Origin of the sequence: Salibacterium qingdaonense, assembly GCF_900114715.1 — a bacterium.
In the GTDB taxonomy this organism is placed as follows: domain Bacteria; phylum Bacillota; class Bacilli; order Bacillales; family Marinococcaceae; genus Salibacterium; species Salibacterium qingdaonense.
Map to the genome: position 1 here is coordinate 1 of NZ_FOTY01000003.1, position 55,621 is coordinate 55,621.

Genomic DNA, 55,621 nt, shown 5'->3' on the forward strand with positions numbered 1-55,621 from the left:
ATGAAGCCCACCTCAAGATGAGATTTCCCATCACATGAAGTGAGTAAGACCCCTGAGAGATGATCAGGTTGATAGGTCTGAGGTGGAAGCGTGGTGACACGTGCAGCTGACAGATACTAATCGGTCGAGGGCTTATCCTGAAGATGGTGGTTCGATTCAAGGCTCAAGCATTCGTTATGTCGTTTTGAGGGAACATCGTTCCCTGCCCAACAAAAAGCCCGCTAAAGGGCACCAGGTCTGGTGGCGACGGCGGAGAGGTCCCACCCGTTCCCATGCCGAACACGGAAGTTAAGCTCTCCAGCGCCGATGATAATGAAGGGGCAACCCTTTGTGAAAGTAGGACGCCGCCAGGCTGGACATTTTCTTTTTGAAATGTTAAGATGCTCAAGTATCACATTATAAAAGAAATATACTACATATTCCACAGTAGCTCAGTGGTAGAGCTATCGGCTGTTAACCGATCGGTCGCAGGTTCGAATCCTGCCTGTGGAGCCAACCTGGAGAGCTGTCCGAGTGGCCGAAGGAGCACGATTGGAAATCGTGTAGGCGGTGTTGAGCCGTCTCGAGGGTTCGAATCCCTCGCTCTCCGCCATTTCATTACATAAAGAAAGGCCCGTTGGTCAAGTGGTTAAGACACCGCCCTTTCACGGCGGTAACACGGGTTCGAATCCCGTACGGGTCACCATTTACATATGGAGGGTTAGCTCAGCTGGGAGAGCATCTGCCTTACAAGCAGGAGGTCGGCGGTTCGATCCCGTCACCCTCCACCATGATAAAACACATCGCGGGGTGGAGCAGTTCGGTAGCTCGTCGGGCTCATAACCCGGAGGTCGCAGGTTCGAATCCTGCCCCCGCAACCAATTTTCAATAAACATACTTCAAACGCAGCAAAAGCTGAAACAGTGTTTTTCCATCTTGCTTTTGGAAAGAAAAAGCAGGAAGGTCGAGGAAACAAGAGAGTGAAGGAGGGAACGTACTCCAGTACGTGACCTGACGACACGAACGAAGTTGACATCGACATTCGTCTGACCTTACCTTTTTGAAAGAAGAAACAAGAAGGTCAAGGAAGCAAGAGAGTAGAGGAGGGAACGTACTCCAGTACGTGACCTGACGATGCGAACGCAGCTGACGCTGAGATTTGCCTCCTTGCTTTTGGAAAGAAGAAGCAAGAAGGTCGAGGAAACAAGAGAGTGGAGGAGGGAACGTACCTCAGTACGTGACCTGACGACACGAACGCAGTTGACGAAGAGATTCGCAGCTTATTCTTTTCAAAAAGGGCCTGTGGTGTAGCGGTTAACATGCCTGCCTGTCACGCAGGAGATCGCGGGTTCGATTCCCGTCAGGCCCGCCATTTACTTACTATTCAGCCTTTAACCAAAAAGGCAGCATAAGATGGCTCGATAGCTCAGTCGGTAGAGCAGTGGACTGAAAATCCTCGTGTCGGCGGTTCGATTCCGTCTCGAGCCACCATTTTTGTGCCGGTCTAGCTCAATTGGCAGAGCAACTGACTTGTAATCAGTAGGTTGGGGGTTCAATTCCTCTGGCCGGCACCATTTTTGAAAAAATGGAGGGGTAGCGAAGTTGGCCAAACGCGGCGGACTGTAAATCCGCTCCTTCGGGTTCGGCGGTTCGAATCCGTCCCCCTCCACCATTTTAAAACAGGGGTATAGTTCAAAGGCAGAACAGCGGTCTCCAAAACCGTCAATGTGGGTTCGATTCCTACTACCCCTGCCATTTTTATTTCTTTTTTTAAAATGGCGGTTGTGGCGAAGTGGTTAACGCACCGGATTGTGGCTCCGGCATGCATGGGTTCGACTCCCATCAATCGCCCCATTCTACAATTTGGGCTATAGCCAAGCGGTAAGGCATCGGATTTTGATTCCGTGATGCGCTGGTTCGAATCCAGCTAGCCCAGCCACATGCGGAAGTAGTTCAGTGGTAGAACACCACCTTGCCAAGGTGGGGGTCGCGGGTTCGAATCCCGTCTTCCGCTCCAGTTATCACAATATGTGCATGGGTATCATATGGTACCACATGGCGGTATAGCCAAGTGGTAAGGCACGGGTCTGCAAAACCCTTATTCCCCGGTTCGAATCCGGGTACCGCCTCCACTTCACATCTACCTCTGCCGGGGTGGTGGAATGGGCAGACACACAGGACTTAAAATCCTGCGGTTGGTCTACCAACCGTGCCGGTTCAAGTCCGGCCCTCGGCACCAATTTTAATTTGGTACTTAACAGGATGGCGGTGTGGCGGAACTGGCAGACGCGCACGACTCAAAATCGTGTTCTTCGGAGTGTGGGTTCGAGTCCCACCACCGCTACCATGCTTATAGCTATGATTTATGCTTTAAAACCTTTCCCTTTAATGTGTGGATGGTTTTTTATTTTATGTTATTATAAAGCCAATATGAAAAACCCCCGTTTCACCGTAAATACGTGACGGGGGTTTTGTTTACACTTTACTCCTGTTTTTTATCAGAAGAGGAGGAGTTTTTAGATTTATGCTTTTGCTTCATCTCTTTTTCTTCGATCTTTAAATCTTCCAACGGTATGAGGTCTTCATGAATGGTAGGCGGTGGATCTGAGGTGGTACGGACTTTTTTGTTTTTATTCCGATATCCCGTTTCAGTCATGGAACAACCTCCTTTTTATCGTCTATATTTGTTTATACCCCGCATGGATAATGAAAAAACGTAAGAGTCGGAAGGTACGTTATCAGTCAGCTATGCCATGATAAGAAAAGGGTTTCAGAAAAAATGATGTAATGGAAGACTTCCGCTGCATGGGATAATCCCTTACGGCGGAAGCTTTTTTATCAATGAGGAGCATGTTGAAAGTTCGTTTTGTTTTGATCCAGAAGATAAATACTGTTGCTCCCGCTGTGAAGCTGAATAAACATATTGGAAGCAGCCTGGAGAAGCTGTTCTGCCTCATCCTGCGGAAGGGAAGGGGGAATATAAAAGATTTGGACAGCGTTTGTTGTATCTGTCGTCGTCATTGTTCGGGCGGCATCAACAATAGGACTGCCGAAGGGGCCTCTCTTATCAAAACCGGCTAATTTACCTTCCATGTTGTTCATCCGTCCATTCAGCCCTTCCATTGCCTCCTCTTCCTGTCCCAGTCTGATTTTGATATAATCATTCAAGGCATGTCCGTCATAAATACCGACCGGCATGTCATATTGAAGCGAAAAGAAGTTGTTCACATCTGCTGCTGAGTGAATAAACGGGAGATCTTTTCCATTGCTGATTCGTCTTAATAACGCTTCGTGGGAAGGACGGTACCGTTTAGGATCGATGCCGAGATCCCGGAAGATGCTGCGCCACTCTTTGACGCCTTCGTACTCATCGACGGGACGTTCATCCAGGTCGGTGCGCACGGTTTCCTGGAAGTATTCGAGACGACCTTTCAACATAGAGGGCGAATCACCCACGACAATATTTTCATATACAATAATACCGATCTTAAGATCAGGTACCCTTTTAAATAGGTTTTTATCAAGCGAAAAGAGCATATTCTCACCTCTGCTGCCAATTGTTGCGTAAAGTGTACCATATCCAATATTCGATATAAAAGATAAAAGAAGGGAGCGAAATGATGACAGGAGCAGAACTTAAAGAAAAGATTGCTGCCTACAGCAAAGAAATCGGGATTGACAAAATCGGTTTTGCTTCGACAGATCCTTTCCTCACGTTAAAGGACAGGCTGATTGAACAGCAGCGCCTTCAGTACCATTCCGGATTTGAAGAACCGGATATTGAGAAACGGACCGAACCGGAGCGTTTGCTGCCCGAAGCAAAGACGATTATTTCGATTGCTCTGGCATATCCTTCCAAAATGGAAAATGAACCGAAAAGCAGGAAAGGTGACCGGCGCGGCATGTTCTGTCGTGCTTCCTGGGGGGTGGATTATCATAATGTGCTGAAGGATCGTCTACAGAAGCTGGAGGATTATATCCAGGAAATTGCCCCAGAGGCACGGAACCAGTCGATGGTCGATACCGGGGAGCTCTCCGACCGGGCGGTTGCCGAACGGGCCGGCATCGGTTGGAGCGGCAAAAACTGTGCGATTATTACACCGGAATTTGGGTCGTATGTGTATCTTGGAGAGATGATCACCACACTTTCGCTGGAACCGGATAAAGAGATCACGGATCAATGCGGCACGTGCAACAAGTGTGTGGATGCCTGTCCGACTGGAGCTCTCGTTCAAGGGGGCCAGCTTGATGCAGGGAAGTGTATTGCCTATTTAACGTTGACTAAGGGATCCCTGCCGGAACGGTTCCGCAAAAAAATCGGCAACCGGCTCTACGGTTGTGACACGTGCCAGACGGTATGTCCGGAAAATAAAGGAATGGACCACCATCAGCATGAAGAATTCGAGCCGGATCCGGAAGTGGTCAAGCCCAGTCTGGAGCCGCTTCTTACGATCAGCAACCGTGAGTTTAAAAACACATTTGGTCCTATCGCCGGTTCGTGGCGGGGGAAGAAGCCGATACAGCGCAATGCCGTTCTCGCTCTGGGTACGTATAAAGCGGAAGAAGCATTGGATTCACTTGTTCACGTGCTCCACCGGGATCCGCGGCCGGTCATCCGGGGTTCAGCTGCCTGGTCGCTCGGCCAGATCGGAACCAAAGAAGCAGTAGAAGCTTTGTATGAGGCAGAGCAGCACGAATCGGAGGAGGATGTGCAGGAGGAAATTGCGAGCGCCAAAGCCCCGCACGCTGTTCCATAAGGAGATGATGGTATGAGCACACCGCAGCCTTTGTTGTACCAGGAAATGAAAAGCCCCGTCGGATGGATTACCACTGCAGCCACGTCGTCGGGACTGTGTGTGCTGCATTACGGGAGGGCTGAAGATGTCATAGAGCAGATCAAACCTTGGTTGAATCGTTACAGACTTTCCAGCCGGTGGGAAAAAGATAGTTCCGACACTCACGGCATCCTCATGCAGCTCCATGAATACTTTGACAGACGCCGTCATTCTTTTGATGTCCCGCTGGATTTATACGGCACCGCATTTCAAAAAGCAGTATGGAACGCCCTGTACGATATTCCATACGGGGAAACGAGGTCCTATAAAGATATCGCCGAAGCAGTACAGTCTCCGAAGGCAGTCCGGGCTGTGGGCATGGCCAACAACAAAAACCCTGTTTCTCTTGTCATTCCCTGCCACCGTGTGATTGGAAGCAATGGAAAAATGATAGGATATGGATCGGGTATAGATAAAAAAGAATACCTGCTACAGATGGAAGGAAGCGTTTCTGCTCCTTCCTGAACATAAAAAGGCATCGCGGCAGGCGGATGCCTTTCTATTTTTCTACACGCCAAAAGGAATGACCACTCTTTCTCCTTAATAGAATGAGTCAGTGGCAGAACAAGTAGGAGGAGGGGTGAAAATGAAGAGAAAGTGGTTGGAATCCTGGGAAAAGCACTTGCAGCAGTGGATGTCTTTTCAGCTCCAGCGCAGCCAGGCCCAGGCAAAACCGGCTAAAACCATCCCGCAGGAAACAGAGATGCTCCGGCGCTTCAAGAGAACCCTCGAGCGCAGGGGCGCAGAGCTTTTGAAAATCAAAATCAAGTGTCATCCCTACCGGCTGCAGCGGTTTGAAAAACAGGAACATATCTATTATAAGCTGCATCTCATACGGATTTTAAAAATCAACGAACAGTATCATATGGAAGAACAGTGGATACCAAGAATGATGAAAACACATGACGGGCATGTGATTATTGATCAGGAGCAGCCGCAGCCGGTACAAAGACAGTCTCGTACAGGGCAGCCGATTTATCCGGAGCAGCGTTTTTTTTCCTATGACCGTAGAAAAGCTGTACAGTATGCGGAAACTTGGTGGGATGATTACAATCCTGATTATCAGGCATTTTCGGATAACTGTACGAATTTTATATCGCAGTGCCTGCGGGCAGGGGACGCTCCGATGAGGGGGCAGCCGGACCGGGGAAGCGGTTGGTGGTATACCGGCGGGAACTGGAGTTACAGCTGGTCGGTAGCGCATTCGTTTCGTTGGTATTTAAGCAGCTCGGACAGCGGTTTAACAGCAGCGGAAACGGAGAAGCCGGAGAACCTGGGACTGGGGGATGTGATCTGCTACGATTTCAACGGAGATGACAACTGGCAGCATTCCACCATCGTTACCGGATTTGATGGAAATGGGGAACCTCTTGTGAATGCACAGACGTCAAACAGCAGAGCACGTTACTGGACATATGAAGATTCCACCGCGTGGACGCCTGCCATCCGCTATAAATTTTTTCAAATTGGACAAGGATGAAACAAGCGTTCCGGAAAAAGATATGATATAATATTTCAGGTTTTATCAAGATATCAGCTGACCATCTGTGAAAGTTACAATCTTCACAGATGAACGTTTTATTTTATATTAGTAGATGAGGAGCACGTTTCATGAGTAATCACATTGTTTTATACCATCCTGAAATACCAGCCAATACCGGGAATATAGCCCGCACATGTGCAGGAACAGGGACATTCCTGCATTTAATCCGGCCGCTCGGGTTTTCCACTGAGGATAAAATGCTGAAGCGGGCCGGCTGTGACTACTGGCCGGATGTGTTGATTTATTATCATGATTCACTGGAAGAACTGTTTGAAGAATGGCCGGAGGGTGAGTTCCATATGATCGAAACAAACGGAGGCCGTCTGCATACCGAGTTCTCCTACGGGGACCCGGCCAAAGACTATTTCTTTGTGTTCGGAAGTGAGTCGACAGGCCTTCCGGAAACCATAACCGACCGCTTTCAAGAGACGTGTTTGAGGATTCCGCAGAACGAAGCGGTTCGTTCCTTTAATTTGTCCAACTCAGCGGCCATCATTGTATTCGAAGCCCTCCGCCAGCAGCAGTTCCCTGGATTAACCTGAAAAACGCAGAAGCACAGGAAGAAAAAAGAGTCTGGGACAAAACCTGTATAAGATAGAAAGATGCCGAACGATTTTAAAAAATCGTTCGGCATCTTTCGTTGCTGAGACAAACCGCTGCGCCAAAATGCTTCGCTTTCACTCCAGAGTACAAGGGCGACATCGGTTCGCTGGGGCTCACCGTGTCTTCTTTGCCGCGGGCACGGCTCAAGCCTCCTCGGAAGAAAATCGCTTCCTGCGGGGTCCCCGAGACTCGTGCTGTTCTGAGCAGGAGTCGAAGCATTTTGGCTCCGCTGCCATTCGACTGTTGAGCAACGATGCAAGACATTCGTGTTGTCCTTCACCTATTTTACTTTTGTCCCAGACTCTTTTCCATTACGTATTAGTGTTTGTGAGGCTTGTCTTCAAATCCGGCAGAAAGAATGGAGACCATGAATGTGACGCACAAACCAATCAATAGTACCAGTTTCATGCATAAACCTCCTCGCTTGCGTTTACTGTTTCCCATTATACCTGAGAACATGTCGTATGTGAATGAAGGAAAAGACCGGTTACATGTTTTTGGTAAAAAACACAGCTGCCTGATATAATGAAAGCAGTATTCAGTTTTCTCCGGCTGGAGGAGTTTGATTCAGAAAGGATGATGGGGATGTACGTTGTGATGAACGAACTGCATGTTCCGGATGACGCAAAAGAAACGATGCAGGAAAGGTTCGCCAAAAGTGTAGAACATATGAAAAATACTCCCGGATGCATCGATTTTATGTTTCTCGAACAAAACGAAGAAAACGGCAGTCAGGTCGTTTTTACAAAGTGGGAGTCGAAACAGCATTACGAAGACTGGGTGAACAGTGATGCGTTTAAGAAAGCCCACCAGCATTCCAATGGGTCGGAAAAGAAAAGCGCCGCGACCGGAAGCACATTGAAAGCATTTGATGTCATCCACCATTTCTAGCGGCCCATGTTGAAGCTGCAGCCTCTTATTCTGCAGCTTTTTTTCATGAAATGATAAACGACGAGGATTGTGGTACGCAATGAGAAATACATATTTAACAAGTCATTTTCCGCTGTTTTCGATTTTACTATTCAGCCTTTCGTTTTCCCTGTATAGTGAACGGCAGATTTCAGGCTGGCTGAAAGATGTGGGCCTGTACGCCGGGATGCTGGAATTTTTCAGTGCCGGAGGAATACAGCTCACTCTTCTTTTCTTTTTGATTCTGTTCTTTTTTATGATCTTTTCTGCACTGAAATTAATTGCCGATACGTTAATGGAGCTGTCATTGCTGTTTTTCTCCAGGGATGTGGAAGGAATTGAACTTGCCAACCTTAGGAAGGGAACCTGGATTTATCTAGCCGGCAGTGCAGCTTCTCTTCTGTTTATATGGATGCCGCTTGGGATTGTGTGCTGTTTTCTGGCGGCGACTCTCGTATATTTTGTGTTTATCGTATACCATATTTCGGATTCCCTCAGCGGAGCGGGAATGTTCGGTCTTATTTTCTTTCATATAACGTTTTGGTGTGCGGCGGCAGCCGGCACTTCCTATGCAGGCTTTCGTCTGTATAACAGCTTGATGAAGAGCCTTCCGATTTAATAAAAAAACTATTCATCTGAAAGCCCCTCTGTTATGTCTTTCCAAAGATCCAGATGGGTACTGCGAAGTTTTGCACCCAGGGTGTCCGGGTTATCCTTTCCGATCCAGACCCCTGCTGTATAGCGGCTGTTAAAGCCCACGAACCAGAGGTCATGGTAGCTGTTGGTCGTGCCTGTTTTGCCTCTCCATTCCCCGCTGCCAGGGTCAGCCCTGCGGCCGGTCCCTTCTGTTATAACACTTCTCAGCATGTGGCGGAGCTCCTGGTTGGTCTCTTCACTCCAGACAGAGCGGCTTGTCTCTCCCCATTCATAAAGCACCTTTCCATCGCCGTCCGTGACTTTTTCAATGGCACGGCCGGGCCGGTACTCTCCTTTATTTGAAAAAGTGGTATAAGCTTTGGTCAGCTCAAGAAGAGATACGCCTCGGGACAAACCTCCAAGAGCTGCTGCATAATGATGATCATCTGCATTAACACGGGAAAAGTCGAAGGATTCCAGATAGGAAAAAGATTGCTGTATCCCGGTTGTCTCAAATAAACGCATGGCTGCTGTATTATACGAACGGGCCAGGGCCGTTTTCAGAGTTACCTGCCCGGGATAGCTGCCCCCTGCGTTGGCAGGGCAGTAATCATGAAGACAGTAACGTCCGGCATCGACAAAATTCTGTTTGTCTGCCCCGGTTTGATCCATGTACGGACCGTACACAAGCAGTGGCTTCATCGCCGATCCGGGCTGCCGGTAAGCCTGAAACGCTCTGTTGAACGTATAAGGTTCATAATTTTTTCCGCCGCTGAGCGCCTTAATACGGGATGTGCGGTGATCCAGCACAACGGCTGCTCCGTTCCCGTTCTTCCCTCGAAGCTGCCTGTTCACCGCAGCTGTTACCTCCTTCTGCAGGTCAGGATTTAAAGATGTTTCAATGTGAACCCCGGACGAAAGTACTTCCCGGACGCGGTTCTGCAGTTCTTCTTCAATGTCTTTCTTTTCTTCTTTGCCGGCTTTTTTCATACGTCGGGCAAAGCCTTCTTTTTTGCGGATCAACTCTTTTAATTCCTTCTCCACATAAAATGTATAATCCGGGTAGAGATTTTTCGTTTCACTGACATGAAGCTCAACCGGGGCTTTTTTTGCTTCAGCAGCCCGGGATGCTGAAACAGCGCCGGTCTCCTGCATCTTGGTCAAAATCCATTCCTGTCGTTTTTTTGTATTCTCTTTTTTGGTCAGTGGATCATAGTGGGACGGGTTGGCAGGAACAGCTGCGAGAAAAGCGGTTTCGGCAAGAGTGAGTCCGCTGCTTGATTGCCCGAAATAATAGTGGGCAGCCGTTTCAAATCCATATATGCCGTTTTGAAAGTAAATAGAATTAATATAAAATTCCAGAATCTTTTCTTTGGAATATTCCTGCTCCAGCTGATACGAATATAAAACTTCGGTTAATTTCCGGTTATATGACTGCTCGTGCGTCAAAAAGAGGTTCCGGACAGTCTGCTGGGTGATTGTGCTTCCCCCTTCTTCAATGCTTCCGGCCTGGGCGTTCACAGCAAGTGCCCGGGCGACGGCACTCATATCAACTCCTTCATGTTCAAAAAAATGCCTGTCTTCGGTCGACAGAAAAGCCTGTTTCACGGTACGGGGAATCTTTTCAATATCAAGATAACGACGGTTCAGCCCCTTAGACAGCTCTGAGACAACAGCACCTGTTTCATCATATATATAACTGTTTTGATCGATATCCGGTTTCTTGATGTCGGTATCCTCCAGCGTTTTTTCAAACGAGACGGCTTTCTTTTCTTCGCCCAGTGCACCGAGCAGAAGTACAGAAAACATAACCATAAACAATGTAATAAATAAGTACCCGGCTGACATTCTCATGTGGATTCCCTCTTTTTTCGGACAAATTTATCTTCTATCTTTATATCGGCAGAAGACCCGGTTATGTTCCACCTTTTTTCGCATAGGGATAGAAGTAATACACGGACAAAGCCGTCAGGTATATTTGCTGATCAGAACCATTTATTATGCACCGAAAGGGGAGGCTCGCACGGTGGAGATTATCAATAGAATACGGGAACACCGGGAAAAAGAAAAGCAGCTCGAGTGGAGAGGCACATTTAAGGAATATCTGGAACTGGTGAAGCAATACCCTCACATTGCCCAGTCCTCACACTCCCGAGTGTATAATATGATAAAGGACGCAGGGGTGCTTGAAAAAGATAATCATAAAATGTACCGTTTTTTCGGTGAAGATATTTTCGGACTCGAAGAACCTCTGGAAAAACTGGTGGAGGAATATTTTCATTCGGCGGCACGGAGACTGGATGTAAAAAAGAGAATATTAATGTTAATGGGACCGGTGAGCGGGGGTAAATCAACGATTGTAACGATGCTGAAGCGGGGGCTTGAAGAGTACTCCAGAACAGATGCCGGAGCGGTTTACGCGATAGAAGGCTGCCCGATGCAGGAAGATCCTCTTCATCTGATTCCTCCGCACCTTCGGGATGAATTTTATGACGAATACGGCATTCATGTGGAAGGCCGGCTTTCGCCTTTAAACATGATGCGCCTGGAGAAAGAATATGGGGGAAATATTGAAGACGTGATGGTGGAGCGTATTTTTTTTTCTGAAGACAAACGGGTCGGCATTGGAACATTCAGTCCATCTGATCCGAAATCGCAGGATATCGCAGATCTCACCGGCAGTATCGATTTTTCAACTATTGCCGAATATGGTTCAGAGTCCGACCCCAGGGCATACCGTTTTGATGGAGAATTAAACAAAGCCAACCGCGGTATCATGGAGTTTCAGGAGATGCTGAAGTGTGATGAAAAATTTCTCTGGCATCTGCTTTCTTTAAGTGAAGAAGGCAACTTTAAAGCCGGACGTTTTGCACTTATCAGTGCGGATGAACTGATTGTTGCCCATACGAATGAGGCGGAATACAAAGCATTTATAAACAATAAAAAGAATGAAGCGCTGCATTCGAGAATTATCGTGATGAACATTCCTTATAATGTAAAGGTGAGTGAAGAGGAGCGCATCTACGAGAAAATGATTGCGGGCAGTGATATGGCAGATGTTCATATAGCGCCTCATGCCCTTAGGACCGCTGCGATTTTTTCGATTTTAACGAGGTTGAAAGAGCCGAAAAATCAAACGGTGGATCTTGTGAAGAAGATGAAACTGTATGACGGGGAAGAACTCGAAGGATACAAGGACCAGGACGTGGAGGAACTGAAAAAAGAATACCAGGATGAGGGAATGGATGGCATTGATCCTCGTTACGTGATCAACAGGATCTCCTCGGCGATCATTCGTAAAGAAGTGGAATCGATCAACGCCCTGGATGTCCTTCGTTCTCTGAAAGAAGGCCTCGATCAGCATGCCTCCATTTCGGATGAAGATAAAGAAAGGTATCTTGATTTTATCGCAGCTGCCCGCAGAGAATACGATGAATCGGCCAAAAAAGAAGTGCAGAAAGCATTCGTGTATTCCTACGAAGAATCGGCCAAGACATTAATGGACAATTATCTGGATAACGTAGAAGCTTACTGCAACAAAAATAAATTAAAAGATCCACTCACAGGGGAGGAAATGAGTCCTGATGAGAAACTGATGCGCTCGATTGAAGAACAGATCGGTATATCGGAAAATGCCAAACGAGCGTTCCGGGAAGAAATTCTGATCCGCATCTCCGCGTATGCGCGAAAAGGAAAAAAATTCGACTATAATTCCCACGAGCATCTCCGGGAAGCTATCCAGCAGAAACTGTTTGCGGACTTGAAAGATGTCGTTAAAATCACGACATCCACGAAGACACCGGATGAGTCCCAGCTGAAAAAAATCAATGAAGTGACAGCCCGGCTGATTGATGAACACGGCTACAATTCTGTTTCCGCAAATGAACTGCTGCGGTACGTCGGAAGCCTGCTGAACAGATAAACAAAGAAGGCCCTGCTTTCCCCTGTGACCGGTACAGGTCATGGGGGATTCATGTGTCCACTTTTCTATCAATTGCTCATAACGTTGAAGCATGATACATTATGAAAAGAGATAGGATGGTGGACAGAACATGAATACGATAGCCAGAGAAGTATGGGACTGGATTAAAACATTCGCCGTGGTAGTCATCATTGTTTTAATTATACGGACATTTTTCTTTGCCAATTATATGGTACACGGCGAATCGATGATGCCGACCATTGAAAATGGAGAGCGGCTCATTATAAATAAAATCGGGTACGAATTTTCCGAGCCGGATCGTTTTGATTTAGTAGTATTTCATGCCAATGAAGAAAGTGATTATATCAAGCGGGTGATCGGACTGCCGGGGGATCAAATCCGGTACGAAGATGACACCTTGTATGTAAATGGAGAAGCGGTACAGGAAGACTATCTGGCTCCTTATCGAAGCGAGGCAGAGCGTGGACCGTTCACCTCTGATTTTACACTTGAAGAAGTAACAGGCAAAGAAACGGTACCCCAGGGTAAAATCTTTGTGCTGGGGGATAATAGACGAAACAGCATGGACAGCCGCCGGATCGGTTTTGTGGATATGAGCGAAGTCGTTGGTGAAGCCAATCTCCGGTACTGGCCGGTCGATGAATTCAGAGTGATGAGATAGGGAAGGGACTGCCTCAGGGCGGTCCTTTTTTGCAGGCAGGAAACCCTCGAATGTTTGTACCGGTAAGGAAGCTGCCGGGAAGAAGTTTCGTTTTATTCAGAATAATGTTGCAAATGCGTCCCGTTTCCCGCATACGATAGTAGTAGTCCAACTTTTGAAATAGAAAACTACAGGGGAAAGGGGACCCTACTATGTCAGAGAAAGCAAACCGCAGTTTTGTCATTTCAAAGGAAAACTGGTCCCTGCACCGCAAAGGACATCAGGATCAGCGCCGGCATCAGGAAAAAGTCCAGGAAGCTGTACGGAATAACCTCCCTGATTTAATTACGGAAGAAGACATTGTGATGTCAAGCGGCCGTGATGTTGTGCGGATACCGATACGTTCGATGGATGAATACAAGATCCGTTATAATACTGAAAATAATAAATACACCGGGCAGGGAGACGGCAGCAGTGAAGAAGGAGATGTCATAGCTCGTGAACCGGGGGGAGAGAAATCAGAAAAAGGATCACGCCCCGGGGATCAGGCAGGATCGGATTACTATGAAGCCGAAGTGTCGATGGCCGAACTCGAAAAACTGCTGTTCCATGAAATGGAACTTCCCAATCTCCGGCAGAAACAGCAGGATGATCTGATTATAGAAGATATTGAATTTGATGATATCCGCAAAAAAGGGTTAATGGGAAACATTGATAAGCGCAAAACTATCCTGTCCGCCATAAAACGAAACGCGATGGAAGGAAAAGCAAAGATCAACCCGATTTCTGAAGACGACCTCCGTTTTAAAACATGGAACGAAAAAATAAAACCGGAATCCAAAGCGGTTATTCTTGCTATGATGGACACGTCCGGATCGATGGGGCGCTGGGAAAAATTTATGGCACGCAGTTTTTTCTTCTGGATGATCAGGTTCCTGCGGACGAAATATGAGACGGTGGATATCGAATTCATCGCCCACCATACAGAAGCGAAACGGGTCAGTGAAGAACAGTTTTTTTCCAAAGGTGAAAGCGGCGGCACCATCTGCTCATCCGCCTATGAAAAAGCAATCGAAACGATTGAAAAGGATTATCCCCCGGAACGTTACAACATCTATCCATTTCATTTCTCCGACGGAGATAATTTAACGTCTGATAATGCAAAATGCCTTCGTCTTCTGCGTGAACTGATGGAAGTATCGAGCATGGTCGGCTATGCCGAAGTTAATCAGTTCCGGAAACATTCCACCCTGCTGCAGTCTTACCGCAACATGGAAGACGAACGTTTTCGTTACTATATTCTGCAAAACAAAACGGACGTATTTGAAGCGCTGCTCTGGTTTTTTTCGAACCAGAACGTGGAGACGGCATGAAATGATGAAACCTCTGCCGGATGGAAACCGTATATACAGCAGGACTCAGCATAGCAAAGGAGAATGAACATGATTATCGTTTCGACAGAGCATGTACCGGGATATGAGGTAGTGGAAGCACTCGGTATTGTAAAAGGAAATACTGTCCGTGCCAAACATGTCGGCAAAGACGTCATCGGGAATTTACGGTCGATGGTCGGCGGCAAAATGAAAGAATATGAGGAAATGTTTCTCGAAGCCCGGGACGACGCAGAAAAAGAAATGGAAGCAAAAGCCGGGGAATGGGGAGCGGATGCTGTAGTCGGTATCCGCTACTCCTCCTCTTCCATTATGAGCGGCACCTCCGAAGTGATGGTGTTCGGCACCGCGGTGAAGCTGCAGAAGAAAGAATAGCAGCACAGAAAGATCCCAGGGAACGAACAATTGATAAGAACCCGGACGAATGTCTTCCGTACTGCTGCAGGAAGTCGGTATCGTCCGGGTTCTTTTTGTTGCTTCCAGAAGGGTTCAGCTTACATCGTTTCCGCGCGGACATAAAAAAAGCCGGCCTCAGAGCGGTACTCCTCGAGCGGCTTCGGAAGTTACATTATATCGTTAAAGTCAATGATAAAAAAACTGGTCGGGATGACAGGAGTTGAACCTGCGACCCCAGGCACCCCATGCCTGTGCTCTACCAAGCTGAGCTACATCCCGTATCGCATTGGACACTATACATTGTATTATAATCATACATGTATTTCAATCCCTTTGTTTATACGTCTTTTCCGGCGGTGGAAAACACCGGCGCGTTCCCTTAACGCCAGTGTTTCTCAATGAACTCATCCCGGCCGGATTTTCTACGGTCTTCGAGGTAGGCTTTTTCCTGTTTTTTGTAAAAGTCCTGGTGATACGTCTCTGCCGGGTAAAACGTTGATGCCGGCAGTATTTCAGTTACAATCGGTTCTTTAAAACGGCCGCTGTCTGCAACCTGCTGTCTCGTCTGTTCAGCCAGCTGCCGCTGCGTATCGTTGTGGTAAAAGACAGCCGTCCGGTACTGCGGTCCCCGGTCGTGAAACTGTCCCCCGTCATCCGTTGGATCAACTTGGGGCCAGTACAGCGAAAGCAGTTTTTCGTATGGAAACACCTCCGGGTCAAATAGAATCTGAACGGCTTCGCGGTGGCCGGTTTCCCCGGTTTTGACGTCTTCATACGTTGGGTTTTCTGTATGCCCTCCGGTGTAGCCGGACGTGATGCCGTGAATGCCTTCCATCTGATCGAAAGGTTTAACCATGCACCAGAAACAGCCTCCGGCAAACGTTGCTTTTTCGATTGTGTTTCGTTCGCTCAATTTTTCTCCCTCCCCGTGTATACGGTACTGAAAAATTATAGCAGAGAGAAAAGATAAAAAACAAACCAAGGAAAATTTCGTTCAAAGTGGAAAAGTGATCTCATTTTTTTTATGATGGAATTAGACATTGTTCACAGAAAGGAACCAGCCCATGTTTCAGGAAGAAAAAATTATTCCCGCTGCCCGGACGGAAAAAGAATTTGAAAAATTACTGGAAAGCTCGCCAACTTACGTCGTTTTGTTGAATTCAAGACTGGCACAGTTGAAAAGCATGACACAAATGGCCGCACGGGCCGGAAAAAGACTGATTGTTCACGCTGATCTGATTCAGGGGCTCGGCCATGATGAATCAGCGGCTCAGTTTCTCTGTCAGCAGGTGCGGCCTCATGGACTCATATCGACGAGAAAGCAGGTGCTGACTACTGCTAAAAAACACGGGCTGCTGACAGTGCAGCGAATGTTTCTGATTGATTCCAGCGCGCTTGAAACGAGTTACAAAATTGTAGAAGAAGTGGAACCGGATGTGATTGAAGTGCTTCCCGGAAGAATGCCCGGGATTATCCGGGAAGTAGCAGAAAAGACCGGAGTCCCGTTGATTGCCGGCGGTTTTCTCCGCAGCAGACAAGACGCGGAGGAGGCATTTGAAGCAGGAGCGGAGGCTGTTACGACGACCCGGAGAGAGTTGTGGACGGCGCGCTTTGACAAACCGTAAGCAGTAGAAACATAGATTCGAATAGCAACTATCCGAAAAAGGATGTGACAGCAATGGACTGGAAAGAGAACTGGAAGCGCTGGAGTGAAGCATCAGGCTTGGATAAAGACCTGAAAGAACAGCTGGAATTGTTGGAAGGAAACGAAGAAAAGCTCGAGGATCATTTCTACAAGTATCTTGAATTTGGAACGGGAGGCATGCGCGGTGAAATCGGTCCCGGGACGAACCGCATGAACCGGTATACGATCCGAAGGGCTGCTGAAGGACTGGCGCGTTACATAGAAGAACACGGCACAGAGGCCCAGGAAGCAGGTGTCGTCATCGCGTTTGATTCGAGGCACCGTTCCCCTGAGTTTGCACTGGAAGCTGCTCTTACCCTCGGTGCACATAATATTCAGGTCTATATATTTCAGGAACTGCGCCCGACACCGGAGTTATCCTACGCGGTACGCCACCTTGAAGCGTTTGCCGGTATTGTTGTGACCGCAAGCCATAACCCGCCTGAATACAACGGCTTCAAAGTGTACGGGGAAGACGGGGGACAGATGCCTCCGGGACCGGCCGAAGCCTTGATGGCAAAGGTGGAGTCCGTAGAGAATGAATTTACAGTCGAAACGGCCGATGAGAACAAAATGAAAGCGTCCCGTCTGTTGAAAGTCATTGGGGAAGACATGGACCATGCCTACAATGATGACCTTCAGACGATTATGCTGCATCCTGATATGGTACAAAAAGAGGGGGGACAGCTCTCGATTGTCTTCACTCCGCTGCACGGGACGGCGAATATTCCAGTGACCCGTCTGCTTGAAACGAGCGGATTCACAAACGTTCATGTAGTGCAGGAACAGGCGCTCCCGGACCCGGAATTCTCCACCGTGAAAAGCCCGAACCCCGAGGAAGAAGAAGCTTTTGATGCTGCAAGGGCAGCAGGGGAAAAAGAAGGAGCGGATATTCTGATTGCAACGGATCCGGATGCTGACCGGATCGGAATTGCAGCCCGCAGCGAAGACGGAAAGTATGAATTGTTAAGCGGTAACCAAACCGGGGCTCTTATGCTGGAATACCTGCTTTCTGAGCGTCAAAGACTCGGTCTGCTTCCGGATAACGGGATTGTTATGAAGACCATCGTTACATCGGAGCTCGGACGCGCTGTGGCAGAAGATTACGGCCAGACCGTACTGGATACGTTGACCGGCTTTAAATTTATCGGAGAAAAAATAAAACAGTTTGAAAAGGACGGTACCTATTCCTTTCAATTCGGTTATGAGGAGTCTTATGGTTATCTGATCAGCAGTGTCGTACGCGATAAAGATGCGGTACAGGCTGCACTCACCGTTTCGGAAATGGCGCTTTGGCATAAAAACGAGGGCAGAACGCTTCATGATGCGCTCCGGAATCTGTACGAAACATACGGTTACTATAAAGAAGATCTTGATTCCATGACCTTAAAAGGTGTAGAGGGCATCGAAAGAATTGAAGCTCTTCTTAAGAAATTCCGGGAGATGCCTCCAACATCCCTCGGCAGCAAAAAAATCACAGTCATCGAGGACTATGAGACACAGGAGCGCACAATGGTTCAAAACGGGCATAAAGAAAATATCGAACTTCCGGTATCCAACGTGTTAAAATATGTACTGGAAGATGGATCATGGTGCTGTATCCGCCCTTCCGGTACAGAACCAAAAGTAAAGTTTTATTTCGGGGTCTGCAAAGAGACCGAACACGAAGCAATAGAAGCACTGCACCACTTGAAAAACGACATGTCGAAGATGGTGCATGAACACGTTTAAAGGCAGACAATCATTGGAACCTGCAGCCCGGCAGTAACCGGACTGTTCCTGTGTGTATTGATGAATGCAGGAGCGGATATTACCACCTGCCGGCCGGTTTGAAATGGAGAACTCCGGGAATCTTCGTTTTCCGGAGTTTTTCGTGTCCATATACAGCGATAAAAACCTGTTACACAGTTGAAAAGGAGAACACCATGTCAAGTGACTGGCTTGAACGCTATTTAACAATTCTTCGATTAAAGCCGCAGCCGCCGTCCCGTAAATTTCTGAAACGAATTATTCGTGCCCACGTCCGTACCTTTCCGTTTGAAAACGTCAGCAAGCTTCTGATGGCACGCGATGCAGAAACGATAGATCATGTCACGGACGTGTATACCTTTCTCACAGCTCATGAGACGAATCAGAGTGGAGGGACATGCTTCACCCTCAATGCCTGTCTATTCCAGCTTCTAAAGGCTCTTGGTTTTGAAGGATGGTTGATCCGTCCGGGGGAGGAGCACATGGCGATAGTTGTGAAAGATCCAGGTTCAAAGAACAGGCTGCTTTATGTAGACGTCGGGACTACCGCTCCGCTGTTTGAACCGATCCCCTTCCATGGAAGAAAACTCGGCATTACACCTTTTGCCGGAGAACGGCTGTTTTTTCTTCCGGGGAACGAACCCGGGATTTATACCTATATTCGAACGAGAAACGGGCAGATCACCCACAAAAAATGGACATTCTCGATTTATTCGGCAATGAATGCTGCCGACTTTATACCGTGGATTGAGTCCACGTTTCAGCAGGGGGCATCGTTTATGAACATGCTTCGATGCCAATTGTGGGAACCGGATCAAAGGAGGGGGCTTTCCCTTGTAAACAGAACGTTCACCATCCGTCACGGCAATGGTTCCGTGATGACAAAAGATCTGCCCGATCAGGAAGCTGTCCGGGACGTACTCAGCAGGGAATTCAGAATGCCTGATCTTCCAGTCGACAGAGCCCTGAAGCAGTTGAAAGACCAGGGAGTTGACATCTTCAGCCGCACGTGACAGCCTTCACCGATTCTACTCTATACAATAAAGCTGAATCCTGCATCCGGGATTCAGCTTTTATTTTTATGAGCAGTATCAGTAAAGAACAGTGAAGGAGCCTTTGTGCTCGACGTTGTCCGCTGTAGATATATCGACATCTGTTACCGATGCAAAACGGTGACCGGCTCTGACGGCCTCTATAAATGCATTCACCTGCTCTTGGCTTCCTTCCGCTTTGATTTCAACGGTACCTTCCATTCGATTTCTCACCCAGCCGTTAACACCGGCTTTTTTGGCTTCTGTCACCGTAAACTGACGGAAACCGACTCCCTGTACGGTTCCATGGACAATCAAATGACGTTTCAGCATCGTGACACCTCCTCTAAAAGACTTATACCTTTTTAAAATACATATCAAACCAAGGGTCTTCTTCCACGTTTTCCGGCGTTTCAGAGATGACGTGGGCTTCTCCTTCTTCGTCGGCTGCAAGCCAGGTTCCGTATTGATCCTGAAATGCAGGATAAAAATAATCTGCTTTAAACAGAACTTTCGGTGGATCGATTTCCACAAAATCATGACCAAGCTTTTTGACAACATCTTTTTTGCATTGAACCAGTTCCACAATGATCACCCGGCTTTTTGTCATCCCCGAAAACATCGAGGTTTTTCCCTATTGTACCCCGATTTCTTTTCTTCCTTCAATCCATAGCGCACGGTATCAAGAGGCATGCTTTGCCGCTTGTTTCATATAGTGGAACTAACAGGGGAGGAGGGACTTGATGCAGACGCTTGAAGAAAAAGAGCTGCGAAAAGCCATTGACCGTATAACGGAGACCGCGGAACACTTCGGTCTTGATTTTTACCCAATGCGCTATGAAATCTGTCCGGCGGATATCATATACACGTTTGGTGCCTACGGGATGCCGACCCGCTTTTCGCATTGGACGTTTGGGAAAAATTTTCACAAAATGAAAGTCCATTATGATTTAGGTTTGAGCAAAATTTATGAACTCGTTATTAATTCCAATCCGTGCTATGCATTTTTGCTGGATAACAATTCGCTCGTGCAGAATAAATTAATTGTTGCTCATGTGCTTGCCCACAGTGATTTTTTTAAGAATAATATCCGATTTGCCGGCACGCGAAAGGATATGGTGGAAAGCATGGCCGCTGCGGCTGAACGTATTTCCCGTTATGAAGAACAATACGGCCGCCGCAGGGTGGAGGCCTTTCTGGATGCGGTGCTTGCGGTTCAGGAGCATATTGATCCGAGTTTGATGCGGCGGGAGGGAGAAGAAGAGGAGGAAACAGGCGAACGTGTAAATGAAAAGTCCGGTCCTTATGAAGATCTTCTGCAGATAGGGGAAAAACAGCCGACGGAGGAACCGTATGCCCGGAAGAAAAAGTTTCCGGCCCGGGAGGAAAAGGATCTGCTTCTTTTCATCGAAGAACACAGCCGTGAGCTCGAAGACTGGCAGCGTGACATACTGACGATGATACGGGAAGAAATGCTGTATTTCTGGCCGCAGCTGGAAACCAAAATCATGAATGAAGGCTGGGCATCGTTTTGGCATGCCCGGATCATGAGGGAACTTGAACTCACGTCGGAAGAAGGAATCGAATTCGCGAAACTGAACGCCGGGGTCATTCAGCCATCCCGCACGTCCGTTAATCCGTATCATCTGGGCTTGAGAATTTTTGAGACGATTGAACAGAGATGGGATAATCCTGACGAATCCCTGCAGCGGGCCGGTGTTAAGCCGGGAAGCGGAAGAGACAAATTATTTGAAGTGAGGGAGCTGGAGACAGATACATCCTTTATCCGCAACTATGTAACAAAAGAGTTGGTAGAGCAGGAAGACATGTATGTGTTTCAAAAGCAGGGACGCGATTACACCATTGTAGATAAAGAGTGGAAGCAGGTAAAAGACCAGCTGATCCGTTCCAGAGTGAATGGCGGTTTTCCTTATCTCGTCGTGACCGACGGGGATTATGAAAAAAGAGGAGAATTGTATATCACCCACCGCTATGAGGAAGAAGAACTGGATGTGACGTATCTTGAAAAAACGCTCCCTTATTTGTATCAACTATGGGGACGAAGCGTTCACGTGGAAACTGTTCTCGACAACAAACCGACGGTGTTTACCTACAACGGAACCAGGGTTTTCCGAAAAGGTATGTAAAAAAACCGGGAGGCTTCTCTTTAGGGTAAGAGAGCTTCCCGGTTTGGTTTATTCTACTGATCGGCCCATTCGCCGTTTTTCATAACAGGTTCGGATGTACCGTCCGGCAGAATACCGTCAATGTCCATTTCTGCGCTGCCGATCATAAAGTCAACGTGCGTGATACTTGAATTGAGCCCGTGTTTTTCTTTTTCCTCTTTGGTCATATCAGCGCCATTTTCAAGGCAGAACGCATAGGCGCTTCCGATAGCCAGGTGGTTCGAAGCATTTTCGTCAAACAGGGTGTTGTAAAACAAGTCGCCGGATTGCGAGATCGGTGAACTATGCGGAACGAGAGCGGCTTCGCCAAGGAAATGGGAGCCTTCATCGGTCTCGATCAGGTTTTTCAATGTTTCTTCGCCTTCGCCGGCGCTGTAATCGGTGATTCTCCCGTCTTTAAAATGAATGGTGAAATCATCAATAATATTACCGCCGTAGTTCAGAGGTTTCGTGTTCGTGACGTGGCCGTTTACGCCGGTTTTTTCCGGTACAGTGAACACTTCCTCGGTTGGCATGTTGGCGATGAAATGGACACCGTCTGTATTAGGTCCGCCGCCGCCGACCCAGATATGTCCTTCCGGCAGTTTGACGGTAAGGTCTGTGCCGGGGGCTTTATAGTGAAGTTCGCTGTAACGTCTTTCATTTAAGACGGCAGCTTTGTCACGGAGTTTTTTGTCGTGGGATTCCCACGCTTCCACCGGGTTCTCAAGATCTGCGCGTACGGCTTTAAAGATGGCGTTCCACAGTTTTTCTTCTGCTTTTTCTTCCTTGTCTTCAGGATACACTTTCTTGGCCCAGCCCGGAGACGGGGATGCAATCACAAGCCAGCTTACTTTGTCGGACTGGATGTAGGAGCGGAACGTTTCCATCGCTTCGCCGGCAGCCTTATTGGCATCAGCGATTTTTTTCTGGTCGACTCCTTTAAGTAGATCGGGATCAGTGGATTTAACCGTGATAAAGGCTGCACCGTTTTCGGCCAGTTCTTCGCGGCCTCTGGCAATCCACTGAGGGAATTCCTGAAAAGCTTCCTGCGGGGCTTTGTCATATTTGATTCTTGTGAGGGTTTCGTCCACCCAGTCGACGTGTACGTTTTTGGCGCCGGCATCATATGCTTTTTCAGCGATAAGCCGGACAAAGGATGCAGACGTGATGGGGGCGGAAATAAACAGCGTCTGGCCGTCCTGGAGATTTACTCCTTTGCGGACAGCCAGATCCGCATAGTTATTCAGTTTTTCATTGAATGTTGTCATCGTTATCCACCTTCTCTGACGGAAAATTTTGTTGAGATGTTATTGTAACATAATCTTTGCTCTGCCACTTAGGTATGGGGCTTTTTTAGGATGAGCAGAGAAAGAAGAAAAAATCACCGTTCTGTTAAAAGAATGGTGATTTTTCTAGGAAGACAACTTCACGTCTTTGGATGCTTCTCCCGGAATATCAAGCTTCTGCCGTTCCTCAAAGTTATGGATGTCAGCGACGAAATTGACCGGCATCGAATGAATTTTTGTATTATATTTTTGAACAGTATTATTATAAATAAGAACGAAGCGGTGGATTTTCTCCTCTGCATCCTTGAGCTCCTGCTCCAGGTGCAAAAACTCTTCATGCTGAAGGAGTTCCGGCTGATCATCCTTTACAGCGAACAGAAAATGAAGGTTTTTAGTAAGTTCTTCATTAATCTGCAGCTGTTCCACGCGGGAGGTATTGGGAGAAGTCAGCCTGCTTCGCAGTTCCACTATTTTTTCCAGGATATGTTGTTCTTGTTTGGCATATGGCTGTGCGATATCAATCAGGGATGGAACAGCTTGGACCCGGCGGTCTAATTGTGTTTCAATCTGAGCCCATGATTCTTCCACCCAGGAAAGAAATTTTATCAAAGCATTATAACCGACAATCCAGCATATCAAAGCAGCAATGATAATGATTCCAAGAACGCTGCCGAAGATGGACAAGAGGCTCCCTCCTTTCTCCCTTTTATACCCAGTCTGATACATTAAATAATGGGTGATACTGTAATACTATTCTTTACGTCAGTATATCATGATTGGATGATATTAGTAAGCCAGGCCTGCTCTTCTTCGGTGAAAGGATTCTTCCCCGGATACAAGCCGGTACAAAAAAAGAGCGGTGTCTCCGGTTGTAATGCTCTTTCCGTCTTCGGGCAGAAAGTCGGCGCCGGTTCGAAATATCCCGGAGGCCTCTCCTTCCGGCAGATACGTCGGGCAGGCAATGGTCCAGTTTAACGGAGACTGCTGCAGCAGCTTGCAAGCCTCGGCATGATCTCTGGCCGCTGTTGTACTGCGTCGTTTTGATTCGTTCGTTTCAAAACGGAAGATGGCAGGATCCCGGCGTGCGTTTAAAATCCCTGCTGTACCGGTGGAAAGAATGCGCTGTACATTTTCTTGTATCATGGCGTCGATGATAAGCGGGAACGCACGCTGCAACGTGTTTTGTTTGTCTGTTCCAAGCGTACTGATAACGATATCTGTACCGGAAATTGTCGTTTGTACGTCTTTATCTGTCAGTACATTGCCCTCAATAACCTGTAAAGAGGGGTGGCTTTTGAGCTTCTCCGGTGACCGTGCCAGTGCTCGGACGCTGTATCCGCTGCTTAGAAGCATGGGAAGGAGCCTGTTTCCCACTCTTCCTGTTGCTCCAAATATGGAAATGTTCATAGCTTGATCCGCCCCTTCCATTACTCAAACACCTTTTCTCTATAGAAACATACTTCTATTTCCGTTACAAATCATACCACGGCGCTGCGATGGTTTCTTTTTGCGTTATTGTGTTTATTACCTGAATTTACTATATCATTCACAGCATAGTGTTTGCGAATCGTAACAAACTATAGGTACAAAGAGGAGGTGAGACACATGGCCAACAACAACAGTTCAAACCAACTGGTCGTGCCCGGCGTACAGCAGGCAATGGACCAAATGAAGTATGAAATTGCACAGGAATTCGGGGTTCAGCTTAGTGCAGATGCGACTTCCCGTTCCAACGGTTCCGTTGGGGGAGAGATCACCAAGCGTCTTGTACAGATGGCTGAACAGCAAATGGGCGGCCAAGGCCCTCAGCAGTAATTAAATATCATGGCTGGAGGGGCTGTCTGAAGGTGCTGCATTGCAGCACCGGGGCAGCCCCCTTTTTTTACATAGCAAATAAAAAGCTTCCGAATTATTGTTGATAATAATCGGAAGCTTTTTTACTCTTCAGGAATGATGGTCGTTTGGGTTCTTGTTATTTACGGCGGCGGGGTGGTTCTTCTTTTGGGATATCCCGGGCTTCTTCAATTTGAGAATTGTCCTCTGAATGAAGGACGGTACCTCCAGCCAGTCCTTCATTTATCATTCGATCTTCATCGAACTGAAGGTTCTTGTTATTATCTTTTCGTTTCAATACATCGCCCTCCTTTCGTTATCAGCCTTCCCCTTCTTTTTTTGAATATGTAAGTCTTGAAAACCGGAAATCCTCCGTGCCGTTATTGCTTGCTCCGCCGGAGACAAATTGATAAAGTGATATTGGCTGAAAATGAAGAAAAAATCCTAAGCATCCGGCAGGGAAACTTTCCTCTGCAAACAGCGGATAACATAAAAAGGCGGATAAAGGAGCTTGAACATGGATACGTTGGTAATGATTGTGGTGATGACAGTGGTAGGATCTCTTATTGGCGGCGTGACAAATTCTCTTGCCATCAGGATGCTGTTCCGCCCGTTTCAACCGCTGTATATCGGAGGTGTGCGGATGCCGTTCACTCCGGGACTTATTCCAAAACGAAGACAAGAAATGGCAGAGCAGATGGGGACTATGGTTGTCACCCACCTTCTCACCCCGGAAAGCCTACGGCAGAAACTGAAAAAATCCGATTTTCATGACACCCTTCAGAACTGGCTTGCTGAAGAGATGTCCACGTTTCTTCATCAATCTTCTACATTGAGGGAGATAGCGGAAAAAACCGCCGGCAGAAAACTCCCTCTTGAGGAAAAGGGACGTGAATACGTGCAGCAGTCAATGGACCAGTGGCTCGAAAAAAATAAAGATAAGCCCCTGCAGGAAATGATTCCTGAAGCGGCGTTGAACAAAGCGGATAATCTGATCCCGGATTTTGCTTCCGAGGTGACCGAAAAAGGGGCGGATTATTTCCGCGGGGAGGAAGGAGCCCGGCAGCTCCAGCGACTTCTGGATAAATTTCTGCAGGGCAAAGGATCGATGATGAATTTTTTGGGGTCCATGTTCGGCAGTGACAGAATTATTGAGAAGCTCCAGCCTGAAATCGTACGTTTTTTTGAAGATGAAACCTCGGAGACGTTTGTGAAAAACATACTGGAACAAGAATGGGGAAAGTGGAAACAAAAGCCGCTGTCTTCGATTCAATCCTACATTCATACGGGCACAGTTTCCAATGAGCTGGTATCGTTTCTGGAAAAAGAACTGCCCGCACTCGAATACCTGGACCGCCCCTTGTCGGAATGGGCACCGTCTTATGCAGACGTTATCACAAACCGCCTGCTTCCCGGCGTAGTCAGCCGGATGCAGTCCTTTCTCATCGACCGCCTGCCCGGTCTTTTTGCAAGGCTTCAACTGGACGAGGTCGTTACAGAACAGGTGAACGCATTTTCGGTGGAGAGACTCGAAGATATGGTTCTTTCGATATCGAGACGGGAATTTAAAATGATCACTTATCTCGGGGCGCTGCTCGGTGGTGTGGTTGGATTATTTCAGGGAGTGATTGTGGTTCTTTTTTCCATTGGATAAAAAGAAGAGAGAATCAGGTAAAACGGATGATTTCTGCATTTCATTCATGTTATGCTCGGTTAAGATTGTAAAAAGGAGGACTATGCAATGTCCAATGTATACGACAAAGCACGCGAACTAGCTCAGGATTTGAGAGACAGTGATGAATTCCAAAATCTAAAAAACCTTCATGAAGAAGTGGAACAGGACGAAGTAGCCAAGCGTATGCTTGATAACTTCCGTTCCCTGCAGCTTGATCTGCAGCAAAAGCAGATGCAGGGCGAGCAGCCGACAGAAGAAGAAATCACGCAGGCGCAGAAACAATTTGAAATGGTGCAGCAGCATGAAGTTATTTCCAAGTTGATGGAAGTGGAACAACAGATGAGCACCACTATTCAGGATTTGAATAAAATCATTACCGAGCCTCTTGAAGATCTTTATGGTAACCCTGAAGATCAAATGGGAGAGCAGGAATAATCATATCAAAAGAGCCGGCAGCACACGCTGCCGGCTCTTTTTGGTCCGCACGTCTTGTTCTAAGGCGGGAAGGATCTGCATAGGATGACGGTAGATCAGGCCAGGCGCCAAGGAGGGACATGACGTGGGATATCGACTGCTAGCCATGAGCATTGATGGAGTCCTTTTGAAGTCCAATGACAGAATGAGCCGTGAGACGAAAGAAGCTGTAGATTTTGTTAGAAATAAAGGGGTGTACACCCTTCTTGTAACGAACCGCAGTTTTGGAGCCGCGAAAAAAGCGGCACGGCATTTAAAGATGGAGCATGAAATGATTTGTCATGGTGGTGCACTCACAGCCGGACAGTCCGGTACGACGATTCTTGAAGCTCGTATGTCTGCCGAAATGGTGTACGACGCCACAGCGTGCATGGAAATGTATCCATGCCGCATCCAGCTGGAAAGCCAGGATTATGAATGGGAAAACAAAGAGCCTGCAGCGAAAAATGTGCTGGGAAAAATTCAATTCAGCCTGGGAGAAGGACTTTTTCAGCCGAAAACGTATACAGACAGGGTGTCTGCTTCGGCGGCGGAGAAGCAATTGAGTGCGCTTCGTTTGTTCGGTCATTTCGAAAGCACACGGGATGCTGAACACTGCCGCGGACTGCTTGAGGAAAAAATACCAGGTATCAGTGTGGACCAGCAGGAAAACAGTATAACGATAAAAAAAGAGGAAGCGTCCAAGGAACATGCATTAACCTGGTTGATGTCCGAACTTGGCATTGAACCTGAAGAAATGATCTACATCGGTTCCGGGACAGCTGACATCTCTGTCCTTGATATGGCAGAAATCGGTGTGGCAATGGGACAGAGCCCGGACGAAGTAAAACAACATGCAGACTGGATTACAAGGTCCAACGATCAAAACGGTCTGGCTTACATGGTAAAAGAAGTATTTCGAAAGCAGATGAAAGTGGAAGTGTAAAAAGAAGGGAGCTGCTCATGTACCAAAGCAGCTCCCTTCTTGTATGCTCAAGAGCTGGATTCCTTTATTCGAGGTGATCGTTACCCCCCGATTCGTGAAAGCAGTGTTTTTCATACGGATAAAATGTTCCACGGCTGTTGATTATGCGAATATAGGAAGCGTTTCGTTGGACTCCGCCTTTCCTGCCCGCTTTCCGCGGGCGTCGCCTCAGCTACCGGGAAAATCACCCGGTGATCTTCGGCTGACGCTTCTCCCGCTGGAGTCGGGCAGACGGCTCCGCCCAACGAAAAAGAAGGGGGGATACATGCTTTGATCACAGATGCACCCTCCTCATAGAACCCTTTCCCCTTCCTTTATGTGGTAAATCAACAGGCGTGAAAATGTTCATCAAAATGCCGCTTGGATACCTGCCCCGTTGTTGTTTAAGATGAATGGGGGAGGTGTGAAACATGGCGGCATCCAGACGGCGGAAACGATTTTCTTCTGCACTCCTTTTGTTCATCATGATGTTTCTGGCGGCAGTTGTGATATGGAACGTCATTCCGGAAATGGAGTATTCTCCTTCTCCTTCCCGTGAAAGCAATGATTCGTCTTTTGCAGAAAATGAAGTACCTGAAGAGTACCTTTCTATCTACAGAGAAGCCGAAGACGAATATGATGTGTCGTGGGAAGTACTGGCAGCCGTTCACCGGGTGGAGACGGTGTTTTCCACGATGGACGAGCTGGAAAGCCCGGTTGGTGCTGTCGGCCATACCCAGTTCATGCCATGCTCGTTTATCGGCTGGAGTTATGAAGGGTGTCAGGGTAAAGGGGATATTGACATTTCCCGTGAAGCGTTGACAAATACAGCGGCCATAGAGGAACACGGTGGTTACGGTGTGGATGCGGATAACAGCGGAAAAGCAGATCCATATAATATAAAAGATGCTGTTTTTTCGACGGCCAACTATCTTGCCGCTAACGGAGCAGCTGATGGAGAACTGCGGGATGCTTTGTTTCAATACAACCAGGCGGACTGGTATGTGGAAAAAGTGCTTTCCTTTTCCGACGCATATGAGAATAACCACAAACCGGTTTCTCTGCCGGAAACAAATCCATAGGTCCCGGAATTCCTGCCACTGCACATTCGTCCTGCTTCCTGAATAATATGTCTATGAAAAAGGAGGCGGATGTCAAGATGAACCCGATGCAGATGCATGAAATATGCAGGCAGAATATCGGACACTATGTCCTGGTACAAATGAACAACAACGAACAGATAGAAGGCTATATGGAACATGTGGATAACAACCATGTGTACATGTTGGTGCCGGAAAACAATCCCGCACCCATGGCCAATCCGAACGCGCAGGGAATGCCCGGCGCCGGCAGTAATCAGCCGGTGAACCGGCAGTACCCAGGTGGCTACGGCGGCTACGGCGGTTACGGCGGATATGGGGGATATGGGGGACATGGAGGGTACGGTCAGGGAGCCCGCTTCCGCCGGCTTGTCCTGCCTTTGACTGCCCTTGTAGCGCTCTCCACATTGTTTTAAATCCCGGGGCTGCATATCGCGGGCTCTGAGAAGAAAAAAGCGTTTCCGATTATCAGTAATGATAGTCGGAAGCGCTTTGTTTGGTTTGAGGGATTTTCTAAAATGTACGACCGTATGTTCACGTTTTCATGATATAATAACACAATAAAGTATGCAGGAAAGGCTGAGATGTGCGATGAAACTGCGGTTTATTCATACTGCCGACCTCCATCTCGGGTCTACTGTCCCTGCGGGGGCAGGAGCGGAGCCGCGATTGAAGGAACAACTGGAAAACAGCATAGACCGTGCAGTGGAACATATGGTTCAGGATGCGGTGGAACTCCAGGTTGATTTTCTGATTATTGCCGGAGATTTGTTTGACCAGGAGAATCGAAGCCTGAGACATCAGATTTTTTTGAAGCAGCAGTTTGAAACACTGAACCAAAACGGAATATTTGTTTATCTGATTTATGGCAATCATGATCCGGTGGACCGCCGCTACGCGCCTTCCGGATGGCCGGAGAATGTGCACGTTTTCGATACGGAACCGGACATGAAAATATTCCATAAACACAATGCACCGGCTGCTCATCTTTACGGATGCAGCTACAAAGGGAAAACGCAGCAAAACGTGGCCGCGGAATTTATAAAACAACCGGGGGCCCCTTTTCATATCGGGCTTTTGCACGGCGAGGAAAAAAAGAAAGACAGTCATTCCTATGCTCCGTTTTACAAAGAAGAACTGGAGGAAAAACGTTTTGACTACTGGGCGCTCGGCCATATACATACAAGACAGTTTTTGTCGGAACGAATCGGTTATCCCGGCAATATTCAAGGGCGTCATCGAAAGGAAACAGGAGAGAAAGGTTACTTTTTGGTGGAGCTTAATGAAGAAGCCGTTGAGGTGACGTTCCGGCCGGCAGCGGAAGTTGTATTTGCGGCATTGGATATTTCGATTGAGGATTGTTCCGGTTTTGATGAACTGACAGACAAAGTACTCCGCCGCGTATCAGAGATGGAATACGCGGGTGCGGCCGGATTGTGGCTTGAGATAATATTGAGTGGACGCGGTATTCTAAGTGATTATGTGGAAGAGGAGAAAGAAGGCTGGCTGGATATCTTAAACAGAATCGGCGGAGCGGAACGTCCGTTCTTTTATGTGTACCGGCTTGAGGATGCTACGATTGCCGATTTGCAGCCGGAATCACTTGTGAAGGAAAACCATTTTCTTGGTGATGTTGCAAGAGCGGCTGAAAAGCTGAAACAGGAGCCAAAGCGGCTGGAAGAAACATGGAACACGTTACACCAATCGAAAGGGCCGGGCATGTATCTTTCCCGGGATCATGAAGAAGAAACACAGGATGTGCTGGATGACGCAGAACGGCTGCTTTGGCAGCTGTGGGGAAAGGAGACAGCCGATGAGGATTGAAGCACTCCACATTTACGGATTTGGAAAGTTTCAGGATGAAAAGATAGCTGTGGATTCCTCCTATCACGTTTTTCAGGGGAAGAATGAAACGGGAAAATCAACAATCCGCGCATTTATCCAGGCTGTGTTGTTTGGATTTCCAAGCAAAAAAGAACAAGCCCGCCGTTATGAGCCCAAAGAAGGGAACCGTCATGGCGGAAGTCTCACCATACGGCTTGAAGACGGGACGCAGGCTGTAGTGGAGCGGACCGCCGGAAGAAAATCAGCGGGGGATGTCCTCGTTTATACGGAGGACGGCAGACAGCACGGACCGGAGTGGCTGGAAGGACTGTTAGGAAGCCTCGACCGCGGCATGTTTCAGGGAATTTTTTGTTTCGGGCTTGAGGGGTTGGGCGAGATTCAGCAGCTGCAGGGGAGCGATTTAAATCAGTATATTTACGAAGCGGGGATGACGGGCACCAAACATATTGCTTCCATCGAAAAAAAGCTTCAGCACCATCTGGATCAGCTGTATAAACCAAAAGGACAGAAACCTGAAATGAATGTCCTTCTCCAGGAACTCCATGAAAATAAGAAAGAACTGCGGGAATGGGAAGCCAGGTTTGACACCTATGACCGTCTTGTCCGTCAAAGAGAAGACATAGGAAACAAAATGGCAGAACTCAAACATAAAAAGGCTGACCTGAAGATGGAAAAGGAGCAGCTGGAGCGTAGAAAGACGCTCCTTTCAGTGTATCGTGAATTACAGGAAGTCTATCATCACTTACAAAAACTGCAGCCATTTGAACACATACCGCTTGATTGGGAAGAACAAAACACCGCTTATCACGAGCAGCGAAAAGAAGCCGGCTCCGAGGAAGAAAACCAGGCGCTTGCCGAGCAGCAGATTGCCGGAAGAAATCAAGGGGCTGCAGTGAACCGGGAGATACGCCCGGTACAAGATAACATTTATGCCCTGAAAGAGAAGCTTCCTGTATATCGAAAATACAAGGATGACTATAACCGGCTCCAGCAGGAAGCCGCCCGGCATAAAACAAACCTGGAAGAAAAACAGCATCGTCTTGGGATCACGGAAGAATCCAGACTCGCCGGAGCAAAGACGACCATGAGCGCCGAGGAAGAGCTGCACGATATTACCGGAAAAGCAAAGGGGCTGCAGGAGCGCATCCGGCTTCTGGAGGAACAGGTGCAGCAGCATCTGGATCAGCTTGCGCTGCTTCAAAAAGACGTGGATACTCATGAACAGTATCGTCGTTCCGAAGAAGAGAAACAAAGTAGTACAGAAGCTCTCAAAAGGCAGCAAGCAGGAAAAAGCGGGTCTCGTCCGGCTTGGCAGCAGCCGGTGCTTTTGCTGCAGCTGGCGTCTGTTATTTTTTTCACCCTGGGAATGTCGGAGATGATCACCGGTCACTGGCTGATGGGCCTGATTATGTTCGGAGCCGGGCTGTCTTCTGCCGTTCTCTGGATTCTGCAGCACCAGCTCCGCGCTGTGAAGGACGGGGATGCGGAACCCGACAAAGATGCTGTGCAGCACACAGCGGAACTTCATGCGGATCAGCGTCTTGAGACAACGATCCGGGAGAAACAATGGGAGTACGACCGGGAATTGAATGCATACCAGTCCACACTTGATAAAAAGCGGGAAGCCCGGGAAAAGCAGCAGGAGCTGGAGGGTGTGATGGAGAAATGGACCGAGACGTATCATATTCCGCCCCCTGCATCCCTTCTACAGGCCACTGCCCTTTTTACCGCTGTCCAGGAATGGCAGAAAGAACACAGGCAGCTGCAGGTGGTGGAAAAGGAAATGGAGACGTTGGCACAGCTCCTTTCTGATATCGAACAGGAAACAGCAGAAGCGGCAGCTGCAGCCGGTCTCTCTCAAGGACCGGTGGAACAAACCATTCATGCAGCATTGAACATAGTGGAGAAAGAAGAAGCCAAGCAAAAGCAATACGAGCAGGACCTCAGGGACTGGGAAACGGTTCGGAGCCGGAAACACTACTACAAAGCAAGAAGAGAACAGGCAGAACGATCGATTCAGCATCTGTATCATTTAAGCGGAGTCCATTCCGGTGAAGAATTCCAGCAGGCCGTCGCGGAAAAAAAACGGTACAACGAATGGAAAGCTAAAGAGAACTGGCTGCTGGACACGATGCGTCGTTCTCTTGATGACCAGGAAACGACCGATGCATGGTTTGAAACATTTGAAAAAGACGAGAGTGATCCGGATGAGGCGATTGAAGACATCGAAGAAACAGAGCAGCAATTGGATAATGAAGAAGATGAGAACAGGAATCAACTGGCTGCAGTAAATCAGGAAATCCGGACCGTTGAAGAGGGTGGAACGTATGAACAGATGCTGCAGCAGTATGAAGAGAAAAAGTTGAAACTGCACCATCTCGCACGAAGCTGGAAAACATACAGGGCAGCCCGCGCGATACTGAATGAAGCAAAATCCATGTATGAGCAGGAAAGACAGCCGGAAGTCATTCGAAATGCTTCCTCTTACTTTTCCTATTTGACCTCATCCCATTATGAACGATTATTTGCTCCGCTTGGTGAAGAAACATTTATCGTTGAAGACACCCATGGATTTCGTTTCACACCGGAGGAGCTGAGCCGCGGCACAGCGGAACAATTATATTTGTCTCTTCGTCTCGCTTTGGCAGAAAGCTATCATCACAACCAGACCCTGCCGTTTATTTTGGATGATCCATTTGTTAACTTTGACAGGGAACGTCAAAGTATGGTTTTTTCTCTTTTGACCAACCTGTCGTCCCACAGACAGATTTTGTATTTCACATGTGAACATATTCCTGAATCACCGTCCGCGATCAGCAGCCGCCGTACTTCTTCTGAAGAGGGCGCAGCGGCCGCCGGCGATTCATTTACGCGCACTCTGCTCTAAGCAGAGGATGGATCTGAATCAGGGCAGACTGATGGACGACATTCTTGTCGGGAAAGGAATCAGATGAATGAATAACTACATCGTGTATTTAGTGGAAGATGAAGCGAATTTGTCGGAAGTACTGAAAGCTTATATGGAAAAAGAAGGATGGCAGGTCACCGTGTATGATAATGGTGCCGATGCACTGGAAGCTGTCCAGGAACCGCCTCATTTGTGGGTGCTTGATATCATGCTTCCCGGTACGGACGGCTTTCAGGTCCTTAAAGGGATCCGTGAAGAAGAAGGAGATGTACCGGTCATTTTTATTTCTGCGAGAGATCAGGATCTCGACCGCGTTCTCGGTCTTGAAATGGGAAGTGATGACTACCTGGCCAAGCCGTTTCTCCCGCAGGAACTTCTTATCCGGGCGAAAAAACTTCTTTCGCGTGTTTACGACTCCACCAGCCAGGAAAGCAGAAAAATCGAATTGAATGATTACCTGATTGATCCCGAAGCCCGCATTATTACGGATCAGGAAAACCCGGAAGAACCACTGGATTTAACAACGAAAGAAATGGACCTTGTGCTCCTTCTCACCGAAGACGTAGGCACGGCTCTTTCCAGAGAAGCAATTATTGAAAGCGTATGGGGCGAGAACTATGTAGGATCAGAGAGGGCAGTGGATGATGTCGTGCGGCGCGTCCGCAAAAAAATGCCCCGCATTCATCTTGAAACACTCTACGGTTACGGATACCGTATTTTATCCTCATGATGAGAGTAAACCTGACCCGCCGTATCTGGTTTTCCTTTATCGCTCTGGTGGTACTGATGGGACTAACTGTTGTCATCGTTTATCCGATTTCGATTAAAGGTACTCTGACAGAGGAAACCTACCGGATTATTGAACAGGAGCAGGCGCGGATGGCGAATCCATTCAGTGAACACTTTTCGCTGCCGCAGTCGGAAATGAATTTTATCGAACGGAGAGAAGCAGAACGCTCAGTCGGACATGTTTTTCTACTGGATGGCGAGCAGCGGGGGGAACCGGTTCCACCCGATGATGTCCTGAAAGAAATGGTTCAAAATGCGGGCAGTCAGGAGGAGCAGAGAGAAAGATATGAATTAACCTACAATGATGCTGCGTTATTTTACGTCATCACCCGCATTCAATCGAACGGGGAGGAAGCATACCAGATTTCATTCATGTGGGATACGTACCGGGATTTGATGGTGAACCGGTTATGGGAACGTCTGATTTATCTTCTTGTTATCGCCAGTCTATTGAGCCTGCTTCCGGCGATCTGGCTGAAACGATACCTGCGTCAGCCTTTCCGTGAATTGGGGAATCGTTTTGAACAGATAGCCCAGCGGAACTGGAAAGACCCGATCCGCTGGGAAGGGGATGAAGATTTTCAGAGACTGTCCGATCAATTCGAAAAGATGCGTCAGAACCTCATTCGTTATGACCGCTCTCAGAAAACATTCATCCAGCATGCCTCCCACGAACTGAAAACACCGATCATGGTCGTGAAAACGTATGCGCATTCCGTGAAAGATGGAGTGCTCCCCAAAGATAATCTTGAAGACACAATGAATGTTATTCTTGATGAAACGGACCGGATGGATAAGCGGGTCAAAGATATGCTGTACTTCACAAAACTCGACACACTCCAGAAAGAAACAATCAACCTGGAAGAGATGGTGTTTGGGTCTCTTGCTTACCGGATTGAAGAACGTTTCCGGATGCAGCGGGATGATCTGACGTTTATTATTCAGGGGCCTGATGTGAAACTGAAGGCGGATTTAGAACATCTTCAGGTCCTTATGGAAAACCTCGTGGAAAATGCAATGAGGTACGCCCGTGACACCGTCTGGATGTCAGCTGAAAACAGCGGGGACGGCTTTATTCTGATCCGTGTCCGCAATAACGGCGAACAGATCCAGGAAGAAGAAATGGCGTCTTTGTTTGCACCATTTCGAAAAGGTAACAAAGGCCAGTTTGGTCTTGGTCTTGCTATCGTGTATCGTATTGCAGAGCTGCATCAAGGAAAAGCCGATGTGGAGAATCTCGAAGACGGTGTGGAATTCCGAATTTCTCTGCCGGAAACGTGACATAAATAAAACAGACAAGCATATACATGGGAACACAACCGGACAAGAACAGGAGGTCATTATGGATCAACGACCGAAAAAAGTACTGCTCACTCTCATTGGTTTGTTCGTATTGCTTGTTGTATGGCAGCGTTTTGCGGGAATAACAGCCGCTCCTTCCTGGGTTCTGCTCAGCGGCCTCGGCATTGTTTTCAGCGGTTTTATGTGGTGGAAAACAAGCCGCAGTGAAAAAGAAGAGGATGACCGCTGGATTGAACAGGAAGGACGGGTATTTATCCGCAGAATGGAAGAGGAGCGGGAGAAAAAACGCGCATCCTCCTGACTTTGTTGTCAATCAAAAGACTAAAAACAGAACCCGCACCGCAGTTATTTCTGAGAAAAAAGAACCGGGAAAATTCCCGGCTCTTTTTTTATGTGTGCCTGCTTTTATATGGTTTTTCCTGTTCATGAGGCAGGGCTTTTCTGAGAATGTACCCAGTCTTCGTACAGCGCATCTTTGATTTCAATATTGCCTTCATCCATCAGTTGCTGCATCCATTCCTGCTCCGTAGGAATTTGATCCCTGCGTGCTGCTTCTTCCACATCTGTCTCGAGATCTTCATAAGTCGTTTTCCGGTCCAGCACTTCGATGATATGATAGCCGAATTCGGTTGACACGGGTTCGCTGATGTCACCTGGATTCATAGAAAACGCTGCTTTTTCAAATGGTTCAACCATTTGTCCGCGGGTAAAAGACCCCAGTTCCCCGCCGCTTGATGCTGATCCGTCTGTCGAGTATTCAGCGGCCAGTTCTTCAAAGGAAGCACCGTCTGCGAGCTCATCTTTTACTTTGGCAGCTGTCTTCTCATCGTCCACCAGGATATGACGGGCAGTAACGGACTCCAACTCTTCCTGATGTTCTTCATAATAAGAACGTTTGTCTTCTTCTGATAATTCAACGGCTTCGTTCATCTGCCGCCGCACAAGCTGTGGCTGCAGCACGTCTTTTTTCAGGGAGCTGATGGAATCCACCGGCAGCTGGAACTGTGACTGAAGCAATGTAAGCAGTTCATCATCTGTTTCCACTTCGTATTGCTGTTTAAGAGTCTGTAATTCCTGTTCCACCTGCTCGGATTGTATCTCCAGTTGTTCTGCTTTATCCTCGATGAGTTTAGTGTGCACCATATCCTGGAGCACCTGCTTTCCGTAACGTTCCCTTAATTCTGCTGTCAAAGCATCCTCTGTGATGGTCGTATCATTGACCTGCACGACGTCCCCCGAGGTATCACTCTGCCCCTCTCCCGTACAGGAAGCAAGACATACTACAGCTGTCAAAGCTGTTCCCGCTTTTAGAATTGATTGATACAAATTCCTCCAACCCCCTCATGATATGTCCAGCTTTTTAGACAATCTATATCATACCACAAACCATAAAAAAAGAAAAAAACGGGTGAAAAGCCTAAACAAACTTCCGGGCTTCGACATAACATATTCCAGAAAGCGTGTTAGGAGGTGGTGAAATGTCAAAAGGGTATTACGGCGGCTTCGCTTTAGTTGTCGTCCTTTTCATTCTGCTGATTATCGTAGGTGCAGCCTGGTACTAAATTTTAAGGAGAGGAGGATATATAATGGGATATGAGTATGGTTCGCAGTTTGCGTTGATTGTGGTGCTTTTCATTCTGCTTGTGATCGTAGGCGCTGCCTGGATCTACTAACATCCATTGAAAAAAGCTTTCCCGATTATTTCGGGAAAGCTTCTTATACATACAGGAACCATCTTCAGGGTTTAGGTGAACCACAATTCAACGAATGTGGATGTAAGAAGAATGGTAAGCAGAATATTAATGGTTCTGAAAATTTTCGGCTGTCGTTCTGCCGGTATCTCCTTCTGGACACAGAGGGCATTAGTCATTGAATTTATTACAAATAGATAGGTCAGCGAAAATAATCCGAACAATGCGATCAGCATCTTTTTACCCCCAATACCATGTATCTATTATACCTTAACAAAAGATGTTGTAAAAAGATAGTTTTTTTCTAGTACAATATAAGAGAAAATATGATAGGAAATGAGGTTATCAGGAAAGCAGGTGGAAAGATGCACAGCCGTAGTATAAATGGTTGGAAATGGGCGTTTCTCACTTTAATAGGTGTTCTGGTGCTTGGTTGTGTCCTGATTTTCTTCTTATTCAGCTCAGCGGCGGGAGACAGCGGAGATACCGGGTCTCAAGGCGGCAGCACGAACGGAGAATTTCAGGAATATTTCACGGTACAAGCTACAACCGGGCAGTTGAATCAATTGCTGCAGGAAGAAGCGGCATCCGAACAGGTCGATATTCAGTTCAGCGGATCAACAGCAGAGGTAACGGCGGGTATCGATTTTCTCGGGCGGACCATCGAAGCCGCGATGCAGTTCGAAACAGAAGCAGTTGAGGATGGAAATCTTCTGCTGACACTCGACCGGGTATCAGTAGGAGCGTTCAGTCTGCCCAATCAGCAGGCCATGTCGCTGCTGGCATCGCAGGCTGATTTTCCCGAAGCAGTGGAGGTCGATACACAAAATCAACAGATCCGTATCCGCATGAACCAGATTACGATTGGAGATGATTATTCCCTGCGGGTGGAACGGTTTCAACCCGAAAAGGATGATATTGTGTTCAATGTAGGCAAATAAAAAAAAGCAGCCGTTATACCGGCTGCTTTACTAATATATCCAGTCCATTCCTGTTTTGTTCAATATAGCAGTGACGCGGAGCGCCGAGAAGCTGTTTGATATAAATGAAGTCATATACCGCAAGACCGGAGTTGAAGGAAAACACCAGGATGAAGTAATGCATGAGCGAAGGAAAAATAAAAGCCCCCGCTGCGGCACTGATGTTAATGATGCATGCTGGAAAGAGCATGGCTCCGATGTAATAATTGCGGCTGACCGGTTTCGTAAATTTCAGAAACTGCACTGCTTTTCTTTTCTGTCTGAAGAATAACCGGCTCCAGTCGACGTGGACCCCCGCAAACCGAAGAGGTACAACATGAAGAAAGGTATGAACCGGAAACAATAAAATCAGAAACAAGAAGGTATGCAGCATGCTGAGGTCCGTGTATGCATCATTTCTGTGATACAGACTTAAGCCAAGGTAACCTAGAATAAACGTGACGATAATCATGCTGAAAGAAAAAATCATCAACCTTGAAGGATGATAGTCTCTCTTTACATTAATGGATTTCCAGCAGTTCACGGGGAATCCCCCCTTTCATATCTTACGTGAATAATATAGGGCTTGCATCCACAAAAATCAATAGGCACGGCAAAATCCATGAAAAGAAAAAGAATTTCGACAATTTAAGAGATGGAAAAAACGTATTCATATCCTTCACAGCGGGAGCTGAATGCCATTTTTATAGTCAAGCTGCAGTACGGCTCTATGCCACGGCTGTTGATTATCCAAATATAGGAAGCGTTTCGTTGGACTCCGCCTTTCCTGCCCGCTTTCCGCGGGCGTCGCCTCAGCTACCGGGAAAATCACCCGGTGATCTTCGGCTGACGCTTCTCCCGCTGGAGTCGGGCAGACGGCTCCGCCCAACGAAAAAGAAGGGGGGATACATGCTTTGATCACAGATGCACCCTCCTCATAGAACCCTTTCCCATTCCTTATATGGCAAACCAACAGGCGTGGTGCTATGCAGTTCTTCAGATCTTTACGGCAATAAAAAGGGGAATGGTACAAAAAATCATCCGCCTTCCGCAGGCGCCGCATGATTTTGGACCATTCCCTTGTTCCTGCTCACCGAAAAATGCGTTGTGCTCTTCAGAGTCCGTTATGCCCCGGTTTTTTATACAATACTCCCATGTATTTAGTGTTACATCGAAGGCCCTGAGGTTGTTTTTTCTTCAGGAACCAACGAACCGTTTTCCTCGGTGAATTCTTCATCGAACGTGTTGATCGTCTCTTCGAATATGCGCATAAAATCCTCTCCATACACATATCGTATGATCGTCAGGAGTTCGGTGAAATCAGGAAATTTTCCGTATAACTCTTTCATTGGAAGGGCTCCGTCATACACGTTGTACGTGTCGGGTTCATACGCCTCAACGGTTTGGAGAAACAGACGATCCCCCTCACCGGTCAGCTCAATATACGTATTTCTTTTATCATCTGCATTCTTGGAAAAAGATAAAAGACCCCTTTCCTCCAGCTTTTTTGAGAAATTAAATGCGGTGGACACATGCATGACACCGAATTTTGCAATATCAGAAATGGAGGCACCTTCCAGATGATAGGCAATCCATAATATTTGGTGTTCGTTAATATTAAGATTATAAGGTTTTATCCACTGCTTCCAGTCTTTTTCCACTGACTTCCATAGTGCTTTGGTTAACTGGGCAAATTTGTGGCAGAACAACATGGATTGTTTAGTAGAATCTGGAGAATGTTCCAATCGTCTGCCTCCTTCCAAGTATTATTGTAATAAAAAGATATTGTTTTTTGTTAAATAAAGATGAATAGACATTTATTGAGGGATTATTCAGACTCTTTACGAATTCGTTCATTCAGTTCCGTAATAGAGTCTGAAATTTCCTTGATTTGTTCCTGAATACTTTCCATTTCCGGTTCTACTTCCTGCTTGTAACGGCTGTAGGTTTTTTTCATTTCCTGTGTGAGGCCGTCTACCGCTTCGAGACCTTCTGTGGCGGCATAACGCCAATCATATACTGCTGCCTGTCCTTTTCGGGAAAGAAGACGGTTCACGTTTTTCCAATTGTACTGTTTCATGTATTGTCTCGTTTCATCTCCGGACGCCGGCGCCGAAAGCAGGGAAGCAATACTTCCTGCCATCAAACCTGCAAAAAGTCCGGAAATTAATGATTTCGAATCCACGATACCACCTGTCCTTTCTCTTGTTCACTCTCTCTGGTTATAAATATTATTCTCTGATAACAGTATAGAGAAAAATCAAAAAAATGAAAAGAACAATCTGCTTTTATTAATTAGAAAAATAGCCGTACGATAAAAGTAAGCGTTTTCTTTTTAATTTTTAGGAGGAAGCGCTTCGTGTAAACGTCATGAAGCGGCTTAAAGACGAAAAAAACGCCGGCAGCGAAGCCGGCGTTTACAGGAAGATATTTAAGGGTCACCCGTGGTTTTTGTGAAAGTCCAGCATAAATGTGCGGAGCGCTTCACACGATTCCAGAGATACGGCATTGTACAGCGAAGCCCGGCATCCACCGACAGAGCGGTGACCGTTCAAGCCGACAAATCCTGCTTCTTTGGCTTTTTCCAGAAAGGTTTTGTTCAGCTCTTCGCTCGGGAGGTTAAAGGTGATGTTCATGTTGGAACGACTGTCTTTCTCTGCATGTCCTTTATAAAATCCGCCGCTGTGGTCAATCGTGTCATACAATAAAGATGCTTTTTCGTTGTTTCGCTCCTGCATTCCTTCGGCCCCGCCCCGGTTTCGAATCCAGTTCAGAACGTGATTCAGCATATAAATGCCAAAGGTAGGAGGCGTATGATACAAAGAGTTTTTATCCGCATGCGTATCATAGCGCAGGAATGTCGGGATGGAATTTGGGATTTTTTCCATCATTTCTTTTTCTATGATAACAATGGTTACCCCGGAAGGACCGAGATTTTTCTGGGCGCCTGCATAAATAAGCGAGAACTGATCCACCGGCACCGGTCTGCTCAGGATGTCACTGGACATGTCGGCGATAAGCGGCGGATTCCAGTCGGGAAGGGTATGCCACTGGGTACCGAAAATCGTGTTATTGGATGTGATATGCACGTAGGTATCCGTTGGATCAACGTCCATACTATGGATATCCGGGATGTAGGTGTGATTATGTTCAGCCGAAGAAGCGCCGATCTTTGTCTCTCCGATCAGCTTTGCCTCTTTCAACGCTTTTTCAGACCAGGATCCGGTCAGAATATAGTTGGCTTTCTCCCCGTCAGGCAGAAAGTTCATGGGAATCATGGGAAACTGAAGACTCGCTCCTCCCTGCAGAAACAATACATCGTGTGTGTCAGGTACCTGCAGCAGTTCTTTTATACCGGCTTTTGCTTCATTGTGTACTTCTTCATACTCTTTACTGCGGTGGCTTAATTCCATGACCGACATCCCTGTGCCGTTAAAATCAAGCATTTCCTCTCCGGCCTGTTTCAGTACTTCCTCCGGAAGGGCAGCCGGACCTGCGTTAAAATTATGAGCTCTTGTCAATGTTTTTCCACTCCTTCAATGTATGTCGGACCCCCTTCTGAAACGTGCAGAAAGCGGCCGGCGTAATAAAAACAGAATGCTTTATAAATGGTTGTTGATGCTTTTTGCGATACCCTGTAGATCTTCCGACGTGTAATGGGAGCTGTTATCCTCAAATGAAGGCTGGAATCCATCACCGGCTCCGTACCGTGGAATGAAATGCAGATGATAATGGAAGACCGATTGGGAAGCAGCGGTGCCGTTGTTATTGATAATGTTCATTCCTGCAGGCTGGAATTCCTTTTTAATGGCGTTTGCGATTTTCGGCGCGGTCTTAAACAAATGGGCAGCCGTATCTTCTTCAAGTTCAAAAATGTTTTCCTGATGGTCCTTCGGGATTAACAGGGTATGACCTTTTGTGGCCTGTCCAAGATCAGCAAATGCCATGCAGGTATCGTCTTCATAAACGACCGCAGCAGGTATATCGCCGGATACAATCTTACAGAAAATGCAGTTGCTGTCAGATGTCATAAGCAGTACTCCTTTATCTTGAATGTATACCTTCATTCTATCAGTCCGCTCATGCAACGGCAAAAACAACTCTGAATTGTTACAAAAACAAAGTCGTAATGCTATAATCTGTTTAGTACAAATAAGGAAAAGGAGGACTTCCATGTTTGTCCCCCTGCTATTAACGGATTTTCTTGACCGCGCGGTGTCGTTGTACGGAAAAAGAACGGCAGTTATAGATGGGTCAAAAGAAGTAACATACGAAAAATTAAATTATAATATCAATCAACTTTCCCGTGCGTTAAACGATCTTGGTATCAAAAAAGGGGACAAAGCAGCTTATTTAACCCGGAACTGTAAGGAACTGGTGGAAGGATATTACGGTGTATTTCAGACCGGGGCGGTGATGACCCCGCTTGGTACAGGTCTGAGTGCCGAAGAATACGTATTTATTCTGAATCATAGTGAAAGCAGGGTGCTGATTGTGGAAGAGGCGTTATATTCACGCATATCTTCCATTAAAGAACGGCTTGAAACGATTGAACATATCATCGTCATCGGAAAGTCTCCGGTGTCGCAGGGATGCCTGCATTATGATTCATGGAAAGATCAGTTTCCGGGTTATGCATACGACCGGGTGGAACTTGAAGAACAGGATGTTGCGACGCTGCAGTACACACGGGGAACAACCGGCCGGCCAAAAGGAGTACTTACTGCCCATCGCAGCAACTACCTGCATGCCTTGTCAGCCATGCACCATCTCCGGGTCAGCGACAGGGACCGGCTCCTGCATGTGCTGCCCATGCATCACGCCAATGCCTGGGGAGCTCCGTTTATTTACACATCCAATGGGGCGGTCCAGATTATGCAGCAGGACATGGAAGCGCGGGTTACAGCACATAATATCGATGCTTACCATATCACGGTGGTGCACATGACCCCCCCTGTACTGCAGAGCCTGTTGGAGTACTACAAAGAAGAAGGCGCACCTCCAAAAAAACGTAACGTGCGTCTGGTCGTATCCGGAGAAATTCCTCCCCGTGATATCGTGCACCGGGTGGAAACAGAACTTGGCTGGGAATTTGTGCAGGTCTACGGTATGACTGAGACCTCTCCGCTGGTTGCTGTGTCAGAGGTAAGACCCCAGCATCAGTATCTGACAGATGGTCAAAAAGAAGAGATTAAGGCGAAAACCGGATTCCCCATGATCGGTGTCAATATGAAAGTAGTCGATGAAGAAGGTGTGGAAATTCCACGTGACGGGGTGACGATTGGCGAGATTATTATCCGCTCCAACCATGTGATGGAAGGCTACCTGAAAAATCCGGAAGAAACGTCACAGTCTATCAAGAACGGCTGGCTCCATACAGGCGACCATGCCGTCATTGATGTGGACGGATATATTGAAATCAAGGAACGGAAAAGAAAAACGGCGTATTCCTTTTCTTATGTGGATACAACGCCTTAGGAGGAAGATTTATGACCGAACTTCTTGAACTGAACCAGGTCAGCGGAGGCTATAATATTCATAAACCGGTTCTGCATGAACTTGACTTTCATGTACGTTCAGGCGAAATGGTGGGGCTCATTGGTCTGAACGGAGCAGGCAAGAGTACAACCATTAAACACATTCTCGGCCTGATGGAACCGACAAATGGCGACATCCGTATACACGGCGTGCAGTGCCGGGACCAACCTGAAGCGTACCGGCGTACATTCACCTATATCCCTGAAACGCCGATTCTCTATGAAGAACTGACGCTTTGGGAGCATTTAAGACTGACAGCATCCGCTTACAGCGTTAACAATAACCTATTTGAAGAACGCGCGGCCCGGCTGCTGAAAGAATACCGGATGGAAAAGATGAAGCACTGGTTTCCAAGTCATTTTTCCAAAGGCATGCGCCAGAAAGTCATGATTATGTGCGCGTTTCTTGTACAGCCCAGCTTGTATGTGGTGGACGAACCATTTGTCGGCCTTGATCCTGTCGCAATCAAGTCACTTCTGGATATGATGGAAGAGAAAAAACAGGAGGGTGCCGGGATTATGATGTCGACTCACATTCTTGCAACCGCCGAGCGGTACTGCGACCGGTTCATTCTTCTTCATGAAGGACGAATTAAACATCAGGGAACACTCGCTGAACTTCGTGAACAGACAGGCATGCCGGATGCGGATCTTGATGATTTATACATAGAAGTGACCAAAGGAGAAGTCTGATGAATATTGAATCGCTGTGGAAAGACCGTGTCCAGACGTTCTGGAACCAAGCTGTAAGATACCTGCGCCTTATCGGCAACAGCGGCTTTATGTTCAGTCTGTACGCCCTGTTTCTGGCGGGAGGATATTTTTACCCTTCCTTTATGGAATGGCTCCCTTCCTCGGTACCGGTGTCCCTTCTATTCACCCTGCTTTTTGCATATCTGTTAACGAGATGCCCGCTCCGCACGTTTTTAAAAGAGGGGGACCTTGTCTTTTTGCTGCCGCTTGAAAGCCGCCTGAAATCCTATTTCACCAAATCGGTGATTTACTCGTATGTGTTCCAATCGGCCGCGGTGGTTATCGTGTTTTTACTGCTTGGTCCATTATTTCGAGACCGTGTCGTGGATGACAATATGTATATGTACACGTCCCTTTTTCTTCTTCTTCTTATAAATGGGTGGAATTATGCTTCGTTCTGGGCGGAAACGCGGTTTCAGGAAGAAATGACCCGTTTTAAACATACGGCCGGACGTGCGGTGTTAAATGCTGCGGCTGCCTATCTTCTGTTTCAGGGAGCACCTCTTTGGTTTCCAGCCGCGGTCGTCCTTGTATGCGCATTTGTGTACATTTTTTATTATTACCCGCTTCTCCGCCGCCATCTGCTGAAATGGGAAGTGCTGCTGCAGCAGGAGGAAAAACGGGTGTCCGCGTTCTACCGGTTCGTACGCTCCTTCACTGATGTCGGGCACGTGAAAACCCGGGTGAAACGGCGTCGCTGGTTGAATGCGCCCTTGGACCGGTGGGTTTGGAATAAGGGTTCGGTATTCATGGTGTTGTTTGGAAAGTCGTTCATGCGCTCGGGCGAATATCTCGGCATGTACGTCCGGTTAATTCTCGCCGCGGGGCTTGTTATGTATGCTTTTCCAAATGACTGGTTCCGGATGGCGGCTGCGTTTTTGTTTCTTTATATGACAAGCGTGCAGCTCCGGGCGCTTTGGCATCATCTCGATGTTACGATTTGGCCGGATCTTTATCCTGTAGCGCATGTGTATAAGCAGAACGATTTTAAAGCACTTGTGAAAACTCTGCTGGCTGCTCAGACGATACTGCTGACCCTTGTCTATTTGCTGACATCAGGGTCACTTCTGCCTGGTGTGGTTCTAATTGGTGCCGGCCTGGCGCTGTGTTTCCTATACCCATTGTCCAAAAAAGATAGAGCGATGATTCAAAACGGCCGGGAGGCGTGATAATGAATAATTACGAGAAACAAGCGCTTGAAGAAGCCCAGGTGTGGCTGCGGCAGCTGAAAAAACCCCAAAGCATGACACGAACCGCAACCGCGAAAGTCCAGGGTCGTCTCAACCATTTGATGCCCGGTGCTTTCCACCGCTCAATGGGAAAGGCGGTCCAGCAGATGACTGCCGGCGTATTGACCGGCTCGGATTATCTGCCGAATAAAAACCTCTCTCCGGCACAGACGCTTGAGGAAGCGGATGAAAAACTGGAAGAGCTGATCCCGTTTTACCAGAGAGGGGCAGCTGTGGAAGGTGCCGGAACCGGAGCCGGCGGGATTCTTCTTGGAGCAGCGGACTTTCCGCTTCTGCTCGGTTTCAAAATGCGCTTTCTTTTTTCCGCTGCCATGATTTACGGTCTCGATATTCATGATTTCCGGAACAGGCTGTATCTGCTGCATCTCTTTCAGGCGGCTTTTTCCAGTCCGGAAAAACGAAAAGAAACCGCGGAGCACCTTGAAACATGGGACGAGTATGTAAAAGAAAAGCCGCGAAAACTAAAAATAGCGGAAGAATGGGATTGGACATCGTTTCAGCAGGAGTACAGAGATCATATCGATCTGGTGAAAATGCTGCAGTTGATGCCGGGACTGGGTGCTGTCGTCGGGGCAGCCGCCAATCACCAGCTCCTGGCACAGCTCGGAGAAGCCGCAAAGCAGGGATACCGCTGGAAGTGGCTGATGGATAGAGAAAAGTGAAAGAGGTCCGGGCAGGCTCTGAACAGAGCCTGCCCGGACTTCTTTGGCTGGGTTGGGAGTGAGGTGTCATGGACACTACATGTGCTGCCGGGCAATGTAGTGTCCATGAAAGTCGTGTTGGGGGACACCAGCACCTGCGTCCGGGCAGCTAGTGTCCATTGGTTTCTGCCAGCGGACACTAACCTTTGATTTGAACGGCTTAGTATCCACGAAACGGTGACCAGTGGACACTACCAGTTTATTTTTTAACGGCAGTGTCCACACCCCGCCCTTATCCAATAAAACGGATCAACAGCTGCTGACACCTGCCCTCTACTCCTGTCTGCAGTGACATACATTTGCCAAAAAAAGGGGCTGTATCATTTGATACAGTCCCTTTTTTAATAATCAGGCTGGTTCGTAATCGAGGACGGCTTTGCCGAGGATTTTGGCGGCAATAAGCATGGCGCGCTCATCGATGTCGAATTTCGGATGGTGGTGGGGGTATGTTTTTTCCCACTCCGGATGGCCGGCTCCGGTGAAGAAATAGGAACCTTTCACATGATGAAGATAGTAGGCGAAATCTTCTCCCGTCATCTGCGGTTTCATGTATTCCGTTTCGGTTACGCCCGGCACTTCGGCCGCGCAGGAGGCAAGAAAGTCCGCTTCCCTGGTGTGGTTCACAACCGCAGGATACCCGCGGAAGTAGCAAAAATCAGCTTCCGCCCCGGCGCTGTCACACACACCCTTTGTCATGCGGTTCAGTTCCTCTTCGATAGAATCCCGCACGTCATCGTTAAACGTCCGGACAGTTCCCACAAGGCGCGCCTGATCGGCAATCACGTTAAACGCGTTCGCCGCTTCAAACGAACCAACCGAGACGACAGCCGACTCCTGCGGATCGATCCGGCGGCTGACGAGCTGCTGTATGGTCGTGACAAGCTGCGAACCGATGACGATTGCATCTTTGGTCAGGTGGGGGGTGGCACCGTGCCCGCCCCGGCCGATAATATTGATATCAAAGCTGTCGGCTGCGGCCATCATAGCCTCGTCTTTATACTGCATCACTCCGTAGGGCACCGTCGCCCAAAGATGGGTGCCAAAAATTACATCGACACCGTCCAGGCAGCCATCTTCAATCATAGCCTGTGCACCGCCGGGAGCCAGTTCCTCCGCGTGCTGATGTATAAAAACAATAGTACCGGACAGCTCGTCCTGCAGCTGGTTCAGCGCTTTGGCAAGTACGAGCATTTCGGCAGTGTGTCCATCGTGGCCGCAGGCGTGCATGACGCCGTCGCGTTTTGAAGCAAACGGGAGGCCGGTTTCCTCCTGAATCGGAAGCGCATCGAAATCGGCGCGCAGTGCGATAACAGGACCGGGGTGTGCGCCTTCAAGCCGCGCGGTGACACCGCGGCCGCCGACGCCTGTATGTACCTCGTGCCCGAGACGGCGGTGGTAGTCCGCGATGTAGGCGGGTGTTTCTTCTTCTTCAAAAGAGAGTTCGGGATATTGATGAAGATACCGCCTGATCTCTACCATTTCATCATAGCCTTGATCGAGCCGTTCAAATAATTTCTGTTCCATACTGGACCTCCTCCGTATTAAATACTAAACGGATTGAATTGGGCGAAATACGCCGACAGAGTCTGGAAATAGCCGGTGAACAGCAGGATGCCGAGCGCGATCATGATGAGCCCGCTTCCTCTTTGGATGCGCGGGAGCCATTTATTGAGCCCTTTTAATTTATACAGGGATTTCGAATAAAGCAGACCGACAATCAGAAAAGGAATGCCGAGCCCCATGGAATAGATGAACAGCATGAGCAAACCTGTGTACATGGTTTCAGCCGAACCGGCAAGCGTTAAAATACCGCCGAGTACCAGGCCGATACAGGGGGTCCAGCCGGCGGCAAACACCACCCCGAAAAAAACAGAGCCGGCAAAACTGGATGACTTTTTCGGCGCCCGGTGCAGTTTCTTATCGCTCATTAATGCTTTAATGGATATGATTCCGGTCATCTGCAGACCAAACAGAATAATAACAATGCCGCCCACCTGCTGAATGACATCTTGAGTCCGACTGTTGTTAAGTAAAGAACCGATTGTGGTGGAAGTGAGGCCGAGCACCATAAATATTAACGTAAAGCCGAGGATAAACCCGAGACTGCGTGATAAGACGATCCTCCTTCCAACCTGTACCTCCCCGTCCGCGACTGTCGAGCCTGTAAGCTGGGCGAGATAGGCCGGGACAAGTGGAAAGATACAGGGGGATAAAAAAGAAACAACCCCCGCCCCGAAAGCGAGCCAGATGCTGACTTCATTCAACAGAACCCCTCCTGTTTTTCACTCTGTGGTGATCATTCTAAAACGTCTGACATCCGCATGAAATAATGCGGATGTATGATAGTGTACGAGCTGAAATGCCCGTACATGCCAAGCAATTCAGGTAATACACATTTTATCATATCATGACGGGGCTGTGCGGGGAAATGGAAATAAGGGAAGCTGTTGGACAAGGTTTGATAAAAGTTGTTAAAATCACGCAGAATAACAAAAGCTGTGAAAAAAGATGCCGAATCACGGCGGATACTTTATAATGGCAGTGGAACACCCCTATTACGCGGAATCACCGCGCACTATGAAGGAGCCGCTATATTAAATGAAAAATAAATGGATAAAATGGGGGCTGCTGCTCATCGGTTTTATGCTGGTCAGTGCCGGCATATATCTGTCGTCTGTCGTCATAGGGGCGGCTGCTATCGATGAGAAACAGCTCGTCATGAAAGAAACTTCTGTCCTCTATGATGAGGAAGGTACAAAACTGGCAGAACTGCATCAGGAAGATCGGAATGTCGTACAGATCGAATCGCTTCCCGACCACGTGAAGCAGGCGTTTGTCGCGATTGAAGATATGCGTTTTTATGAACATCAAGGTATAGACCCGCGGGGCATCGTACGGGCACTTTACCGCGATATTCTTGCGGGAAGTATCGTGGAAGGCGGCAGTACGATCACCCAGCAGCTTGCCAAGAATTCATTTTTAACCAATGATCAGACGCTGCTTCGCAAGACGAAGGAAGTATTGATTGCCATGGGGCTGGAACGAAAATTCAGCAAGGATCAGATTCTTGAATACTACTTGAACCAAATCTACTTCGGGCACGGGGCATACGGCGTGCAGTCGGCGGCACAACTGTACTTCAATAAAGATGCATCGGAGCTCTCAGTGGACGAGGCCGCCATGCTCGCAGGCATCCCGAAAGCACCGTCGAATTACTCACCGGTCGATGATGCCGAGGAAGCCCTGGACCGTCGCAACACGGTCATCTCTCTGATGGAAGAGCAGGGATATGTAGGGGCTGAGGAGGCCGTCGCTCTGCAGGGCAGGACGCTTCCCGATACGCTCCATGAAAGAGAGAACAGTCCAGCCTATTATACGTATATTGATATGGTCTTAAACGAAGCAAAAACGAAATACAATTTGTCAGCTGAAGAAATATACCGGGGAGGATACGATATTGTCGTGCCAATGAATAAGGAGATGCAGCAGGCATCGTATGATTTATTTCAGCAGGACTCTTACTTTCCGGAAGGATCAGAAAATGTTCAGGGCTCTTTTTTCATGATGGATCATCACAGCGGCGGGGTGGCATCGGTGCAGGGAGGAAGAGATTACGTACGCCAGGGTCTCAACCGTGTCACAGCCAAGCGCCAGCCCGGATCGGTCATGAAGCCGCTCGCCGTGTACGCTCCTGCGCTGGAATCGGGAAATTATCAGCCGTATTCCCTCCTCCAGGATGAAAAAACAAGGTATGGCGATTATACACCGAAAAACTATAACGATGAGTATTCAGGCGAGATAACGATGAACAGGGCACTGACAGAATCGACAAATGCCGCGGCGGTATGGCTTTATGATCAGATTGACCGAAGCACGACCTCTGAATGGCTGGAATCTGCTGGTCTTGATATCGAGGATAATGGTTTGGCCGCGGCGCTTGGCGGGTTGTCAGAAGGTTTGTCCCCGTACCAGATTGCCTCCTCTTATACAGCTTTTGCTAATAATGGAGAGACAACCGAACCTTATTTCATTTCAAAAATAGAGAATCGTGACGGTGAAGTTATTGCGGAGGCACAAACATCAACGAAGCAGATAATGAGCCCGCAGAATGCATGGTATATGACAAGAATGCTCCAGAATGTGGTAGAGGAAGGAACCGGAACGGAAGGTTCCACCACCTATCCGCTGGCTGGCAAGACCGGAACGACGTCTTTTGTGGAAGTGGAAGGAGCAACGAGGGACGCCTGGTTTGCAGGGTTCACTCCGCAGTGGACCGGCGCATTGTGGATGGGATACGACCAGACGACCGAAGAACAATACCTTCAGGCCGGCAGTTCTTTCCCGACCCGGTTGTTTAAAGATATTTTAAATGAAGTACCGGAAGAATCGGACGTCCGCACCGCTTTTGAACAGCCCGATGATGTACAGGATCTAGAATCTCCGGTGGAAATGGGAAGCGTGGATGACTTATCTGCCTCTCTGAGTCTTCGCGGAGGCGGTCTTTTCAATGTTCAGCTGGAGTGGACGGCCGCAGAAGACGAACGTGTCATCTATAGAATTTACGAAGTGACAGACGGGGCGAGTAAGAAAGTGACCGAAGTTCAGGGGACAGGAGAGCATACGATTGAAGGAGTTAACATTTTCAACATGAAAGAGTATATGGTAGTTCCCTATAATCCCCAGACCGAAAAAGAAGGGGAAGCTTCCAACGTGGCAGAAGCCTCGATGGGTTCCATATTCGGAGGCTGATAGCAGGAGGCTGTCCATCCAGGGGCAGCCTCTTTTAGTAGTTAGAAAAGCATATAAAAAGATAGCCAGAACCCAGCTGAAGCACGTGCCGCCCGGGGGTGCGCAGGATGTGGGTCAGTTCGGCGCTGCGTCGCGTCGCGGCGTTTTGAAGCCGAACTTCAGGTTGCATTAGCTTTTTATTATCCATTTTATGAACAATGGCGTGAAGTGCTGTACATGACAATGCTTGTGGAGTATGGTAAAAAGGGTATGAATCCTTAGACGAACGCAGGAAAGCCGCAGAATGGACAGGCTTACAGGAACAGGAGGAAATGGCTATGGCCGAACAGAAAAAAAACATGACGTTTCTACAGGCTGCAAGAAAAGAAGCAGTGGACCATGTCCCGGTCTGGTATATGCGCCAGGCAGGACGTTCACAGCCGGAGTACCGCAGACTGAAAGAAAAGTATTCGCTATTTGAGATAACAAGAGATCCGGAATTGTGCGCCTATGTAACGAAACTGCCGGTAGATCAGTACAATACCGATGCAGCCATTTTGTACAAAGATATCATGACACCACTTCCTTCCATGGGAGTAGAAGTTGATATTAAGCCGGGGGTTGGTCCGGTTATTCATAATCCAATCAAGCACCACGAAGATGTTGACAAGCTCGGCATGATTGACCCGGAAGAGGAAGTGCCGTTTGTTCTCGACACGATCAGTCTGCTCCGCGAACAGCTCCATGTACCACTTATTACGTTCAGTGGTGCTCCGTTTACGCTGGCAAGCTATATGATTGAAGGCGGACCATCCAAAAACTACTACCACACAAAAGCCTTCATGCACGCCCGGCCCGAAGCCTGGCAGGCACTCATGGACAAGCTCGGCGATATGACGATACGGTACGTGAAAGCTCAGATCCGGGCAGGAGCGGAAGCCATCCAGATTTTTGATTCATGGGTCGGGGCGTTAAATGCAGCCGACTACCGCCGCTATGTAAAGCCGGTGATGACAAAAATATTTGAAGAACTGAACCACGAGAACGTTCCCGTCATTATGTTCGGGGTAGGGGCCGGACATCTGATACAGGAATGGAATGACCTGCCGCTTGAGATTATCGGTCTCGACTGGCGCACGTCCGTGGCAGAAGCGAGAAACCAGGGAGTGAATAAAGCACTTCAGGGCAACCTCGACCCATCTCTGCTTCTTGCCCCGTGGGACGCTATTGAAGAACAGGTGAAACCAATTCTTGACCAGGGAATGCAGGAAAACGGGTTTATCTTTAACCTTGGGCACGGTGTATTTCCGGAAGTCAATCCGGACACGCTGAAACGGTTAACAGCTTTTGTTCATGAATATACACAGAAATAATAAAAGGGGGTCATCCCAAATGGCAGTGAAAATCGGACTGCTCGTGATGGCATACGGAACACCTCGCAGCCTGGATGAGGTGGAATCCTACTATACGCATATCCGCCGCGGCAGAAAACCATCGGAAGAAGCGCTTCAGGATTTAATTTCAAGATACGAAGCAATTGGTGGTGTTTCCCCTCTGGCCAAAATTACAAATAATCAGGGCCGGAGCCTGGAGCAGCGGTTGAATGAACGGACAGAGGACGTTGAATTTCATTGGTACCTCGGGTTGAAACACATCGATCCGTTTATTGAGGATGCCGTGGCTCAGATGAAGGAAGACGGTATAGAAACAGCATACAGTATCGTGCTGGCACCGCATTTTTCCACATTCAGCATTAAATCTTATAACGGCCGGGCGCAGGAAGAAGCCCAGCGCATTGACGGCCCGGAGATTTACTCGGTGGAGAACTGGCACGACGAACCGAAGTTTATCGAATACTGGGTTGACCAGGTGAAACGCACGATGGAACAGACACATCCGGAGGAGAAGACATGTGTGATTTTTTCAGCACACAGCCTCCCGGAAAAAATTATCCAGGCCGGCGATCCTTATCCTGAGCAGCTTGAAGAAACGGCGAAGTGGATTGCAGAAGGTGCCGGTGTGTCCGATTATGCCATCGGCTGGCAGAGCGAGGGCAATACACCGGATCCGTGGCTCGGTCCTGACGTCCAGGATTTAACGAAAGACCTTCACTCCAACTATGGATATAATGCTTTTATATACTGTCCGGTTGGGTTTGTGGCGGATCATCTTGAGGTTCTGTTTGACAATGATGTCGAGTGCCGGCAGGCCTGCGGGGAAGTTGGTGCGTCCTACTACCGTCCAGCTATGCCGAATGCGGAGCCTGAATTTATTGATGCACTGGCGGATGCCATTTTAAGAAAAAGGCAGACGGAGGCAGAAAGTAAGTGAGGAATGCATCATGAAAACAGCTATTATCGGCGGCGGAATCACGGGACTGGCCGCCGCCTACTATCTGCAGAAAGAAATTATGACCAATTCCCTGGATATGGAGTACCATCTTTTTGAAAAAGATTCTCGGCTTGGCGGGAAAATAAAAACAGACTACTACAATGGTTTTGTTATTGAGCAGGGTCCTGACTCTTTTCTCGCCCGGAAAGAGAGTGCTTCCACCCTGGCAAAAGAAGTCGGCCTGGAAGAAGAATTGATATCAAATAACGCCAGCGGTGCCTACATTCTGAAAGGAAGCTCCCTGCACCAGATTCCAGAAGGTTCTGTGATGGGAATTCCAACTAAGCTCGGTCCGTTTTTAACGACAGGATTGTTTTCCATCCGCGGCAAACTGCGGGCAGCAGCGGACTTTATCCTCCCTCGTTCCAAATCAAACACGGATCAGGGACTCGGTGTTTTTTTCCGGAGACGGCTTGGGAGTGAAGTCGTGGATCACCTGATTGAGCCGCTTTTGTCCGGTATTTACGCCGGGAACATGGACCGTTTAAGCCTTCAGGCTACGTTTCCGCGTTTTTTTGAAGTGGAACGGCAGTACCGTAGTCTGATACTCGGCATGCGGGAAGAACGTCCTTCTTCCGGAGGCGGACGGAAAAAAGCTGGTTTTTACAGTTTGACGAAGGGACTTCAATCGTTTGTGGAAGGTATTGAGAACCATCTGGATGAAGATGCGGTCCACAAAAATTCCGGGCTGCAGTCCATCCGCAAAAAGGAAGGACAGTATGAGCTTATCTTCAGTGACGGGAGCACGTCGCTGTTTGACCGGGTGATCATGACCACACCTCACGACGTTACGGCATCGCTCCTTGGTTCAGACGTTCTGAAAGAAGAACTTGCGTCCATTCCGGCTACGTCCGTAGCGACTGTCGCCATGGCTTTTGATGAAAATCAGCTCAGCGGCGAATTTGACGGCACCGGCTTTGTTGTTTCCAAAAAAAGCGGCTACACCATCACTGCCTGTACGTGGACGCACCGCAAATGGGCACATGCGGCCCCTCCGGGTAAAGCGCTTCTTCGATGTTATGTCGGAAAGCCCGGCGGCGAGGATATCGTAGAGAAATGGGACGAAGAGATTGTGGATATTGTTTTGAAAGACCTGAACCACGTCATGAAAGTGGAGGGGAACCCCGAGTATGTTAATGTTACGCGCTGGCGTCACGCCATGCCGCAATATGAAGTAGGACATTTCGAGAAAATGGAACGTATAGAAGATCACATGAAAACAGAATTCCCCGGCATCTACACGGCGGGAGCCGCATTTGAAGGTGTCGGCCTCCCGGACTGCATTAGCCAGGGAGAGCAGGCTGTTCGTCGTATGATGGGACAGCAGTAGATGTGGTGCTTTCAAAAGGAAATGTAAACGATAAAAATATCCATCCCGCTCCGACTGCGAAGAAGGCCTTCCCAATTGGGAAGGCCTTCTTCATGTACCGGATTACATCCCGGTTTCCTTTTTCCACTTCAAGTTCCGGACATCTCTCAGGCGCTTTTGTTTACTGCTGATTCTGCTGAACCTGCTGCAGGTCCTGCTGTGCTTGCTGCAAGTCCTGCTGAGCCTGTTGAAACTGCGGTTGAGCTGTCATGCTGGTCTGCTGCTGTCCAGCCTGCTGTAATTGCTGCTCAGCCTGCTGCAGCTGCTGCTGGCACTGCTGCAGTTTCTGTGGATCGTTTCCTGCATTCTGCATATTCTGTTTGGCCTGTTGGATGGCCTGCTGTGCCTGCTGCATCTGTTGATTCTGGTTTTGTTGTGTCATCTAAAATCCCTCCAAGATTGTGGATTTAGTGAAGCACTACGTAGTGTGACCGTACTCGCTCAAATTATGCATGATGATGCTGAAAGACAATCGGTATGATACAATATACTATACCTTCGACAACGGCAGAGCAGGAGTGTAAAACGATTGGATGAACATAGAGAGCTGGATATTCTAAGACATGCAAGGCATGACTGG

General features: G+C 48.0%; 59 protein-coding genes, 17 tRNA genes and 2 rRNA genes (1 of these 78 cut by a window edge). 55 read left to right on the forward strand and 23 right to left on the reverse strand.

Features of this window, described 5'->3' with window-relative positions; translation table 11 throughout:
* The 18 genes from BM058_RS03160 to BM058_RS03245 all read left to right on the forward strand — a co-directional run.
* Positions 1-140, forward strand: a 23S ribosomal RNA gene (locus BM058_RS03160); the annotation flags it as partial.
* Positions 141-236: 96 nt separating this feature from the next.
* Positions 237-353 (forward strand): 5S ribosomal RNA (gene rrf, locus BM058_RS03165).
* 67 nt (positions 354-420) lie between these two features.
* Positions 421-495: transfer RNA gene (locus BM058_RS03170), tRNA-Asn, on the forward strand.
* A 4-nt stretch (positions 496-499) separates the two neighbouring features.
* A tRNA-Ser gene (locus BM058_RS03175) sits at positions 500-592 on the forward strand.
* A gap of 18 nt (positions 593-610) precedes the next feature.
* Positions 611-685 (forward strand) — tRNA-Glu (locus BM058_RS03180).
* Between the two features lie 9 nt (positions 686-694).
* A tRNA-Val gene (locus BM058_RS03185) sits at positions 695-770 on the forward strand.
* Positions 771-783: 13 nt separating this feature from the next.
* Positions 784-860, forward strand: a tRNA-Met gene (locus BM058_RS03190).
* A gap of 415 nt (positions 861-1,275) precedes the next feature.
* Positions 1,276-1,351: transfer RNA gene (locus BM058_RS03195), tRNA-Asp, on the forward strand.
* Positions 1,352-1,394: 43 nt separating this feature from the next.
* Positions 1,395-1,470: transfer RNA gene (locus BM058_RS03200), tRNA-Phe, on the forward strand.
* Positions 1,471-1,477: 7 nt separating this feature from the next.
* Positions 1,478-1,553: transfer RNA gene (locus BM058_RS03205), tRNA-Thr, on the forward strand.
* A 13-nt stretch (positions 1,554-1,566) separates the two neighbouring features.
* Positions 1,567-1,651: transfer RNA gene (locus BM058_RS03210), tRNA-Tyr, on the forward strand.
* 9 nt (positions 1,652-1,660) lie between these two features.
* Positions 1,661-1,734 (forward strand) — tRNA-Trp (locus BM058_RS03215).
* 23 nt (positions 1,735-1,757) lie between these two features.
* Positions 1,758-1,833 (forward strand) — tRNA-His (locus tag BM058_RS03220).
* A 10-nt stretch (positions 1,834-1,843) separates the two neighbouring features.
* Positions 1,844-1,918 (forward strand) — tRNA-Gln (locus BM058_RS03225).
* A gap of 3 nt (positions 1,919-1,921) precedes the next feature.
* Positions 1,922-1,996: transfer RNA gene (locus BM058_RS03230), tRNA-Gly, on the forward strand.
* Positions 1,997-2,036: 40 nt separating this feature from the next.
* Positions 2,037-2,111 (forward strand) — tRNA-Cys (locus tag BM058_RS03235).
* A gap of 16 nt (positions 2,112-2,127) precedes the next feature.
* Positions 2,128-2,218: transfer RNA gene (locus BM058_RS03240), tRNA-Leu, on the forward strand.
* 25 nt (positions 2,219-2,243) lie between these two features.
* Positions 2,244-2,326 (forward strand) — tRNA-Leu (locus BM058_RS03245).
* 135 nt (positions 2,327-2,461) lie between these two features.
* Here BM058_RS03245 and BM058_RS18105 read toward each other — a convergent pair.
* The gene (locus BM058_RS18105) at positions 2,462-2,635 is read right to left on the reverse strand and encodes a hypothetical protein (RefSeq protein ID WP_177195408.1); all 174 of its coding nucleotides are present in this window, start codon (positions 2,633-2,635) and stop codon (positions 2,462-2,464) included.
* Positions 2,636-2,817: 182 nt separating this feature from the next.
* Positions 2,818-3,417, reverse strand: a complete 600-nt coding sequence (locus BM058_RS03250) for a B3/B4 domain-containing protein (RefSeq protein WP_245736814.1) — start codon at positions 3,415-3,417, stop codon at positions 2,818-2,820.
* Positions 3,418-3,599: 182 nt separating this feature from the next.
* On the opposite strand from BM058_RS03250, the gene queG reads away from it, so the two are divergent.
* From queG to BM058_RS03280, 6 genes are all read left to right on the forward strand, one after another.
* Positions 3,600-4,736 (forward strand): tRNA epoxyqueuosine(34) reductase QueG, encoded by a 1,137-nt coding sequence (queG, locus tag BM058_RS03255; protein WP_090925861.1) that lies wholly within the window; start codon positions 3,600-3,602, stop codon positions 4,734-4,736.
* Between the two features lie 12 nt (positions 4,737-4,748).
* The gene (locus BM058_RS03260) at positions 4,749-5,279 is read left to right on the forward strand and encodes a methylated-DNA--[protein]-cysteine S-methyltransferase (protein WP_090925601.1); all 531 of its coding nucleotides are present in this window, start codon (positions 4,749-4,751) and stop codon (positions 5,277-5,279) included.
* A gap of 121 nt (positions 5,280-5,400) precedes the next feature.
* Entirely contained in the window at positions 5,401-6,294 is an 894-nt protein-coding gene (locus BM058_RS03265; protein WP_245736816.1) for an amidase domain-containing protein, read from the forward strand.
* Between the two features lie 131 nt (positions 6,295-6,425).
* Positions 6,426-6,899 (forward strand): tRNA (uridine(34)/cytosine(34)/5-carboxymethylaminomethyluridine(34)-2'-O)-methyltransferase TrmL, encoded by a 474-nt coding sequence (gene trmL, locus BM058_RS03270; protein ID WP_090925602.1) that lies wholly within the window; start codon positions 6,426-6,428, stop codon positions 6,897-6,899.
* A 586-nt stretch (positions 6,900-7,485) separates the two neighbouring features.
* The gene (locus BM058_RS03275; RefSeq protein ID WP_245736817.1) at positions 7,486-7,851 is read left to right on the forward strand and encodes an antibiotic biosynthesis monooxygenase family protein; all 366 of its coding nucleotides are present in this window, start codon (positions 7,486-7,488) and stop codon (positions 7,849-7,851) included.
* A gap of 79 nt (positions 7,852-7,930) precedes the next feature.
* A complete protein-coding gene (locus BM058_RS03280; RefSeq protein WP_090925603.1) occupies positions 7,931-8,488 on the forward strand; it encodes a DUF5366 family protein in 558 nt (185 codons plus the stop codon).
* Positions 8,489-8,496: 8 nt separating this feature from the next.
* On the opposite strand, the gene BM058_RS03285 is transcribed toward BM058_RS03280, so the two are convergent.
* Complete coding sequence (locus tag BM058_RS03285) at positions 8,497-10,359, reverse strand: transglycosylase domain-containing protein (protein ID WP_090925604.1); 1,863 nt, start codon at positions 10,357-10,359, stop codon at positions 8,497-8,499.
* Between the two features lie 172 nt (positions 10,360-10,531).
* Here BM058_RS03285 and BM058_RS03290 point away from each other — a divergent pair, with 172 nt between their 5' ends.
* The 4 genes from BM058_RS03290 (at position 10,532) to BM058_RS03305 (ending at position 14,854) form a co-directional block, all read left to right on the forward strand.
* On the forward strand, positions 10,532-12,427 hold the full coding sequence (locus tag BM058_RS03290; RefSeq protein WP_090925605.1) for a PrkA family serine protein kinase: 1,896 nt from the start codon (positions 10,532-10,534) through the stop codon (positions 12,425-12,427).
* Between the two features lie 130 nt (positions 12,428-12,557).
* Positions 12,558-13,109: a signal peptidase I gene (gene lepB, locus BM058_RS03295; protein WP_090925606.1), complete on the forward strand. Its 552-nt coding sequence runs from the start codon at positions 12,558-12,560 to the stop codon at positions 13,107-13,109.
* Between the two features lie 191 nt (positions 13,110-13,300).
* Complete coding sequence (gene yhbH, locus BM058_RS03300; protein WP_090925607.1) at positions 13,301-14,461, forward strand: sporulation protein YhbH; 1,161 nt, start codon at positions 13,301-13,303, stop codon at positions 14,459-14,461.
* A gap of 69 nt (positions 14,462-14,530) precedes the next feature.
* The gene (locus tag BM058_RS03305) at positions 14,531-14,854 is read left to right on the forward strand and encodes a YbjQ family protein (protein ID WP_090925608.1); all 324 of its coding nucleotides are present in this window, start codon (positions 14,531-14,533) and stop codon (positions 14,852-14,854) included.
* Between the two features lie 223 nt (positions 14,855-15,077).
* Here the strand turns inward: BM058_RS03305 and BM058_RS03310 are convergent.
* Together BM058_RS03310 and msrA are read right to left on the reverse strand one after the other, a co-directional pair.
* Positions 15,078-15,154 (reverse strand) — tRNA-Pro (locus BM058_RS03310).
* A 100-nt stretch (positions 15,155-15,254) separates the two neighbouring features.
* A complete protein-coding gene (gene msrA / locus BM058_RS03315; protein ID WP_090925864.1) occupies positions 15,255-15,770 on the reverse strand; it encodes a peptide-methionine (S)-S-oxide reductase MsrA in 516 nt (171 codons plus the stop codon).
* 169 nt (positions 15,771-15,939) lie between these two features.
* On the opposite strand from msrA, the gene BM058_RS03320 reads away from it, so the two are divergent.
* The 3 genes from BM058_RS03320 (at position 15,940) to BM058_RS03330 (ending at position 19,321) form a co-directional block, all read left to right on the forward strand.
* Positions 15,940-16,500, forward strand: a complete 561-nt coding sequence (locus tag BM058_RS03320; protein ID WP_090925609.1) for a glycerol-3-phosphate responsive antiterminator — start codon at positions 15,940-15,942, stop codon at positions 16,498-16,500.
* Positions 16,501-16,553: 53 nt separating this feature from the next.
* Complete coding sequence (locus BM058_RS03325; RefSeq protein WP_090925610.1) at positions 16,554-18,290, forward strand: phospho-sugar mutase; 1,737 nt, start codon at positions 16,554-16,556, stop codon at positions 18,288-18,290.
* Positions 18,291-18,484: 194 nt separating this feature from the next.
* Positions 18,485-19,321, forward strand: coding sequence for an arylamine N-acetyltransferase (locus BM058_RS03330; protein WP_090925611.1), 837 nt, complete (start codon positions 18,485-18,487; stop codon positions 19,319-19,321).
* A gap of 78 nt (positions 19,322-19,399) precedes the next feature.
* Here BM058_RS03330 and BM058_RS03335 read toward each other — a convergent pair whose 3' ends face one another.
* Together BM058_RS03335 and BM058_RS03340 are read right to left on the reverse strand one after the other, a co-directional pair.
* Positions 19,400-19,672: an acylphosphatase gene (locus BM058_RS03335; RefSeq protein ID WP_090925612.1), complete on the reverse strand. Its 273-nt coding sequence runs from the start codon at positions 19,670-19,672 to the stop codon at positions 19,400-19,402.
* Between the two features lie 22 nt (positions 19,673-19,694).
* The gene (locus BM058_RS03340) at positions 19,695-19,961 is read right to left on the reverse strand and encodes a hypothetical protein (RefSeq protein ID WP_090925613.1); all 267 of its coding nucleotides are present in this window, start codon (positions 19,959-19,961) and stop codon (positions 19,695-19,697) included.
* A gap of 121 nt (positions 19,962-20,082) precedes the next feature.
* On the opposite strand from BM058_RS03340, the gene BM058_RS03345 reads away from it, so the two are divergent.
* Entirely contained in the window at positions 20,083-21,486 is a 1,404-nt protein-coding gene (locus BM058_RS03345) for a SpoVR family protein (protein ID WP_090925614.1), read from the forward strand.
* 53 nt (positions 21,487-21,539) lie between these two features.
* Here the strand turns inward: BM058_RS03345 and BM058_RS03350 are convergent, their stop codons facing one another.
* From BM058_RS03350 to BM058_RS03360, 3 genes are all read right to left on the reverse strand, one after another.
* On the reverse strand, positions 21,540-22,775 hold the full coding sequence (locus BM058_RS03350) for an aminopeptidase (RefSeq protein WP_090925615.1): 1,236 nt from the start codon (positions 22,773-22,775) through the stop codon (positions 21,540-21,542).
* Positions 22,776-22,919: 144 nt separating this feature from the next.
* Entirely contained in the window at positions 22,920-23,477 is a 558-nt protein-coding gene (locus BM058_RS03355; protein ID WP_177195409.1) for a LemA family protein, read from the reverse strand.
* A 102-nt stretch (positions 23,478-23,579) separates the two neighbouring features.
* Positions 23,580-24,200: an NAD(P)-dependent oxidoreductase gene (locus BM058_RS03360; RefSeq protein WP_090925865.1), complete on the reverse strand. Its 621-nt coding sequence runs from the start codon at positions 24,198-24,200 to the stop codon at positions 23,580-23,582.
* A gap of 198 nt (positions 24,201-24,398) precedes the next feature.
* Between BM058_RS03360 and BM058_RS03365 the strand changes: the two genes are divergently transcribed.
* Positions 24,399-24,608: an alpha/beta-type small acid-soluble spore protein gene (locus BM058_RS03365; RefSeq protein ID WP_090925617.1), complete on the forward strand. Its 210-nt coding sequence runs from the start codon at positions 24,399-24,401 to the stop codon at positions 24,606-24,608.
* Between the two features lie 157 nt (positions 24,609-24,765).
* Here the strand turns inward: BM058_RS03365 and BM058_RS18110 are convergent, their stop codons facing one another.
* Positions 24,766-24,924 (reverse strand): hypothetical protein, encoded by a 159-nt coding sequence (locus BM058_RS18110; protein WP_177195410.1) that lies wholly within the window; start codon positions 24,922-24,924, stop codon positions 24,766-24,768.
* 219 nt (positions 24,925-25,143) lie between these two features.
* Here BM058_RS18110 and BM058_RS03370 point away from each other — a divergent pair, with 219 nt between their 5' ends.
* From BM058_RS03370 to BM058_RS03380, 3 genes are all read left to right on the forward strand, one after another.
* A complete protein-coding gene (locus tag BM058_RS03370; RefSeq protein WP_090925618.1) occupies positions 25,144-26,280 on the forward strand; it encodes a DUF445 domain-containing protein in 1,137 nt (378 codons plus the stop codon).
* 87 nt (positions 26,281-26,367) lie between these two features.
* Positions 26,368-26,736 (forward strand): YlbF family regulator, encoded by a 369-nt coding sequence (locus BM058_RS03375; protein ID WP_090925619.1) that lies wholly within the window; start codon positions 26,368-26,370, stop codon positions 26,734-26,736.
* 124 nt (positions 26,737-26,860) lie between these two features.
* A complete protein-coding gene (locus tag BM058_RS03380; RefSeq protein ID WP_143082974.1) occupies positions 26,861-27,700 on the forward strand; it encodes an HAD-IIB family hydrolase in 840 nt (279 codons plus the stop codon).
* Positions 27,701-27,810: 110 nt separating this feature from the next.
* Here BM058_RS03380 and BM058_RS03385 read toward each other — a convergent pair whose 3' ends face one another.
* A complete protein-coding gene (locus BM058_RS03385) occupies positions 27,811-28,017 on the reverse strand; it encodes a hypothetical protein (protein WP_090925621.1) in 207 nt (68 codons plus the stop codon).
* Between the two features lie 132 nt (positions 28,018-28,149).
* Here BM058_RS03385 and BM058_RS03390 point away from each other — a divergent pair, with 132 nt between their 5' ends.
* The 7 genes from BM058_RS03390 to BM058_RS03420 all read left to right on the forward strand — a co-directional run bounded on the left by BM058_RS03390 (position 28,150) and on the right by BM058_RS03420 (position 35,963).
* Positions 28,150-28,800, forward strand: coding sequence for a lytic transglycosylase domain-containing protein (locus BM058_RS03390; RefSeq protein ID WP_090925622.1), 651 nt, complete (start codon positions 28,150-28,152; stop codon positions 28,798-28,800).
* A 77-nt stretch (positions 28,801-28,877) separates the two neighbouring features.
* Complete coding sequence (locus tag BM058_RS18115; protein WP_090925623.1) at positions 28,878-29,234, forward strand: hypothetical protein; 357 nt, start codon at positions 28,878-28,880, stop codon at positions 29,232-29,234.
* A 175-nt stretch (positions 29,235-29,409) separates the two neighbouring features.
* The gene (locus BM058_RS03400) at positions 29,410-30,642 is read left to right on the forward strand and encodes a metallophosphoesterase family protein (RefSeq protein ID WP_177195411.1); all 1,233 of its coding nucleotides are present in this window, start codon (positions 29,410-29,412) and stop codon (positions 30,640-30,642) included.
* Positions 30,632-33,550, forward strand: coding sequence for an ATP-binding protein (locus BM058_RS03405; protein WP_177195412.1), 2,919 nt, complete (start codon positions 30,632-30,634; stop codon positions 33,548-33,550). Before BM058_RS03400 ends, BM058_RS03405 begins: the two co-directional genes overlap by 11 nt.
* Positions 33,551-33,617: 67 nt before the next feature.
* Positions 33,618-34,301: a response regulator transcription factor gene (locus tag BM058_RS03410; RefSeq protein ID WP_090925626.1), complete on the forward strand. Its 684-nt coding sequence runs from the start codon at positions 33,618-33,620 to the stop codon at positions 34,299-34,301.
* A complete protein-coding gene (locus BM058_RS03415) occupies positions 34,298-35,641 on the forward strand; it encodes a sensor histidine kinase (protein WP_090925627.1) in 1,344 nt (447 codons plus the stop codon). The genes BM058_RS03410 and BM058_RS03415 overlap by 4 nt, the downstream gene beginning before the upstream one ends.
* A 61-nt stretch (positions 35,642-35,702) precedes the next feature.
* Positions 35,703-35,963: a sporulation YhaL family protein gene (locus BM058_RS03420; RefSeq protein ID WP_245736819.1), complete on the forward strand. Its 261-nt coding sequence runs from the start codon at positions 35,703-35,705 to the stop codon at positions 35,961-35,963.
* A 122-nt stretch (positions 35,964-36,085) separates the two neighbouring features.
* Here the strand turns inward: BM058_RS03420 and BM058_RS03425 are convergent, their stop codons facing one another.
* Entirely contained in the window at positions 36,086-36,988 is a 903-nt protein-coding gene (locus tag BM058_RS03425; protein ID WP_090925628.1) for a peptidylprolyl isomerase, read from the reverse strand.
* A 152-nt stretch (positions 36,989-37,140) separates the two neighbouring features.
* Between BM058_RS03425 and BM058_RS03430 the strand changes: the two genes are divergently transcribed.
* The gene (locus BM058_RS03430; RefSeq protein WP_090925629.1) at positions 37,141-37,224 is read left to right on the forward strand and encodes a YjcZ family sporulation protein; all 84 of its coding nucleotides are present in this window, start codon (positions 37,141-37,143) and stop codon (positions 37,222-37,224) included.
* A 24-nt stretch (positions 37,225-37,248) separates the two neighbouring features.
* The gene (locus BM058_RS03435) at positions 37,249-37,335 is read left to right on the forward strand and encodes a YjcZ family sporulation protein (protein ID WP_090925630.1); all 87 of its coding nucleotides are present in this window, start codon (positions 37,249-37,251) and stop codon (positions 37,333-37,335) included.
* A 71-nt stretch (positions 37,336-37,406) separates the two neighbouring features.
* Here BM058_RS03435 and BM058_RS03440 read toward each other — a convergent pair whose 3' ends face one another.
* Positions 37,407-37,589, reverse strand: coding sequence for a hypothetical protein (locus tag BM058_RS03440; RefSeq protein ID WP_177195413.1), 183 nt, complete (start codon positions 37,587-37,589; stop codon positions 37,407-37,409).
* A 129-nt stretch (positions 37,590-37,718) separates the two neighbouring features.
* On the opposite strand from BM058_RS03440, the gene BM058_RS03445 reads away from it, so the two are divergent.
* A complete protein-coding gene (locus BM058_RS03445) occupies positions 37,719-38,294 on the forward strand; it encodes a YpmS family protein (protein WP_177195414.1) in 576 nt (191 codons plus the stop codon).
* Between the two features lie 13 nt (positions 38,295-38,307).
* Here BM058_RS03445 and BM058_RS03450 read toward each other — a convergent pair whose 3' ends face one another.
* The 6 genes from BM058_RS03450 to BM058_RS03475 all read right to left on the reverse strand — a co-directional run bounded on the left by BM058_RS03450 (position 38,308) and on the right by BM058_RS03475 (position 42,343).
* A complete protein-coding gene (locus BM058_RS03450) occupies positions 38,308-38,856 on the reverse strand; it encodes a DUF3267 domain-containing protein (RefSeq protein ID WP_090925632.1) in 549 nt (182 codons plus the stop codon).
* A 135-nt stretch (positions 38,857-38,991) separates the two neighbouring features.
* Positions 38,992-39,234 (reverse strand): hypothetical protein, encoded by a 243-nt coding sequence (locus BM058_RS03455; protein ID WP_090925633.1) that lies wholly within the window; start codon positions 39,232-39,234, stop codon positions 38,992-38,994.
* A gap of 244 nt (positions 39,235-39,478) precedes the next feature.
* Positions 39,479-40,024 carry an HTH-type transcriptional regulator Hpr gene (locus tag BM058_RS03460; RefSeq protein ID WP_245736835.1) on the reverse strand — a complete coding sequence of 182 codons (546 nt, stop codon included), beginning with the start codon at positions 40,022-40,024 and terminating at the stop codon, positions 39,479-39,481.
* A 116-nt stretch (positions 40,025-40,140) separates the two neighbouring features.
* On the reverse strand, positions 40,141-40,497 hold the full coding sequence (locus tag BM058_RS03465) for a YtxH domain-containing protein (protein WP_090925635.1): 357 nt from the start codon (positions 40,495-40,497) through the stop codon (positions 40,141-40,143).
* 253 nt (positions 40,498-40,750) lie between these two features.
* Entirely contained in the window at positions 40,751-41,833 is a 1,083-nt protein-coding gene (serC, locus tag BM058_RS03470) for a 3-phosphoserine/phosphohydroxythreonine transaminase (RefSeq protein ID WP_090925636.1), read from the reverse strand.
* Between the two features lie 81 nt (positions 41,834-41,914).
* The gene (locus BM058_RS03475; protein WP_090925637.1) at positions 41,915-42,343 is read right to left on the reverse strand and encodes an HIT family protein; all 429 of its coding nucleotides are present in this window, start codon (positions 42,341-42,343) and stop codon (positions 41,915-41,917) included.
* A 142-nt stretch (positions 42,344-42,485) separates the two neighbouring features.
* Between BM058_RS03475 and BM058_RS03480 the strand changes: the two genes are divergently transcribed.
* The 4 genes from BM058_RS03480 to BM058_RS03495 are packed head-to-tail and all read left to right on the forward strand — an operon-like array spanning position 42,486 to position 46,514.
* Positions 42,486-43,790: an AMP-binding protein gene (locus BM058_RS03480; RefSeq protein WP_177195415.1), complete on the forward strand. Its 1,305-nt coding sequence runs from the start codon at positions 42,486-42,488 to the stop codon at positions 43,788-43,790.
* 11 nt (positions 43,791-43,801) lie between these two features.
* On the forward strand, positions 43,802-44,542 hold the full coding sequence (locus BM058_RS03485) for an ABC transporter ATP-binding protein (protein ID WP_090925639.1): 741 nt from the start codon (positions 43,802-43,804) through the stop codon (positions 44,540-44,542).
* Positions 44,542-45,771, forward strand: coding sequence for an ABC transporter permease (locus BM058_RS03490; protein WP_090925640.1), 1,230 nt, complete (start codon positions 44,542-44,544; stop codon positions 45,769-45,771). Before BM058_RS03485 ends, BM058_RS03490 begins: the two co-directional genes overlap by 1 nt.
* Before the next feature lie 2 nt (positions 45,772-45,773).
* A complete protein-coding gene (locus BM058_RS03495; protein ID WP_090925641.1) occupies positions 45,774-46,514 on the forward strand; it encodes an EcsC family protein in 741 nt (246 codons plus the stop codon).
* Between the two features lie 387 nt (positions 46,515-46,901).
* Here BM058_RS03495 and BM058_RS03500 read toward each other — a convergent pair whose 3' ends face one another.
* Together BM058_RS03500 and BM058_RS03505 are read right to left on the reverse strand one after the other, a co-directional pair.
* On the reverse strand, positions 46,902-48,077 hold the full coding sequence (locus BM058_RS03500; RefSeq protein ID WP_090925642.1) for a M20 family metallopeptidase: 1,176 nt from the start codon (positions 48,075-48,077) through the stop codon (positions 46,902-46,904).
* Between the two features lie 17 nt (positions 48,078-48,094).
* Positions 48,095-48,817, reverse strand: coding sequence for a cytochrome c biogenesis CcdA family protein (locus BM058_RS03505; RefSeq protein ID WP_090925643.1), 723 nt, complete (start codon positions 48,815-48,817; stop codon positions 48,095-48,097).
* 334 nt (positions 48,818-49,151) lie between these two features.
* Here BM058_RS03505 and BM058_RS03510 point away from each other — a divergent pair, with 334 nt between their 5' ends.
* The 4 genes from BM058_RS03510 (at position 49,152) to hemY (ending at position 55,002) form a co-directional block, all read left to right on the forward strand.
* Positions 49,152-51,302: a transglycosylase domain-containing protein gene (locus BM058_RS03510; RefSeq protein WP_090925644.1), complete on the forward strand. Its 2,151-nt coding sequence runs from the start codon at positions 49,152-49,154 to the stop codon at positions 51,300-51,302.
* A gap of 317 nt (positions 51,303-51,619) precedes the next feature.
* Positions 51,620-52,654, forward strand: a complete 1,035-nt coding sequence (gene hemE, locus BM058_RS03515) for a uroporphyrinogen decarboxylase (protein ID WP_090925645.1) — start codon at positions 51,620-51,622, stop codon at positions 52,652-52,654.
* A gap of 19 nt (positions 52,655-52,673) precedes the next feature.
* Entirely contained in the window at positions 52,674-53,612 is a 939-nt protein-coding gene (gene hemH, locus BM058_RS03520; protein WP_090925646.1) for a ferrochelatase, read from the forward strand.
* A 10-nt stretch (positions 53,613-53,622) separates the two neighbouring features.
* Positions 53,623-55,002 (forward strand): protoporphyrinogen oxidase, encoded by a 1,380-nt coding sequence (hemY, locus tag BM058_RS03525; protein ID WP_090925647.1) that lies wholly within the window; start codon positions 53,623-53,625, stop codon positions 55,000-55,002.
* A 160-nt stretch (positions 55,003-55,162) separates the two neighbouring features.
* Here hemY and BM058_RS03530 read toward each other — a convergent pair whose 3' ends face one another.
* On the reverse strand, positions 55,163-55,423 hold the full coding sequence (locus BM058_RS03530; protein WP_090925648.1) for a hypothetical protein: 261 nt from the start codon (positions 55,421-55,423) through the stop codon (positions 55,163-55,165).
* Positions 55,424-55,570: 147 nt separating this feature from the next.
* Here BM058_RS03530 and BM058_RS03535 point away from each other — a divergent pair, with 147 nt between their 5' ends.
* Positions 55,571-55,621 carry the beginning of a Spo0B C-terminal domain-containing protein gene (locus BM058_RS03535; RefSeq protein WP_090925649.1) on the forward strand. It continues 480 nt past the right edge of the window, so the window shows 51 of its 531 coding nt (coding positions 1-51); its start codon is at positions 55,571-55,573; its stop codon lies off the right edge, out of view.

What these genes read in the sequence shown, in the direction of transcription:
- BM058_RS03390 (WP_090925622.1), top strand. Translation starts at nt 28,150, where the DNA reads ATGGCGGCATCCAGACGGCGGAAACGATTTTCTTCTGCACTCCTTTTG.
- BM058_RS03275 (WP_245736817.1), top strand. Translation starts at nt 7,486, where the DNA reads ATGAAAGCAGTATTCAGTTTTCTCCGGCTGGAGGAGTTTGATTCAGAA.
- BM058_RS18105 (WP_177195408.1), bottom strand. Translation starts at nt 2,635, where the DNA reads ATGACTGAAACGGGATATCGGAATAAAAACAAAAAAGTCCGTACCACC.
- BM058_RS03405 (WP_177195412.1), top strand. Translation starts at nt 30,632, where the DNA reads ATGAGGATTGAAGCACTCCACATTTACGGATTTGGAAAGTTTCAGGAT.
- BM058_RS03440 (WP_177195413.1), bottom strand. Translation starts at nt 37,589, where the DNA reads ATGCTGATCGCATTGTTCGGATTATTTTCGCTGACCTATCTATTTGTA.
- BM058_RS03325 (WP_090925610.1), top strand. Translation starts at nt 16,554, where the DNA reads ATGGACTGGAAAGAGAACTGGAAGCGCTGGAGTGAAGCATCAGGCTTG.
- queG (WP_090925861.1), top strand. Translation starts at nt 3,600, where the DNA reads ATGACAGGAGCAGAACTTAAAGAAAAGATTGCTGCCTACAGCAAAGAA.
- BM058_RS03345 (WP_090925614.1), top strand. Translation starts at nt 20,083, where the DNA reads ATGCAGACGCTTGAAGAAAAAGAGCTGCGAAAAGCCATTGACCGTATA.
- BM058_RS03250 (WP_245736814.1), bottom strand. Translation starts at nt 3,417, where the DNA reads ATGTTGAAAGGTCGTCTCGAATACTTCCAGGAAACCGTGCGCACCGAC.
- BM058_RS03265 (WP_245736816.1), top strand. Translation starts at nt 5,401, where the DNA reads ATGAAGAGAAAGTGGTTGGAATCCTGGGAAAAGCACTTGCAGCAGTGG.
- BM058_RS03400 (WP_177195411.1), top strand. Translation starts at nt 29,410, where the DNA reads ATGAAACTGCGGTTTATTCATACTGCCGACCTCCATCTCGGGTCTACT.
- BM058_RS03280 (WP_090925603.1), top strand. Translation starts at nt 7,931, where the DNA reads ATGAGAAATACATATTTAACAAGTCATTTTCCGCTGTTTTCGATTTTA.
- BM058_RS03475 (WP_090925637.1), bottom strand. Translation starts at nt 42,343, where the DNA reads ATGACATCTGACAGCAACTGCATTTTCTGTAAGATTGTATCCGGCGAT.
- BM058_RS03340 (WP_090925613.1), bottom strand. Translation starts at nt 19,961, where the DNA reads ATGTTTTCGGGGATGACAAAAAGCCGGGTGATCATTGTGGAACTGGTT.
- yhbH (WP_090925607.1), top strand. Translation starts at nt 13,301, where the DNA reads ATGTCAGAGAAAGCAAACCGCAGTTTTGTCATTTCAAAGGAAAACTGG.
- hemH (WP_090925646.1), top strand. Translation starts at nt 52,674, where the DNA reads ATGGCAGTGAAAATCGGACTGCTCGTGATGGCATACGGAACACCTCGC.
- BM058_RS03480 (WP_177195415.1), top strand. Translation starts at nt 42,486, where the DNA reads ATGTTTGTCCCCCTGCTATTAACGGATTTTCTTGACCGCGCGGTGTCG.
- BM058_RS03430 (WP_090925629.1), top strand. Translation starts at nt 37,141, where the DNA reads ATGTCAAAAGGGTATTACGGCGGCTTCGCTTTAGTTGTCGTCCTTTTC.
- hemE (WP_090925645.1), top strand. Translation starts at nt 51,620, where the DNA reads ATGGCCGAACAGAAAAAAAACATGACGTTTCTACAGGCTGCAAGAAAA.
- BM058_RS03410 (WP_090925626.1), top strand. Translation starts at nt 33,618, where the DNA reads ATGAATAACTACATCGTGTATTTAGTGGAAGATGAAGCGAATTTGTCG.
- BM058_RS03460 (WP_245736835.1), bottom strand. Translation starts at nt 40,024, where the DNA reads ATGTTGTTCTGCCACAAATTTGCCCAGTTAACCAAAGCACTATGGAAG.
- BM058_RS03510 (WP_090925644.1), top strand. Translation starts at nt 49,152, where the DNA reads ATGAAAAATAAATGGATAAAATGGGGGCTGCTGCTCATCGGTTTTATG.
- BM058_RS03530 (WP_090925648.1), bottom strand. Translation starts at nt 55,423, where the DNA reads ATGACACAACAAAACCAGAATCAACAGATGCAGCAGGCACAGCAGGCC.
- BM058_RS03485 (WP_090925639.1), top strand. Translation starts at nt 43,802, where the DNA reads ATGACCGAACTTCTTGAACTGAACCAGGTCAGCGGAGGCTATAATATT.
- BM058_RS03435 (WP_090925630.1), top strand. Translation starts at nt 37,249, where the DNA reads ATGGGATATGAGTATGGTTCGCAGTTTGCGTTGATTGTGGTGCTTTTC.
- BM058_RS03445 (WP_177195414.1), top strand. Translation starts at nt 37,719, where the DNA reads ATGCACAGCCGTAGTATAAATGGTTGGAAATGGGCGTTTCTCACTTTA.
- BM058_RS03335 (WP_090925612.1), bottom strand. Translation starts at nt 19,672, where the DNA reads ATGCTGAAACGTCATTTGATTGTCCATGGAACCGTACAGGGAGTCGGT.
- hemY (WP_090925647.1), top strand. Translation starts at nt 53,623, where the DNA reads ATGAAAACAGCTATTATCGGCGGCGGAATCACGGGACTGGCCGCCGCC.
- BM058_RS03365 (WP_090925617.1), top strand. Translation starts at nt 24,399, where the DNA reads ATGGCCAACAACAACAGTTCAAACCAACTGGTCGTGCCCGGCGTACAG.
- BM058_RS03360 (WP_090925865.1), bottom strand. Translation starts at nt 24,200, where the DNA reads ATGAACATTTCCATATTTGGAGCAACAGGAAGAGTGGGAAACAGGCTC.
- BM058_RS18115 (WP_090925623.1), top strand. Translation starts at nt 28,878, where the DNA reads ATGAACCCGATGCAGATGCATGAAATATGCAGGCAGAATATCGGACAC.
- BM058_RS03375 (WP_090925619.1), top strand. Translation starts at nt 26,368, where the DNA reads ATGTCCAATGTATACGACAAAGCACGCGAACTAGCTCAGGATTTGAGA.
- BM058_RS03285 (WP_090925604.1), bottom strand. Translation starts at nt 10,359, where the DNA reads ATGAGAATGTCAGCCGGGTACTTATTTATTACATTGTTTATGGTTATG.
- BM058_RS03370 (WP_090925618.1), top strand. Translation starts at nt 25,144, where the DNA reads ATGGATACGTTGGTAATGATTGTGGTGATGACAGTGGTAGGATCTCTT.
- BM058_RS03500 (WP_090925642.1), bottom strand. Translation starts at nt 48,077, where the DNA reads ATGGAACAGAAATTATTTGAACGGCTCGATCAAGGCTATGATGAAATG.
- trmL (WP_090925602.1), top strand. Translation starts at nt 6,426, where the DNA reads ATGAGTAATCACATTGTTTTATACCATCCTGAAATACCAGCCAATACC.
- BM058_RS03420 (WP_245736819.1), top strand. Translation starts at nt 35,703, where the DNA reads ATGGATCAACGACCGAAAAAAGTACTGCTCACTCTCATTGGTTTGTTC.
- lepB (WP_090925606.1), top strand. Translation starts at nt 12,558, where the DNA reads ATGAATACGATAGCCAGAGAAGTATGGGACTGGATTAAAACATTCGCC.
- BM058_RS03305 (WP_090925608.1), top strand. Translation starts at nt 14,531, where the DNA reads ATGATTATCGTTTCGACAGAGCATGTACCGGGATATGAGGTAGTGGAA.
- BM058_RS03415 (WP_090925627.1), top strand. Translation starts at nt 34,298, where the DNA reads ATGATGAGAGTAAACCTGACCCGCCGTATCTGGTTTTCCTTTATCGCT.
- BM058_RS03260 (WP_090925601.1), top strand. Translation starts at nt 4,749, where the DNA reads ATGAGCACACCGCAGCCTTTGTTGTACCAGGAAATGAAAAGCCCCGTC.
- BM058_RS03490 (WP_090925640.1), top strand. Translation starts at nt 44,542, where the DNA reads ATGAATATTGAATCGCTGTGGAAAGACCGTGTCCAGACGTTCTGGAAC.
- BM058_RS03495 (WP_090925641.1), top strand. Translation starts at nt 45,774, where the DNA reads ATGAATAATTACGAGAAACAAGCGCTTGAAGAAGCCCAGGTGTGGCTG.
- BM058_RS03350 (WP_090925615.1), bottom strand. Translation starts at nt 22,775, where the DNA reads ATGACAACATTCAATGAAAAACTGAATAACTATGCGGATCTGGCTGTC.
- BM058_RS03330 (WP_090925611.1), top strand. Translation starts at nt 18,485, where the DNA reads ATGTCAAGTGACTGGCTTGAACGCTATTTAACAATTCTTCGATTAAAG.
- BM058_RS03320 (WP_090925609.1), top strand. Translation starts at nt 15,940, where the DNA reads ATGTTTCAGGAAGAAAAAATTATTCCCGCTGCCCGGACGGAAAAAGAA.